Origin of the sequence: Carboxylicivirga marina (assembly GCF_016612505.1) — a bacterium.
GTDB classification, from domain to species: domain Bacteria; phylum Bacteroidota; class Bacteroidia; order Bacteroidales; family Marinilabiliaceae; genus Carboxylicivirga; species Carboxylicivirga marina.
Genome location: NZ_JAENRR010000009.1, coordinates 1 through 57,671 on the forward strand (window position 1 = coordinate 1; position 57,671 = coordinate 57,671).

Annotated in this window: 46 protein-coding genes and 1 other RNA gene (1 of these 47 running past the window's edge); 24 read left to right on the forward strand and 23 right to left on the reverse strand. The window is 37.3% G+C overall.

What is annotated here, in order from left to right; all coding sequences use genetic code 11:
* Nucleotides 1–313: 313 nt before the first annotated feature.
* Together JIV24_RS05605 and JIV24_RS05610 are read left to right on the forward strand one after the other, a co-directional pair.
* Nucleotides 314–1,834: an IS1182 family transposase gene (locus tag JIV24_RS05605; protein ID WP_200464039.1), complete on the forward strand. Its 1,521-nt coding sequence runs from the start codon at nt 314–316 to the stop codon at nt 1,832–1,834.
* A 124-nt stretch (nt 1,835–1,958) separates the two neighbouring features.
* Nucleotides 1,959–2,162, forward strand: a complete 204-nt coding sequence (locus tag JIV24_RS05610) for a hypothetical protein (RefSeq protein WP_200464040.1) — start codon at nt 1,959–1,961, stop codon at nt 2,160–2,162.
* A gap of 157 nt (nt 2,163–2,319) precedes the next feature.
* Here JIV24_RS05610 and JIV24_RS05615 read toward each other — a convergent pair whose 3' ends face one another.
* The 4 genes from JIV24_RS05615 to mdh form a co-directional block, all read right to left on the reverse strand.
* Nucleotides 2,320–3,516 carry a site-specific integrase gene (locus tag JIV24_RS05615; RefSeq protein WP_200464041.1) on the reverse strand — a complete coding sequence of 399 codons (1,197 nt, stop codon included), beginning with the start codon at nt 3,514–3,516 and terminating at the stop codon, nt 2,320–2,322.
* A 143-nt stretch (nt 3,517–3,659) separates the two neighbouring features.
* Nucleotides 3,660–4,060: a transfer-messenger RNA gene (gene ssrA, locus JIV24_RS05620) on the reverse strand.
* 145 nt (nt 4,061–4,205) lie between these two features.
* Nucleotides 4,206–5,039, reverse strand: a complete 834-nt coding sequence (locus JIV24_RS05625) for a hypothetical protein (protein ID WP_200464042.1) — start codon at nt 5,037–5,039, stop codon at nt 4,206–4,208.
* Nucleotides 5,040–5,244: 205 nt separating this feature from the next.
* On the reverse strand, nt 5,245–6,174 hold the full coding sequence (mdh, locus tag JIV24_RS05630) for a malate dehydrogenase (RefSeq protein WP_200464043.1): 930 nt from the start codon (nt 6,172–6,174) through the stop codon (nt 5,245–5,247).
* Between the two features lie 412 nt (nt 6,175–6,586).
* Here mdh and folP point away from each other — a divergent pair, with 412 nt between their 5' ends.
* Genes folP through JIV24_RS05645 form a run of 3 tightly spaced genes read left to right on the forward strand, consistent with a single transcriptional unit; the run spans nt 6,587 to nt 9,142 of the window.
* Entirely contained in the window at nt 6,587–7,444 is an 858-nt protein-coding gene (folP, locus tag JIV24_RS05635; protein WP_234445716.1) for a dihydropteroate synthase, read from the forward strand.
* 7 nt (nt 7,445–7,451) lie between these two features.
* A complete protein-coding gene (gene cdaA, locus JIV24_RS05640) occupies nt 7,452–8,219 on the forward strand; it encodes a diadenylate cyclase CdaA (protein WP_200464044.1) in 768 nt (255 codons plus the stop codon).
* A gap of 35 nt (nt 8,220–8,254) precedes the next feature.
* Complete coding sequence (locus tag JIV24_RS05645; protein ID WP_200464045.1) at nt 8,255–9,142, forward strand: TIGR01777 family oxidoreductase; 888 nt, start codon at nt 8,255–8,257, stop codon at nt 9,140–9,142.
* Between the two features lie 5 nt (nt 9,143–9,147).
* Here the strand turns inward: JIV24_RS05645 and trhA are convergent, their stop codons facing one another.
* The 3 genes from trhA to JIV24_RS05660 all read right to left on the reverse strand — a co-directional run bounded on the left by trhA (nt 9,148) and on the right by JIV24_RS05660 (nt 14,427).
* Nucleotides 9,148–9,840 carry a PAQR family membrane homeostasis protein TrhA gene (trhA, locus tag JIV24_RS05650; protein WP_234445717.1) on the reverse strand — a complete coding sequence of 231 codons (693 nt, stop codon included), beginning with the start codon at nt 9,838–9,840 and terminating at the stop codon, nt 9,148–9,150.
* A gap of 281 nt (nt 9,841–10,121) precedes the next feature.
* A complete protein-coding gene (locus JIV24_RS05655) occupies nt 10,122–11,978 on the reverse strand; it encodes an alpha-amylase family protein (RefSeq protein ID WP_200464046.1) in 1,857 nt (618 codons plus the stop codon).
* A gap of 22 nt (nt 11,979–12,000) precedes the next feature.
* Nucleotides 12,001–14,427 (reverse strand): glycoside hydrolase family 31 protein, encoded by a 2,427-nt coding sequence (locus tag JIV24_RS05660; RefSeq protein ID WP_200464047.1) that lies wholly within the window; start codon nt 14,425–14,427, stop codon nt 12,001–12,003.
* A gap of 387 nt (nt 14,428–14,814) precedes the next feature.
* Here JIV24_RS05660 and JIV24_RS05665 point away from each other — a divergent pair, with 387 nt between their 5' ends.
* Entirely contained in the window at nt 14,815–15,279 is a 465-nt protein-coding gene (locus JIV24_RS05665; protein ID WP_200464048.1) for a MaoC family dehydratase, read from the forward strand.
* Between the two features lie 64 nt (nt 15,280–15,343).
* On the opposite strand, the gene JIV24_RS05670 is transcribed toward JIV24_RS05665, so the two are convergent.
* The 3 genes from JIV24_RS05670 to rd form a co-directional block, all read right to left on the reverse strand.
* Nucleotides 15,344–16,492, reverse strand: coding sequence for a pyridoxal phosphate-dependent aminotransferase (locus JIV24_RS05670; RefSeq protein ID WP_200464049.1), 1,149 nt, complete (start codon nt 16,490–16,492; stop codon nt 15,344–15,346).
* 108 nt (nt 16,493–16,600) lie between these two features.
* Complete coding sequence (gene rbr, locus JIV24_RS05675; protein WP_289048038.1) at nt 16,601–17,185, reverse strand: rubrerythrin; 585 nt, start codon at nt 17,183–17,185, stop codon at nt 16,601–16,603.
* A gap of 126 nt (nt 17,186–17,311) precedes the next feature.
* A complete protein-coding gene (gene rd, locus JIV24_RS22760; RefSeq protein ID WP_317193945.1) occupies nt 17,312–18,016 on the reverse strand; it encodes a rubredoxin in 705 nt (234 codons plus the stop codon).
* A 269-nt stretch (nt 18,017–18,285) separates the two neighbouring features.
* Between rd and JIV24_RS05685 the strand changes: the two genes are divergently transcribed.
* From JIV24_RS05685 to rplI, 6 genes are all read left to right on the forward strand, one after another.
* On the forward strand, nt 18,286–19,116 hold the full coding sequence (locus JIV24_RS05685; RefSeq protein WP_200464051.1) for a sulfide/dihydroorotate dehydrogenase-like FAD/NAD-binding protein: 831 nt from the start codon (nt 18,286–18,288) through the stop codon (nt 19,114–19,116).
* Between the two features lie 6 nt (nt 19,117–19,122).
* Entirely contained in the window at nt 19,123–20,607 is a 1,485-nt protein-coding gene (gltA, locus tag JIV24_RS05690; RefSeq protein WP_200464052.1) for an NADPH-dependent glutamate synthase, read from the forward strand.
* A 10-nt stretch (nt 20,608–20,617) separates the two neighbouring features.
* Entirely contained in the window at nt 20,618–21,610 is a 993-nt protein-coding gene (locus JIV24_RS05695) for a dihydroorotate dehydrogenase-like protein (RefSeq protein ID WP_200464053.1), read from the forward strand.
* Between the two features lie 157 nt (nt 21,611–21,767).
* Nucleotides 21,768–22,115 (forward strand): 30S ribosomal protein S6, encoded by a 348-nt coding sequence (rpsF, locus tag JIV24_RS05700; RefSeq protein ID WP_200464054.1) that lies wholly within the window; start codon nt 21,768–21,770, stop codon nt 22,113–22,115.
* 3 nt (nt 22,116–22,118) lie between these two features.
* On the forward strand, nt 22,119–22,388 hold the full coding sequence (rpsR, locus tag JIV24_RS05705; RefSeq protein WP_143302667.1) for a 30S ribosomal protein S18: 270 nt from the start codon (nt 22,119–22,121) through the stop codon (nt 22,386–22,388).
* Nucleotides 22,389–22,406: 18 nt separating this feature from the next.
* Complete coding sequence (gene rplI / locus JIV24_RS05710) at nt 22,407–22,850, forward strand: 50S ribosomal protein L9 (RefSeq protein WP_200464055.1); 444 nt, start codon at nt 22,407–22,409, stop codon at nt 22,848–22,850.
* Between the two features lie 210 nt (nt 22,851–23,060).
* On the opposite strand, the gene JIV24_RS05715 is transcribed toward rplI, so the two are convergent.
* Together JIV24_RS05715 and JIV24_RS05720 are read right to left on the reverse strand one after the other, a co-directional pair.
* Nucleotides 23,061–23,438 (reverse strand): RidA family protein, encoded by a 378-nt coding sequence (locus JIV24_RS05715; protein WP_200464056.1) that lies wholly within the window; start codon nt 23,436–23,438, stop codon nt 23,061–23,063.
* 34 nt (nt 23,439–23,472) lie between these two features.
* Nucleotides 23,473–26,205, reverse strand: coding sequence for a putative LPS assembly protein LptD (locus JIV24_RS05720; protein WP_234445718.1), 2,733 nt, complete (start codon nt 26,203–26,205; stop codon nt 23,473–23,475).
* Nucleotides 26,206–26,342: 137 nt separating this feature from the next.
* Here JIV24_RS05720 and JIV24_RS05725 point away from each other — a divergent pair, with 137 nt between their 5' ends.
* The 4 genes from JIV24_RS05725 to JIV24_RS05740 all read left to right on the forward strand — a co-directional run bounded on the left by JIV24_RS05725 (nt 26,343) and on the right by JIV24_RS05740 (nt 32,753).
* Complete coding sequence (locus JIV24_RS05725) at nt 26,343–27,452, forward strand: N-acetylmuramoyl-L-alanine amidase family protein (RefSeq protein WP_200464057.1); 1,110 nt, start codon at nt 26,343–26,345, stop codon at nt 27,450–27,452.
* A gap of 84 nt (nt 27,453–27,536) precedes the next feature.
* The gene (locus JIV24_RS05730) at nt 27,537–28,781 is read left to right on the forward strand and encodes an MlaD family protein (RefSeq protein WP_200464058.1); all 1,245 of its coding nucleotides are present in this window, start codon (nt 27,537–27,539) and stop codon (nt 28,779–28,781) included.
* 305 nt (nt 28,782–29,086) lie between these two features.
* The gene (gene dnaA, locus JIV24_RS05735; protein ID WP_200464059.1) at nt 29,087–30,514 is read left to right on the forward strand and encodes a chromosomal replication initiator protein DnaA; all 1,428 of its coding nucleotides are present in this window, start codon (nt 29,087–29,089) and stop codon (nt 30,512–30,514) included.
* 118 nt (nt 30,515–30,632) lie between these two features.
* The gene (locus JIV24_RS05740) at nt 30,633–32,753 is read left to right on the forward strand and encodes a M3 family metallopeptidase (protein ID WP_200464060.1); all 2,121 of its coding nucleotides are present in this window, start codon (nt 30,633–30,635) and stop codon (nt 32,751–32,753) included.
* 146 nt (nt 32,754–32,899) lie between these two features.
* On the opposite strand, the gene JIV24_RS05745 is transcribed toward JIV24_RS05740, so the two are convergent.
* The 3 genes from JIV24_RS05745 to JIV24_RS05755 all read right to left on the reverse strand — a co-directional run bounded on the left by JIV24_RS05745 (nt 32,900) and on the right by JIV24_RS05755 (nt 34,626).
* Nucleotides 32,900–33,439, reverse strand: coding sequence for a glutathione peroxidase (locus JIV24_RS05745; RefSeq protein ID WP_200464061.1), 540 nt, complete (start codon nt 33,437–33,439; stop codon nt 32,900–32,902).
* 62 nt (nt 33,440–33,501) lie between these two features.
* Nucleotides 33,502–34,119, reverse strand: a complete 618-nt coding sequence (locus JIV24_RS05750; RefSeq protein WP_234445719.1) for a protein-L-isoaspartate(D-aspartate) O-methyltransferase — start codon at nt 34,117–34,119, stop codon at nt 33,502–33,504.
* A gap of 60 nt (nt 34,120–34,179) precedes the next feature.
* Complete coding sequence (locus JIV24_RS05755) at nt 34,180–34,626, reverse strand: nuclear transport factor 2 family protein (RefSeq protein ID WP_200464063.1); 447 nt, start codon at nt 34,624–34,626, stop codon at nt 34,180–34,182.
* Nucleotides 34,627–34,779: 153 nt separating this feature from the next.
* Here JIV24_RS05755 and truA point away from each other — a divergent pair, with 153 nt between their 5' ends.
* Nucleotides 34,780–35,559, forward strand: coding sequence for a tRNA pseudouridine(38-40) synthase TruA (truA, locus tag JIV24_RS05760; RefSeq protein ID WP_200464064.1), 780 nt, complete (start codon nt 34,780–34,782; stop codon nt 35,557–35,559).
* A gap of 2 nt (nt 35,560–35,561) precedes the next feature.
* Here the strand turns inward: truA and JIV24_RS05765 are convergent, their stop codons facing one another.
* The 4 genes from JIV24_RS05765 to JIV24_RS05780 all read right to left on the reverse strand — a co-directional run bounded on the left by JIV24_RS05765 (nt 35,562) and on the right by JIV24_RS05780 (nt 40,087).
* Nucleotides 35,562–36,302, reverse strand: coding sequence for a shikimate dehydrogenase family protein (locus JIV24_RS05765; protein ID WP_200464065.1), 741 nt, complete (start codon nt 36,300–36,302; stop codon nt 35,562–35,564).
* 4 nt (nt 36,303–36,306) lie between these two features.
* Complete coding sequence (locus tag JIV24_RS05770; RefSeq protein ID WP_200464066.1) at nt 36,307–37,218, reverse strand: DUF368 domain-containing protein; 912 nt, start codon at nt 37,216–37,218, stop codon at nt 36,307–36,309.
* Complete coding sequence (locus JIV24_RS05775; protein WP_200464067.1) at nt 37,211–38,635, reverse strand: tetratricopeptide repeat protein; 1,425 nt, start codon at nt 38,633–38,635, stop codon at nt 37,211–37,213. The genes JIV24_RS05770 and JIV24_RS05775 overlap by 8 nt, the downstream gene beginning before the upstream one ends.
* Before the next feature lie 558 nt (nt 38,636–39,193).
* Entirely contained in the window at nt 39,194–40,087 is an 894-nt protein-coding gene (locus tag JIV24_RS05780) for a DMT family transporter (protein WP_200464068.1), read from the reverse strand.
* Between the two features lie 135 nt (nt 40,088–40,222).
* Between JIV24_RS05780 and JIV24_RS05785 the strand changes: the two genes are divergently transcribed.
* Both JIV24_RS05785 and JIV24_RS05790 read left to right on the forward strand, forming a co-directional pair.
* Nucleotides 40,223–41,548, forward strand: a complete 1,326-nt coding sequence (locus JIV24_RS05785; protein ID WP_200464069.1) for an amidohydrolase family protein — start codon at nt 40,223–40,225, stop codon at nt 41,546–41,548.
* Between the two features lie 62 nt (nt 41,549–41,610).
* A complete protein-coding gene (locus JIV24_RS05790) occupies nt 41,611–44,004 on the forward strand; it encodes a polysaccharide biosynthesis tyrosine autokinase (RefSeq protein ID WP_200464070.1) in 2,394 nt (797 codons plus the stop codon).
* On the opposite strand, the gene JIV24_RS05795 is transcribed toward JIV24_RS05790, so the two are convergent.
* Complete coding sequence (locus tag JIV24_RS05795) at nt 44,001–44,756, reverse strand: glycosyltransferase family 2 protein (protein WP_200464071.1); 756 nt, start codon at nt 44,754–44,756, stop codon at nt 44,001–44,003. The genes JIV24_RS05790 and JIV24_RS05795 overlap by 4 nt on opposite strands.
* Before the next feature lie 8 nt (nt 44,757–44,764).
* Nucleotides 44,765–45,292 (reverse strand): DUF7935 family protein, encoded by a 528-nt coding sequence (locus tag JIV24_RS05800; RefSeq protein WP_200464072.1) that lies wholly within the window; start codon nt 45,290–45,292, stop codon nt 44,765–44,767.
* A 283-nt stretch (nt 45,293–45,575) separates the two neighbouring features.
* Between JIV24_RS05800 and JIV24_RS05805 the strand changes: the two genes are divergently transcribed.
* The 5 genes from JIV24_RS05805 to gyrB all read left to right on the forward strand — a co-directional run bounded on the left by JIV24_RS05805 (nt 45,576) and on the right by gyrB (nt 54,699).
* Nucleotides 45,576–46,775 (forward strand): pyridoxal phosphate-dependent aminotransferase, encoded by a 1,200-nt coding sequence (locus JIV24_RS05805; protein ID WP_234445720.1) that lies wholly within the window; start codon nt 45,576–45,578, stop codon nt 46,773–46,775.
* A gap of 90 nt (nt 46,776–46,865) precedes the next feature.
* Nucleotides 46,866–47,597, forward strand: coding sequence for a cell division ATP-binding protein FtsE (locus JIV24_RS05810; RefSeq protein ID WP_200464073.1), 732 nt, complete (start codon nt 46,866–46,868; stop codon nt 47,595–47,597).
* A 159-nt stretch (nt 47,598–47,756) separates the two neighbouring features.
* Nucleotides 47,757–50,801: a tetratricopeptide repeat protein gene (locus JIV24_RS05815; protein ID WP_200464074.1), complete on the forward strand. Its 3,045-nt coding sequence runs from the start codon at nt 47,757–47,759 to the stop codon at nt 50,799–50,801.
* Between the two features lie 12 nt (nt 50,802–50,813).
* Nucleotides 50,814–52,571 carry a TonB-dependent receptor gene (locus tag JIV24_RS05820; protein ID WP_200464075.1) on the forward strand — a complete coding sequence of 586 codons (1,758 nt, stop codon included), beginning with the start codon at nt 50,814–50,816 and terminating at the stop codon, nt 52,569–52,571.
* A gap of 163 nt (nt 52,572–52,734) precedes the next feature.
* On the forward strand, nt 52,735–54,699 hold the full coding sequence (gene gyrB, locus JIV24_RS05825) for a DNA topoisomerase (ATP-hydrolyzing) subunit B (protein WP_200464076.1): 1,965 nt from the start codon (nt 52,735–52,737) through the stop codon (nt 54,697–54,699).
* A 122-nt stretch (nt 54,700–54,821) separates the two neighbouring features.
* On the opposite strand, the gene JIV24_RS05830 is transcribed toward gyrB, so the two are convergent.
* Both JIV24_RS05830 and JIV24_RS05835 read right to left on the reverse strand, forming a co-directional pair.
* Nucleotides 54,822–56,195 (reverse strand): efflux transporter outer membrane subunit, encoded by a 1,374-nt coding sequence (locus tag JIV24_RS05830; RefSeq protein WP_200464077.1) that lies wholly within the window; start codon nt 56,193–56,195, stop codon nt 54,822–54,824.
* Nucleotides 56,195–57,671, reverse strand: partial view of an efflux RND transporter permease subunit gene (locus tag JIV24_RS05835; protein WP_200464078.1) — the final stretch only. 1,667 nt of this gene lie beyond the right edge of the window; only the last 1,477 of its 3,144 coding nucleotides appear in the window; its start codon lies off the right edge, out of view — the gene reads right to left on this strand; the stop codon is at nt 56,195–56,197. The genes JIV24_RS05830 and JIV24_RS05835 overlap by 1 nt, the downstream gene beginning before the upstream one ends.

Below are 57,671 nucleotides of genomic sequence, written 5' to 3' on the forward strand. Positions count from 1 at the left end.
GAGCCGTGTGATGGGAGACTATCAAGCACGGTTCTGTGAGAGGCTTAGGGTGAAATTCCCTTTGCCTACTCGACTAGCCAACGTTACCTGTAATTGATGAAAGAGAAGACTTATATATTGATATTTATTTTCCTAATTAGCGGTTTGGAGTTGCTAAATAAGAAAGGAATAAAGGTTAATCCTCCTTTCGCTTTATGCAGCAGAACGTCAGACTGTGCAAAAACTCCCTTTAATTGTTGATAACTACACATCAGATACTTAGATGTTGATTCTATGATTTATTATCTTGAAAGTGAATCAAATACGGAGAGCTATGGTTCATCAGCAAGGAGAAGATCGCAATCAAATGTTCATGTTTAGCCTGGAAGGAGCAATTGCCCCGGATGCCTTTGTCAGGGTAGTTGACGCTTTTGTCGATGCAATAGACCTAAAGAGCTTTGGATTTAACCATGTCGAATGTAAAGAAGAAGGTCGCCCGCCCTATCATCCTGGTGCATTAATGAAGCTCTATTTATATGGGTACCGTTACGGTATTCGCACTTCACGACGATTAGAACGTGAAGCACAGACAAACATTGAGGCCATGTGGCTATTATCGGGCTTACGGCCCAAGTATAAGACAATAGCCGATTTTAGGAAGAATCACCCCAAAGCATTCAGAGAAGTTTTTCGTCGTTTTGTTTGCCTGCTAAAAGAATGGAAACTGATAGATGGAGAAACCATCGCCATTGACTCATTTAAAATACGGGGAGACAACTCCTTAAAGAACAATTTCAATGAAAAGAAGCTGAAACAACACATCGAATACATCGATAATAAGATAGCTGAGTATGAGGTGCAATTGGAACAGGCAGAAAAAGCAGAAGAGAAAGAGGCTTTAACCAGCAAGATAAAAGAGCGCCAAGATAAGAAAGTCAAGTATGAGCAAATAAAGAACCAATTGGATGAGAGAGGTGAAGACCAGATATCGACCACCGATCCGGATGCCAAATCAGTTGTCTTTCAGCGCAACTCGGTGCGAGTAGGCTATAACATCCAGGCTTCATCGGGAGCCAAACACAAATTGATGGTTGAATTTGGTACAGGAGACGTTAATGACACCCATGCCTTGGCACCTATGGCGATAGCTTCTAAAGAATTATTACAGGTAGAAGAACTTAGTGTATTGGCTGATAAAGGTTACCATACAGGTGAGCAGCTGCATCAGTGCCATACCCATAATATTACCAGTTTTGTTTCTCCAAAAGAGCCCTCTACAAAAGACACAGGTCTTTATCCGATTTCGGCATTTATTTACAATACAGAACATGACTACTATACATGTCCTTGTGGCAGCAAGATGCTAAGTAATGGCAAATGGCACAAACGCTCAGAAAACCGACGAAGAAAAAAGAGTGATACACTCTTTAAACGCTATACTACCAAGGATTGTAAAACTTGTGATTCCAGACAGCTCTGTACTCAAAGCAAAGTTAATGGGCGTAACATTGACCGCAGTCAATATGCTTATGACGTCGAACTAAACAATCAACGAGTCAATAATAACCCTGAATACTATCGACAGCGTCAACAAATAACCGAACACATGTTTGGTACATTTAAACGACAATGGGGCTTTACCCACACACTTCTTAGAGGTAAAGAGAAAGTGTTAGGTGAAGTGGGGTTATTGTTTATCAGCTATAACCTTAGTCGAAGTATCAACATCATTGGTGCAAAAAAGTTAATTGATATGCTGAAAAAGCATGCATCAAAATTAAATTATCAAGTTAGAGCAATTTTAAGCCTATTTGAGGCTCTGAAATTTCAAAGTTTAGAAGTTCAATTGTCATGAAAAAGCGCCAACATAACGCCCCATATAGGACAAATACAACCTAATTGTTACCTTTTATCCAATATAAATGGGTTTATTACACAAACTCCCGTTGGCTTGCATTAGATACTACAATACCTCATAAATGATGAATAGATTGATAACGTATATTTTTGTGACAATAGGCTTTTTATTGACACCAATAACTGAAACTAAAGCTCAAAGCATCAATTTCAGGACGGACTTAGAGAAGTACAATGGATTTTACACAGCTATTGAAATGACTGGTGGAAATATTCCTATTGAAAAAATCCCAGATAGAATTAGAAACTATAAAGACCGACTGTAGCCTTCCCTGAAAATGTAGCCTTCCCTGAAAATCGGACAGTTTAGAATTGTACTAATTAGAATGAAAAGTACTTTTTCTGTACTTAATAGATCGTCAATAAATAAGCGAGTTATATGATGTCAGTACCAAAGTACAGAAAAGTACCATCAAAAAGCTACTACTGGTCCAATTTTCTCATTGCATCGATTAAGTAATGCTTATTGGGTTTAGTATAGAGCTCTGTAGTCTTAATTTCAGTGTGTCCAAGCATTTTACTTACATATTTAAGTGCTACTCCTTTATGTAAAGTGTTGGTTGCAAAAGAATGTCTGGCACAATGAAAACTAATGTTACTTGCTTTGTTTATTTTACATTTTGTGATTGATTTTCGGAGTATTTTATTGGTATTCTGATTTGTTATAACTCTAAATATCGGCTTTCTAGTGTTGGCTACATATTTAGGTAGGTATGTTAAAGCTTTTTTTGTTAGAGGTATAACAACATCAATTTTAGTTTTATGCATTTGTTTCTCGACAGTTTTCCAGTCATCAACACCACCATCTTCATTTGAAAGAATTGAATTGGATATAATGTGATTGGGGGTTAATAGTTTAACATCCATAAATCGTAATCCGGTATAACAGCTAAATAAGAAATACTGAAGTACATTTTTTTCTCCTTTAGGTATATTTGATGAGTTGTAATATTTTTCAAGTAATTCTACTTCATATGAAGTTAAATACTCTCTTTTACCTGGCACCTTATGTAATTTAATCTTTTTAAAGACATTGGTATCTAATAAGTCATTCCTAATGGCGTCATTCAAAACAGCTTTTATAAAACCTAATGATTTGGTGATTGTATTTGTTTTATTGCCAAGTTTCGTGTGCATATAGTTTTTGTAACCTTGAATAAAGTCAAGATTGTTCACTTCTGATAGCTTTAGGGTTTTGATATTTTTATAATTATCAAGTTTGGTTAGTTGACTTTTGTAAGTTCGTTTGGTATTTGCAGATATATCATCATGTTTATCAATGTACAAGTTTGCAAATGCAAAGAAACTATCCTTTGAGAAATTGCCACGAAACTTATTTGTGAATTCAGTGAAGGTTGGCGGCTTGTTAAACCTGATAAAATCATTATTGATTTTCTTGGCCTTCGTTATTGCATCAACCAGCTTCAAATTATTAATGCTACTATCTTTAACGGTAGAACGAATTCTTTCCTTTTTTTCAAGCCAGTCGTCATTTAAGCAATAAATACCCAGTGAAAAGTATTTAGACTGTCTGTTGATGGTAATTCTTAAATAAATCGGATGAGAACCATCTGTTTTGGAGTACGATTTTCTTAAAACTAATTTTGAACTTGCATTCATATTATTTCCTTTTTTGTAAAACAATTGTCAAACAAATCTGGAAATAAGTTGAGATTTAGACATTCAATTAGTTTAATAGAATTCGTCTAAATAGTTGAAAATGAAATGATTTGAAGTTTCATATTTCAAATCATTTCACTTTTTGGTGGAGCTGCGGGGGATCGAACCCCGGTCCAGACAAGGAAGCTTTGCGCTTTCTACATGCTTAGCTAAGACTTAATTTTCGAATAATAACTGGATCAAAGCCACCGATTATTACCTTATCCTTTTAAGTTTCGGAAAAGATCCAAGGCTTACCTTTTCCTAGTTCTGATTTTCCAGCATCTCTAATGCGAACCGCCTCAAAACGTTAGCATTCGCGAGATGTCTCGTTTCAGCACCTAGTGCCGAAATAAAGCTAATCTACTATGATTCGATTAAGCAGCAAGAGCAAAATTATTTTCGCCAATTAAAATGTTTGAGATCCGGGATTAACGAGCCAGCATCACGACGCTCGACATGCTTACACATCACTTTGCCAAGCTGTCAAATCCACGTCAGCCCCTTAAAGAAATGCGACTGCAAAAATAATAAAATATGTGTATGGTCAGGCATTTATTAATAGAAAGAGTGCCGTATTAATAATTATAAGACCATAAAAAAGCCATGCTTTACAGCATGGCTCCAATGGAGGATTTTTATTTTATTTCTTATTTAGCGACTGCTAACCATTCTGATGAATCAAGCATCCAGTTCTCAATTGCTAAAGGAGTTTCAGTAAAATCAGTATCGTTAAAAATTGCTGACCAACTGCTTAAGCTAAGCATCCATTCTTCAATGTGTAATTGTTCACTGGCAAATTCGTTAGCAACATATGCGCTACCTTGATTTAAAACCTCCCACTCTTGAGTGTTTAACATCCAGCTTTCAATGGCTATGGTTTCTTCTTCAAATTCGGTGCTTTGTTCGATAATTGAATAGCTCGCCAAGCTTAGCATCCAATCTTCAAGATAAAGCTGTTCCTCAACAAATTCATTGCTGGCGTAAGGACTTGTTGGTGATAATACAGCCCATTCTTCGGTATTCAACATCCAACTTTCAATAGCAAGTGTTTCTTCAGAAAAATCACTATTAGCTGAAGCTATTGTCCAGCTATTGATATCAGTCATCCAGTCCTCAACAGCAATAGCTTGCTCGGTGTATCCTGTAGGTATTGAATAGGTTTTAGCAGGTGCAGTTGTTGCGGCATATGATTCTGTCATCCATGGTTCAATAACGATAGGAGATTCAGCATCACTTGTCATCATTTCTTTAAGATTTACTGAATACGTTTCGGTAATAGGAGCTGTAGAAACATGCTTGGTTAATCGTGAGTTTACCATGTAAGACATGTCTTTGTAAAATGTTACTTTCTCTTCTTGTTGAAAATATGAGAAATAAATACTCAAAGTAAATATGCTTGCTGCAATACCAAAAAACAGGTAGTTTATTACTGAGTTCTTGTGGCTATGGTTAACTGTAGTTTTCATCTCTAATTCCTCCATTGTTTGTTACGTCAATGGTATATCAGATTATGTGCCATGATTTGTAAGTGTCACATATATAGTGGATAAGATGCTTGTTTGGGGTTTTGGGACTTCTTTTTTTGAACGATATTGCAACAAGCCAATGTTCGAAATCGAACAAATAAAAAATCCTGCCAATAATCGACAGGATTTTCATGATGTTTATCTATGAATTTGCTCTTTATTAAGCATTCTTTTCAAGTACACTCATTACTTCAAGTACATGTTTACGACTTGTTTCAAGTAGTTCTTTTTCTGCAGCATTCAAGTCAAGCTCAATTACTTTCTCAACACCGTTTTTGCCTAAAATTACAGGAACTCCAAGGTAACAATCATTGATACCATATTCACCATCTAATTTGATACAAACCGGAAATACTCGTTTTTGGTCTCTTACAATGGCTTCAACCATTTGTGCTGCTGCCGAACCTGGTGCATACCAAGCTGAAGTACCCATTAGTTTAACCAGCTCACCACCACCAAACTTGGTGCGTTCGATAATAGCATCTAGTTTTTCGCTGTCAATTAGTTCAGTAACCGGTATTCCTGCAACTGTTGTGTAGCGTGGAAGTGGCACCATAGTATCTCCATGTCCACCCATCAATACAGCTTGGATATCTTTTGGTGATACATTTAATTCCTCAGCAAGGAAGGCACGGTAACGAGCTGTATCCAGAATACCAGCCATACCCATTACTTTTGTGCGTTGGAATTTAGACGTTAAATGTGCCTGATATGTCATTACATCCAATGGGTTGGATACAATAATGATAATTGCTTCGGGTGAATGCTTAACCACCTGTTCTGTTACAGATTTAACAATGCCGGCATTAGTTGAGATTAAGTCATCACGAGTCATTCCTGGTTTACGAGGAAGACCAGATGTGATAACAACAACATCTGAGTCAGCTGTTTTTTCATAGTCATTGGTCGAACCAACAGTTCTTGTATCATACAAGTTAATCGGAGCTTTTTGCCAAATGTCAAGCGCTTTTCCTTCTGCAACGCCTTCTTTGATGTCAACTAGTACTACTTCGTTAGCAATTTCTCTATATGCGAGAACATCAGCACAGGTTGCACCAACATTACCTGCTCCAACTACCGTTACTTTCATAATAATAGGTATTAATTTAGTGTTATATAATATTTTCCTTAAATCCAGATATTGTGCGGCTTAGTATAGCTTAACATTTACTCAATAAAGTGTTTAATTTTTTGCACACGCAAATATAAAACTTTATTTAGCGACACCTTGATAAATTAGCTCTTTAACGTTTGTTTGCAAATGATGCCGTGCTTATAATATTTTGATATATAGTTGTATGTGAATATTTTTATTTAATGAAAAAATTCTCTATTTAAAGATTTTGGCTTTAAATGTTAATAAACCTGACCATTACCTAATTTCACGAAAAGTTGATTACTCAACCTATAAATTCTATTGTCTGGAACAGAGCTGATAATTTGTATTAGCTTTGTAAAACAATTAACAATTAGAGGCTCATCATGTTTAAATATATTTGTAAATGTCGATGAATAGTAGTGTAAAAGAACATATAATCAATCTAAAAGGCGAGTTAAAGAGTTTGAGCAGTCCATTGGTAATGGGCATTTTAAATATAACACCCGATTCTTTTTTTGATGGTGGCAAGTATCAATTACAGCACGATATTGAAAAACGATGTGAACAAATATTGGCCGAGGGTGGTGAAATAATTGATATTGGGGCCTACTCATCAAGGCCTGGAGCTATCCATATTGATGAAAAGGAAGAAGTTAAGCGCCTGACTGAGGCTTTATCCTGGATACGTAAAAGTTTTCCTGAAGCGATTCTGTCAGTTGATACTTTTAGATCATCAGTAAGTCAATTAGTAGTTGGTGATTTTGGTGTTGATATGATTAATGACATATCGGGCGGCACCATGGATGATGCTATGTTTAAAACTATAGGTGAGTTAGGCGTTCCGTATATTATGATGCACATGCAGGGCACTCCTCAAAATATGCAACTTAATCCAAACTATAAGGATTTGATTGGTGATATCAGCCTCTTTTTTGCGCAGCAAGTGAAGAAACTGGCAAGCTTTGGGGCGAAAGACATTATTTTGGACCCAGGCTTTGGTTTTGGAAAGACCTTAGAGCATAATTATCAACTTTTAAACGAATTAAGACAGTTCGAATTATTAGGGCTTCCATTGTTGGTTGGGGTGTCGCGTAAGTCAATGATATACAAGTTGCTTGATGTGTTGCCTCAGGATGCTTTAAACGGAACTACTGCTTTAAATACCGTGGCTTTATTAAACGGGGCCAACATTTTAAGGGTGCATGATGTCAAAGAAGCCGTAGAATGTATTAATTTAGTGCGTCAACTTAAAAAAGCCTGATTACTAAATGACATTTCTGGATATACGCTTTATCGATTTAGTCGACATTGTTTTGGTAGCTTACCTGATGTTTCGCATTTATAAGCTTATCAAAGGTACAGTGGCGCTTAATATTATGATAGGGATTGCTGCCTTTGGACTTTTCTGGTTCATTATTAACATCTTTAATATGCAGCTATCTACCAGTATAATGGATAAGGTGGTGAGTGTTGGAGTAATTGCTTTTATTGTTGTTTTTCAGCAAGAAATCAGACGTTTTTTGTTGTTATTGGGTTCGAGATATAATGTGACCAATCGATTCTCAATGGATAAGGTCTTTGTATCAGAATCCAAAGGAATGATGTCGATTTATAATAAACCTGTTGTGCGAGCTTGTGTATCACTTGCTAAAACGAAGACTGGAGCCCTGATTGTAATCACTAAAAATTCAGAATTACTGGATTATGTACAAACGGGCGAACTTATAAATGGCGTTATTTCAACCCAATTAATAGAGAATATTTTCTTTAAAAATAGCCCATTGCATGATGGAGCTGTTATTATTACCGGAAATAAAATAAAGGCAGCAGGATGTATTCTACCTGTTTCTCAAAATACAGCTTTACCTAAACGTGTTGGTTTAAGGCATAGAGCTGCCATGGGCATTACCGAATCAACCGATGCACATGCCATTGTAGTGTCTGAAGAAACCGGGCGAATTTCCTTTTTTAGTAAAGGGCAAATGGAGATGGGGGTAACAGATGAAGAGTTACAAGAATTTTTGAACAAATCCTGACATATGAGTTTTAAACTAATAAAGTAGAAAATGATATGCCGCAAAGGCTCACAAAATATAAAGTTGCTATTAGTGGAGCAACAGGTTTTATTGGTACAGCATTAAGTAGTTTTTTAGAAAGTAATGGTTTTGATGTCATTCGTCTAAAACGCCATCATTTTACATCAAAACGCGTTGGACAGCTAAATAAATTACTAAATGGATGTTCTGTCATTATTAATCTCGCAGGAGCACCTGTGGCTGCCAAAAAATGGACCAAGGCTTATAAACACGAAATATTAAATAGTCGCATCGATACTACAGAACGCCTCGTGGAAGCGATACATGAAATGACAACCAAACCCGATGTTTTTATCTCCACTTCGGCTGTCGGGATTTATGATAGTTATGAGGTTCACGATGAGTTTTCGACGAATTATAGCAATGATTTTTTAGCCGATGTATGCCAACAATGGGAAGCAAGAGCATATCGGGCACAGTCTTTAGATAATGTTCGCTTATGTATTGTCCGGTTGGGTGTGGTACTGGGTAATGAAGGAGGTGCATTTCCTCGAATGATAAAACCTTTCAAACTTGGTCTTGGCTCAAAGTTAGGGGATGGACATCAGGTATTTCCATATATCCACATTAATGATGTATTGAGCGCCTTTTGGTATCTCATTCAGCGAAAAGCATCACACGGTATATACAACTTTGTAGCACCTCAAATGATTTCTAACCTTGAAATAACAGAAGCTCTGCAGAAAAGGACGCGTAAGTCACTTCTGCCAGCAGTGCCCAAGGCAGCACTTCGCTTGCTTTATGGCGAAGGAGCTGAGTTATTACTGACTGGACAGAAAGTGAAACCTAAAAGACTCGAAAAAGATGGTTTTCATTTTGCCTTTCCTGATATTGAATCAGTACTTGACGATTTGTGCTATTAAGTGCTCTAATTGATGTACCAATATACTGCATGATAATGCGAATAAGCACCAGCTACTACGAACACATGGAAGATGGCATGGTTAAAAGGTATGCGTTTAATTTGATATAAGATAGCGCCAACAGTATAAAAAACACCGCCAATAGCCAGCCAGGTTAGCGCTTCTTTAGAGAGGGCATCGAGCAATGATTTACTTGCAATAATCACTACCCAGCCAAGTGCTACATAGCTAATCGTTGATAACAGTCGGAATCGCCCTGTAAAAAAAAGTTTTAATATAATACCAGCAATTGCCAGACCCCAAACACCTGCCATCACCAAATAAGCAAAAGGTGTTGCAATGCCCAATACAATAAACGGAAGGTAAGAGCCGGCAATCATTAAATAAATAGCACAATGATCAAATACTTTAAGTTTGCGTCGACGATTTGGGTCTTTCTCTGAATGGTAAAGGGTGGATGCCGTAAAAAGGGTAATAATACAAACTCCATAAATAGCGTAGATAGTAAAGTGTAAAGGACTGTTCGCTTTTACAAGTAGTAAAATTAGCGATATAATGCCTGCTACAATTCCTGTCAAGTGACTATATATGTTTATCTTCTCTTCAAGCGGGCTGTAAGTTGTGGTTTTATGCTGCATTTTTATTTCAAAAATAGTTGAATAAATGATGAAAATAGTCAAAAAATCAATTGTTTTCATTTGAAACGATAGTTCAAACTTCTTAAGAAAAGTTTGTTTTATCTACCCCTTTGCCTTTTAAGAAGTTTCCCTTAGCCTTGTAGACTTCAGGGTTAAACCAAAGAAGCTGTAGGCTTAAACCCTGGGTGTCCTTCGGTTAAACCTTGGGTGTCCTTCGGTTAAACCCTGGGAAGTCTTGGGTTAAACCCTGAATAGTGTCTGCTTAAACCCTGGGAGAAATAAAATAGGCTTTTACTTCGGTGAGTAAAAGCCTATTATCAATTTTTATTATAAAGCTTGATTTACTGTAGTTGGTAGATAAAAGATTCTAAAGGTTGCAGGCTCATTTTAATCGAACCAACTCCATTATTGATTTTTAAGGTGTTATTTGAACCATACAGTACATCTGTCAGCTGGTACGAACCATCTTTTAGTCCCCATTTTTTAATTATTTCAGCCGGAACTTTCAAGGAAAAAGCTTCAGCATCTGCTGGCTTAAAGCTAGATGTAATTATCAACTTTTCATCGCCACTCCATCTCACAAAGCTGAAAACCTTATCGCCATATCCTTCTGTATTTGCACGATTGAAACTGTGAATTTCTTCATATTCACCCATTAAAGCAGTGCTTTTAGTTGAAAAAGTAAGTAATCGTTTATAGAAATCTCTTAAGGCTTTTTCATCGTCAGATAACTGGCCTCCGTCAAAGGCACCGTTATTCATCCAACGCTGATGATGTGGAACACCGATGTAATCAAAAATACTGGTGCGACTGTTACTGCCAAAACCAGCATCTTCGGCACCTGGTTCACCAACTTCTTGCCCAAAATAAAGCATGGTAGGAGCGGTGCTAATGCATGTAGAAACGACCATGGCTGGCATGCCTTTATCGGCATCTCCTACAAATTCTGGACTGGCAATGCGTTGCTCATCATGGTTTTCAAGGAAATGCAGCATGTGGTGCTCAATATCTTTTAAACCTTCCTGGATGGCTGGTAAATTGTCTGTCAAGCCATGTCCTTGCATAATGTGCTTTAGTGTATCGTAGAGTTCTACTTTGTCATAGAGGTAGTCCATCTTTCCTTTATGGATATAATCGCGATACAAGGATGGGTTGTATACTTCTGCCAAAAGAAAAGCATCAGGATTGGCATTTTTGATGGATGAATTCATGAAACTCCAAAATTCAACCGGTACCATTTCTGCCATATCAAAACGAAAACCGTCTACACCAAGTTTGGTCCAATACAAAGCAATATCACGAAATTTAATCCACGAATCAGGCACTTGTTTATCTTGCCAGAAATCAAAATGCGCTTTTTCATCCATTTGGTCATAATCCTCAGGTAAAAAAGGGAAATCGAAGGTTCCATCAGGACGAACGCCGTAATTAATTTTTACGGTTTCGTACCAGTCGTGGAAGCCAGGTTGTGCAAGTCGCGAACCATTGCCCGTCCATTTTGCCGGATTTTCATCAAATTGTCCATCAGATAACGGATGCTTCTCGCCACCCAATGGTTGGTAGTTATTCTCAGCAGCTGGTACTTTAAATGTCTCACCCGGGATGTAATAGAAGTTGTTATTAGCAGCATATTCAACACTCGTATCGTCAGTAGCGCCAAAATCCAAAACGCCTTCTGGGTTGTTCTTTCCTTCATAGTGACGTGCTACATGGTTTGGTACAATATCGATCAGTACCTTCATGCCATGTTTATGGGTACGTTCAATAAGTGCTTTAAACTCATCAAGGCGCTTATCAGGATCATCTGCCAAGTCAGGATTTACCTGGTAATAATCTTTAACAGCGTACGGAGATCCGGCACGCCCTTTTACTGCATCCGGATCATCATTTGAAATACCATAGGCCGTATAATTATTGATAACAGCATGGTGAGGAACACCTGTGTACCACATGTGAGTTACACCAAGGTCTTTCAGTTCGATTAAGGCTTTATCGGTGAAGTCATTGAATTTTCCAACGCCATTTTCTTCAATGGTGGCCCAGGTTTTGTTGTTGGTATTAGTATTGCCAAATAAGCGGGTGAAAACCTGGTAAACAACAGCTTTTTGTTCTGTTTGTAATGCAACTTGTTCCTGCTTTGGCTGCTGACAGGCCCAAAGTAAGGCAAGCATAAGTGCGAATGATAATAATTTCTTCATATATGTCATGTTGTATTTGTTTTTACTCTGTAATAATGGTGAGGATATTATTGCTCAATTTTGTTTTGATGTGCAGCTTGCCTGTTTTAGACTTATAAGCAGCGCCTTCATCAAGTTTGTTTAATCGACGTAATGAACCACCAATTTTATATTCTTTATCATCAATTTTAATGTGCTTGGTTTTACGATGAAAGTTATGCACTACTATTTCTATTTCACGCTCTTGAGGCATGCCTTCATATTGATATCGTAGTGGTGTTAACTTAAAGGTTAGATAACCTCTGTTGATACAATCAAATAGTATTGTTTCTGATTGTTGTTTTAAATGGCTGTCTTTGGTTTTTCCATCATCTTCATACATATATCCATGACCATTATGAACAGCATCATCATGGTAATAGTGTAAAGTCAGTTGTTTAGATGAATATTCTTCGGCATTCATAAATTTAGGCACCATAGGAATAAATGCACCAGCTTTGATAAATACAGGGATGGTTTTAATATCAACGGGCACATCAACATATTGACCACCATAATGTTTTTCGCCCGTAAAATAATTATACCAAATATGATGGGCTGGCAGATATACCTTTTGTGATGTAACTCCTTTTTCAACTGCCGGTGATACCAAAATGTCATCGCCCCACAAGTATGTTTTAGTTTCATCTAATAACTCGGGGTTTTCGTCCATGTAAAAAAGCGGACGCATCATTGGGAGGCCAAGAATTGCATTTTGATGCATTATGGTATAATTATAAGGCATTAATTGGTAGCGAAGGTTGATATATTCTCGAACAATATTTTTTGTGCTATCGGGCCAAAAAATAGGTTCAGGAGGTACATCTTCCTGTGCATGAGTTCTAAATATGGGTTGAAAAATGCCGTATTGCAACCAGCGGGTATAGAGTTCATCGTCCCGATAATCACCTGCGAAACCACCTAAATCGGAATGCATGTAACCATGTCCCTGCATGCCCATTTGAAGTGAAATTTCGATTTGCGATTGTAATCCACCCCATGAGCGGTTGACATCACCCGACCATGGCACAAGACCATAGCGTTGCGAACCAATGAAACCAGAACGCATGAGAATAACAGGTCGAGTTTCGGGGAAATCATTTCTATAACCTTCGTGCAGCACTTTGGCCCATTCGTGGCCATATAAATTATGCACTTCATCAGCACGACCATTGACGTGTAGTAAATCATCCGGATGTACTTCGGGTTCGCCTAAATCGCCCCACCAGCCATCAACACCACTAAAGGTATGCTTTTTATAAATAGTCCAAAACCAATCCTGTGCTTCGGGCTTAAAGATATCTAGTAATGCAGTGGTTCCAAAAAAGAAATCGAAGATATAAGGACTTCCATCAGCCTTAGTTCCCAATAAATTTTGTGCCGCACATTCAGCATATTTTCCACTATTCTTTAAAATGAATGGTTCGGTGATTAAAACAGTTTTAACACCTTTTTCTTTATTTCGTCTCAGCATTAATTCTGGTTCAGGAAATGAATCGCGATGCCATTCAAGGTTACCCATGTGGCCGGTAACGTCGGGACCAAACCAGTAGAGATCAAGCACAATACCGTCTAAAGGTATTTCATCTTCAATGTATTTGTCAATTACAGATTCTAATTCTTCTTGCGAATGATAGCCCATGCGAGATGAGATATTTCCAAGCGACCAACGAGGTAACATTGGCTGACGTCCGGTTAACTCAGTGAAGTTGGCTACAAGTCCCTGCCAGGTATCTGATATGACTACAAAATAACTTTGACGCCCACCAATGGTTTCGAATTGCAGGATGTCTTCTTCTGTTTTTCCTAAATCGAGCCATCCGCTGGCACCATTGTCAAAGCCAAGCATGTATTTCTCCGACGAGATAACCAAAGGCATGGAGTAATACATTAATTCAGCATGTGTTTCATAGCCATATGAGGCCCGGTTGTATAGCTGTAATCGGTGCCCTCGGCGATTCATCCCAAGCGCCCGCTCACCAGCTCCGAATAGGTGTTCTGTTTTATTCAGGTTAAACCGAAAGCCACTAATACTATCGTTGGAAAAGTAACCTTGTTCTTCTGAAAACAGGAATTCGCCCAATCGATAGTAACAAATTTTAAAAGGCTTTTTATTAATGACAGCAGATATTTTGGTTGTGGCAAAGTGTATTTGGTGCTCATCGTTTAAGTAGGTGATTTTATCCAGATAAGGTTCATCAATGATAGCATTGGAAGGAAATGGAGTGGCAGTCGAATCTTCAATGAAATGAATTTCAAGATTAACATCGGAATATGGAGTGATTATTATTTTACCATCAGAAACATTAAGCGTGAGTATATTATTGTTAAGGTTGGCCGATACAAACTCACGTTCTTTGTTTTGAGCTGAGATTGAAAGACTGAATAATAAGTATATTGGAAGTAACAGGCTTGATAATCTGATAGTCATACCGATTTATTTTTGTTTTAATAATGTCGTAATTGGCACTAAAAAGCTTATAAATTCAATAAAGCAAGATACAAATAAGGAGTCTTTATTAACAATTGTTAGTGAGGAAATTAGCTCGTTGACAATAGTTAATAGCGATTTTGCGTTTCGGTGTTATAGGAAGATTGTCAGAGTGTTGTAGTTACTTATGTGGAAAGTTTAAATTGGATAGTAGACAAAAATGTAGATGAATATTTTTGTAATAAGCTATTTGCAAACGTTTTCGAACGTAGTTGTAAAGTTGTATTTCTTACCTGAAGATGATTGGTTTTTTCAAAGTAGGCATATTTAGTGAATTGTTTTATCTTAGCGCCCCAATTATTTAAACAAATTATTAAAACATATACGATGAGTAAAGTAGTTATTAAGAGTTTTGACGAATTAGAAAAATTAATAGGTAGTGACCTTGGAATTTCTGATTATCATGAATTTACTCAAGAGCAAATTAACCTTTTTGCTGATGCCACTTTAGATCACCAGTGGATTCATACCGATGTTGAAAAGGCCAAAGAAGGACCTTTTGGAAGTACAATTGCACACGGTTATTTAACACTTTCAATTTTGCCACACCTGTGGAATCAGATTGTAGATGTGCAAAACCTTAAAATGCAGGTTAACTACGGTATCGAAAAGTTGAAATTTAATGCACCAGTATTGGTTAATAATAAAGTACGCTTGCATGCCAAAGTAAACAATGCGGTAAATTTACGTGGTGTTTGCCGTGCTAATATTGGTATCAAATTAGAGATTGAAGGAAGCAGAAAGCCTGCTTACGAAGGAGAGATAGTATTCCTTTATCACTTTAATGCTTAATCAGTAGAACGAAAATAAACAAAAAAGGTGCTCCTGGGCACCTTTTTTTTATTGAAGTATGTTGTTAAGAGTATTGATTGATTGCTTCTTCTAGTCTGTTAAGAGCTTCGTCCATTTCATCTGTAGCTAATGAAATGCGAATATGCTCCTTAGCGCCAAAAGCTATTCCCGGAATGACTACAACACCATTTTCTTTTGAGGCTGTTTCAAGACAGAAGTCTTTAGTGTCTTCTCCCACTATTGAACTCAGCTTAGGAAAGATATAAAAACTACCTCTTGGGCTATTGAAAGGTATGTCCATACCTTTAAGAAAACTTTCAACTTTATCGCGATTGTTCTTCAAAACCTGATTGTAATCTTGAATTGTAGCATTGGTTTCTCCTTTAACAATCGGTAAGGCAGCAAATTGATTGACTGTTGGAGGTGTGCTAATTATAGTAGCATTGTTGGAAGTAAGCGCCTTGGCCAATTGTTGATTGCGGGTAACTAACCAACCAACACGAAGCCCGGCTACAGCACCACTTTTAGAAACGCCATCAGCGGTAATGGTACGTTCAAAGTATTTTGAAAAAGACTCAAATGCTGTTCCCTCATACACTAATGCACCATATATTTCATCCGAAATAACATAGCCTTCTGTAAGTTTTTGTTCAAGAAGCTTTGCCAGTGATTTTAATTCATCGCTTGTGAACACCTTTCCAGTTGGGTTCGATGGTGAGTTTAGGATAATAATGTCATCAGGTAAAATCAGTTCCTCTAAAGCTTGAAGGTTGATACTGAAATCATCATTAAGCGGATAACAAAGAACTTCAAGTCCAAAATCAGCCGGAATCTTCTTATAAATACCAAAATGAATGGATGGAATGAGAACACGTTTGGCTCCAAGCTTCTGAAGAGTTCGGATGGAGGTATAAATCGCATTCTGAACTCCAATGGTTACAACCACATTGGTTTCATCATAATCAAAGCCATCTTGTTCATGTTGTTTTTGAGCAATGGCTTTTCTGAGCCCCGGCAAACCAGCATTTTGAGTATAAGATGTTCCTCCATTACTCCAGTTGTTTTGCAATGATTCAAATATCTTTTTATCTACCCGAAAGTTTTTTAATTCGCCTAAGCCCAAGCTAATGCCACTTGGATGTTTTGATAAATTCACTTCGCGGATAGCGGGTAGGGGAAAGTTGGTATTGGCTAATCGCTCATCGATGCTCATAATTTTATGCTTTTATTTGAAGCTGCAAAAGTACAGGCTTTCTTTTAGACAAAAAAAAGAGGGCAACTTTAAAAGTGCCCTCCGGATGCCAATACTTGACTCTGCGGTCTAGTAATTGGGTTCGTTAATTTCAAAATATGCTTGTGAATGTAAGCAGGCCGGACAAGTCTTAGGGGCCTTTGTTCCTTCGTGAATAAAACCACAATTGCGACACATCCATGTTACTTTACCATCTTTTTCAAATACCTTGCCTTCTGCCAGGTTATCATATAACTTACGATATCTGGCTTCGTGATGAGCTTCTACCTTAGCAATCATTTTAAAAGCAACAGCAACTTCTTTGAAACCTTCTTCTTCTGCAATTCTAGCAAATTCAGGATATAATTCAGTCCATTCTTCGTTTTCGCCATCTGCAGCAGCTTTCAGGTTTTCTTTTGTATCACCAATAATTCCGGCAGGATAAGTAGCTGTAATTTCTACCATTCCACCTTCCAAAAATTTAAAGAAACGTTTTGCGTGTTCTTTTTCTTGTTCAGCAGTTTCTAAAAAGATGGCAGAAATTTGTTCTAGGCCTTCTTTTTTAGCTTGTTTTGCAAAATACGTATAGCGATTACGTGCTTGCGATTCGCCAGCAAATGCTTTAAGTAAGTTCTTCTCCGTTTGCGTTCCTTTTAAGCTTTCCATTTTGTTCATCTAAGGATTAATAATTATTAATGTCTGGGTTGGACTAAGCAAATATAAGATATCATAATTTTTTTCATCCTATTTAATTTCCAATAGTCCCTAATTTAGGTCGCTTCTAAATACCAACGGGTCTTATTAAATTGGCTCAAACATTTCTTTCGGTGAGCCACATGTTGGGCAGGTCCAATCGTCAGGTAAATCATCAAAAGCAGTTCCTGGCGGTATGTTGTTTTCCGGATCGCCAACTTCAGGATCGTATATGTAGCCACAAGCCAAACATTTATATTTCTGCAGAGTGCTTTGAGTTTTATTATCTGTTGATTTAAATTTGGCTTCATCAATATAAGTAGGTGCGTTTTTAGGAGCTAATCCTTTTTTTATTTCATGATAATAGGCGTAAGTGAGTGGTTTTTCATTTTTGAAAAGTATGTCATTATCAACAATGCCAGCAATAAATAAGATATGGGAACCAACATCTACCATCTTATTTACTTTGCAATCAAACCAGGCAATAGTATCTTCAGTAACAACAGGAGAGCCAGTTGTGGCGGTAATGTATTCAATATCTTCAAACTTATTAATTTCTTTACCAGATTTATATCCAAATAAACCAATGGTTTCGGATTTGGCGTTTTGATTTAAGATGGATATGGAAAAGATTTGACTGGATTGAATCAATTTACAGGTGTAATTGTCTTTACTGCAGCTTATTGCAATTTGGGGTGGATCGGCAGTAACTTGAAATGCTGTATTGGCTATATAGCCGTTTAGTTTATTTCCATTTTTTGTTGCAATAATATATAAGCCGTAGGTGAGCTTAAAGAATGCTTCAATATTCATAGGGGTAAATTTAGTTTGTATAATGTCTCAAACCAATTTAGTGATAAGTACTTTAGTATGAAAATCAATGCAAACACTATTATGCTTGATGAGGAGGTAAAACGCTAATTTAGAATTGGTGTAAATTGCTAAGGGGTAACTAAAGTCATTATTTGAGTATTATTCGATAGGTATATTTACCTTTGGAAATTCTAAAAAATGCTAGAGTTTATATGAACTCTGATTACCTTTGGGTCTTGGGTACTATAACTAAGTAATTGTTTGTTATAATGAACAGAATTATTGAAAAGGAGTTTTTTTCGGAGAATGTGGTTCGTCTGGAAATTGAAGCTCCCCGTATTGCAAAAGCCCGTCGGGCCGGTCATTTTGTGATTGTAAAAGTTGGTGAAACAGGAGAGAGGATTCCTCTGACCATTGCTGCTTCTAATCCTGAAAAAGGAACCATCACATTGGTAATTCAACGTGTTGGTGTATCATCTCGTCGGATTACAGAACTAGAGGTTGGTGATGTTTTAACCGATTTGGTTGGACCTTTGGGAGAGGCTACACATATCGAAAAGGTAGGTACTGTGCTGGCATGTGGTGGCGGAGTTGGAGTTGCTCCTTTGTTACCTATTGTAGAGGCACTAAAGAAGGCTGGAAATAAAGTAGTAACCATTTTAGCTGCTCGTAACAAGGATCTAATTATTCTCGAAGAGCAAATAGCCAAATACTCAGATGAGGTGATTGTAATGACCGATGATGGTTCTTACGGTAAAAAAGGATTAGTTACAGACGGAATGAAAGAGGTGATGGAGCGCGAACAAGTGGATGAGGCGGTAGTAATCGGACCAGCCATTATGATGAAATTTGCCTCTTTAACTACAAAAGAATATAATGTACCTACGGTTGCCAGTTTAAATACCATCATGGTTGATGGCACGGGTATGTGCGGCGCATGTCGTATAACAGTTGGTGGTAAAACTAAGTTTGTTTGTGTTGATGGTCCTGAGTTTGATGCCCATCAGGTTGATTTTGATGAAATGCTTCTTCGCCTTAATGGTTATAAAGAAATTGAAAAGGGAGCAGAACAAGAATATCTTAAATCAAAAGACAAATAAATAGTTATGGCTGTTACAAAAGAGTTTTTAAAAGAAGAAAGAGAGCAGGCATGGCGAGTAGATATTCGTAAACTGCTTAAAAATAAAGAACGTACAGCACTCACTCGTGTTCACATGGGCGAGGTTGATGCTAATGAGCGTATTTTATCAAACATTGAAGTTAATACCGGATTAAGTGAAGAGGAAGCAGTAAATGAGGCCAAGCGCTGTTTAGACTGCCCTGATCCGACATGTATCACAGGCTGTCCGGTAGAAATTAATATTCCAAAATTTATCAAGCGTATTGAGCAGGGCGATTACTTAAAAGCTGCTCAAGTGTTGAAACAAACAAGTGCCTTGCCAGCTGTGTGTGGTCGTGTTTGTCCACAAGAGAAGCAATGTGAAGCTAAATGTTTCTATCAGCTTAAGATGAAGAAAGAGCCTGTAGCTATTGGGCATTTAGAGCGTTTTGCGGCTGACTATGAGCGTGAGTCGGGTCAGATTTCAGTGCCCGAAGTTGCTAAGGGAAATGGGGTTAAAATAGCCGTTATTGGCAGTGGGCCAGCTGGCTTAACCTTTGCAGGCGATATGGCCAAACAAGGATATGATGTAACCGTTTTTGAAGCTCTGCATGAAATCGGTGGTGTTTTAAAATATGGTATTCCTGAGTTTCGATTACCTAACAGTATTGTTGATGTTGAAATCAATAGCCTCACAAAAATGGGAGTTAAGTTCGAAAATAACTTTATTGTTGGTAGAACCGCAACCATTGAAGATTTAAAAGAGGAAGGTTTCGAAGCATTCTTCACAGGTAGTGGGGCAGGATTACCTCGTTTTATGAATATTCCGGGTGAGAACTATATTGGCATTTTAAGCTCCAATGAGTATTTAACGCGTGTTAACCTGATGGATGCTGCTAATCCAAAGACGGATACTCCGGTTATTAGTGGTAAAAATGTAGCGGTTATCGGTGGAGGTAATACAGCTATGGATTCAGTTCGTACAGCCAAGCGTTTAGGAGCAAAACGCGCCATGATTGTATATCGTCGTTCGATGGAGGAGATGCCGGCACGTGTTGAGGAAGTAAAGCACGCGCAGGAAGAAGGAATCGAGTTTTTAAATCTGACTAATCCGGTTGAGTACTTTGCTGATGAAAACGGCCGTGTTAACAAAATGCGTGTTCAAAAAATGGAGTTGGGTGAGCCAGATGCATCTGGTCGTCGTCGTCCGGTTGTGATCGAAGGTTCAGAATATGATATTGAAGTGGATACAGTTGTTGTAAGTGTCGGTGTGTCGCCTAATCCTCTTATACCAAGTTCGTTGCCTCAGTTAGAGACCACGCGTTGGGGAACCATTGTTGTGGATGAAGAGAAGCTACAAACGTCTATTCCGGAAATGTTTGCCGGAGGAGATATCGTTCGCGGTGGAGCTACAGTGATATTGGCAATGGGAGATGGGCGCAATGCCGCAGCTGCGATGCATAACTATTTACAGGATAAACTAAATGCTTAAACCCTTAATCATGAAAGATTTAAAAACTACATATCTTGGATTATCCATTAAGAATCCCATCGTTGTTGGTAGCTCAGGTTTAGCATCAACCATTGGTGGTATTAAAAAGTTGGCCAATGCAGGAGCTGCAGCAATTGTGCTGAAGTCCGTTTTTGAAGAGGAAATTAAAGCCGAAGCTGAGCAGACTGTAGGTCAGCAATTAGGCATGGATGAAAATAATCTGGAATTTTACGATTATTACGATTATCAGGTAAAAAACGAAGTGTTGGAAAATTACGTATCGTTAATTCGCGAAGCGAAGGAGGCGGTTGATATTCCAATTATTGCAAGCATCAATTGTAGTAGTTACAGTGAGTGGGTGTCATTTGCCAACAAAATTGAAGATGCCGGGGCAGATGCAATCGAACTAAATATTTTCAAGTTACCGTTTGGTATTAATGATGAGGCCTCTGAAATCGAGAAAGTATATTTCGATATAGTTCGGAAAGTAAAAGAGCGTTTGTCCATTCCGGTTGGAATCAAATTAGCACCTTATTTTACCAATCTTGGTAATGTCATTAATCGATTGTCGCATAGCGGTGTTAGTGGCTTAATTCTTTTTAATCGTTTTACGTCGGTTGATTACGATATTGAAAATGATCAGGTTATAACTGGTAAAGTGTATTCGGGAGCTGATGATTATGCTAATACCTTACGATGGGTTTCAATTTCTTCGAACCTGGCAGGTTGTGACATTGTGGCTTCAGGTGGTATTCATGACTATCGTACGTTGGTTAAAATGCTTTTGGCAGGTGCTGCATCTGCGGAAGTGGTATCGGCAATATACAAAGAAGGGCCAGAGGTGATTGGAGCTATGCTAAAGGAATTAGAAGCTTGGATGGAGCGTCGTAATGTGAATTCTATTAATGAGTTTAAAGGTCGTTTATGTCAAGGGAAAGCAACTAATCCGGAGGTGTTTGAACGCGTTCAGTTTATGCGTTATTTTTCCGGACATAAGCATTAAAATAGCAATAGAATAGATGGTTTGAAGGCAGAAGGTATATGAAACATACTTCTGTCTTTTGCCTTTTAACTAAATCACTAATTTACTGCTTTGTTTCTTCTTATTTTATTTCTATCTTTGCGCCCTGATTATTTAAACCTTCTAAAATTAAGAAGATATGTTAAATCGTTATGAAACCGTTTTCATTTTAACTCCCGTTTTGTCTGATGTTCAGATGAAGGAAGCGGTCGACAAATTCAAAGGTTTGATTGTTGAGGCCGGAGGAAAAATGGTAAATGAAGAAAATTGGGGACTTCGTAAGCTTGCTTACCCAATTCAAAAGAAGTCAACAGGATTTTACCAGTTGTTCGAATTCGAAGCTAATGGTGACTTTATTACAAAGTTCGAAACCGCTTTCCGTCGTGATGAGCGTGTTCTACGTTTCTTATCGTTTAGATTAGACAAATACGCAATGGCGTATGCAGAGAAAAGAAGAGCAACTAAAAAAGAAAAAAAGGAGAACTAGACCATGGCACAGAATCAATCAGAAATCAGGTATTTAACTCCTCCTTCAGTTGAAATTAAGAAGAAGAAGTACTGTCGTTTCAAAAAGAACAAGATCAAGTATATCGATTACAAAGATCCTGAGTTCTTAAAGAAATTCTTAAACGAGCAAGGTAAAATTTTACCTCGCCGTCTAACAGGTACATCTTTGAAGTATCAAAGAAAAGTTTCGCAAGCAGTGAAGCGTGCACGTCACTTGGCCTTGTTGCCATACGTAACCGATTTGATGAAATAAGAAAAAGGAGGATTTACGATGGAAATTATTTTAAGAGAAGATATTCAGAATCTTGGCCATAAGAATGATATTGTGAAGGTTAAGAATGGTTACGGACGTAACTATTTAATCCCACAAGGACTTGCTATATTAGCAACTCCAGGTGCCAAGAAAGTACACGCAGAAAACTTGCGTCAGAGAGCTCATAAAGAAGAGAAAATCAAGAATGAAGCTCTTGAAGTCGCTAAGACACTTGAAGGTAAGTCATTTACTATCGGTGCTAAGGCTTCATCAACTGGTAAGATTTTCGGTTCAGTAAACACTATCCAAATTGCAGAGGCATTAACAAAAGAAGGGTTCAGCGTAGAGCGTAAGAACATTTCTATGAAAGAAGATGCTAAAGAATTGGGTACTTTCAATGCAACTGTAAAATTACACCGTGAAGTTAAGGTTGACATCTCAATTGAGGTGGTTGCCGAATAACAATTTTATTAATCTCGGATAGATTATAAAAACATTTTTCAAACAGACATAAACCACCATGGGGACATGGTGGTTTTTTTAGTACCCAAATGTTACACTTTTCATCACTTATATTGGTAATTTGCTTTAGAGCGCGTTGTTGATGTAAGTGCAAAAAAAAAAGCGGATAACCATAATGGTCATCCGCCTGATATTATTATTGAAAACAGATTACTTTACTGCAATCGTTTCAATTTCTACCAATACACTCAATGGTAATTCTTTTACTGCAAATGCTGCACGTGCCGGAGGGTTCTCTTTGTAATACGAACCGTATATTTCATTCATAGTTGCAAAGTTGCTCATATCACTTAGTAAGCAAGTTGATTTAACCACATCGGCAAAGGTATAACCAGCCTCATCTAAAATAGCAGCAATGTTTTTCATTACCTGCTCGGTTTGTTCTTTTACACCGCCTTCTACTACTTTACCAGTTGCAGGATCAACAGGTACCTGACCTGAAATGTATAATGTACCATTTACTTCAATAGCCTGGCTGTATGGGCCGATAGCACCAGGAGCTTTAGTTGTTGAAATTACTTTTTTCATTTTACTTAGTTATTTAAGGATTAATCATGTATTCTTAATAGAAGTTACCATTGTCGCGAGGGTGGTTGCGCTTTTCGTATTTAAGATCTTGCAGCATGCTCGAATTAACCCGAATTGTAAAGAAATACGACTTATATCTTCCCACGGGAACCAGGTTGAAGTTCATACTCCAGCAGTGTAGATCTCTGCTAATTCCGATATTCGTGTGGGCAATTTCATTAAGGTCGAAGCTATAACCTGAAGAAAAATTAATCCGCCACTTTGGAGTGAGGGAAACGTTTCCATTAAGGTTTATATCAGAAGTAACCTTAAAGTCGTAATCCATTTTACTTTTATTGAATGTGCCTTTACTCAGGCGGAATGAATAATTCAGCGAAATATTCCAGGGGATTTCAAACTTGGCATAACCATCATCTCCTTCCACAAAGCTGGCATTGCTGCCTTTGAATGCTGCCTGTGGGTCAAATTCTTGATTGTTTAATGGATCTGGAGGCAAAGCATTGGGGTCGTCTTCAATATCGTTTGGATCTGTGGTGGTGTTCTTTTTATCTTTCTTTTTAAAAGTATCGGACCCAAAGTTTAGACCAAAACTTAGGTTGGCACTCTCTAATCGAAGTAACTTCCCTTGTTGTGATAACACTGACTCATTTACGCGAATCGGTTGTCCTGTACTTGTCGTGTCAATAGCATAAGGGTCAAATCGAGCACCAAAATTAACATTAGTGCCAAATAATTTAGTTCTACCTGTCATGTTAACGGGTTGCCATTTCAAAGAATCAGCCAGAAAGTTGTGGCTCGTGCTAAAGTTTAAGCTTTCCAGAATTTTTAACTTTTTGAACCCTGTGGTGTCTTTATCGCTTTTAACTTTCATTTCGAGGGTGTTGCCTAAACTTACGCTCATCGAGCCTGATTTGCCACTTCCAGGGGTGCCATATAGAGAGTTTTGATAGTATGAATAATCGTGTCTTACAATTTCATCTCTTTCTTCATCGTAATATTCAAACCAATCGTAATAGCCATAGCTGGGATCGCTGAAATCAGGACGATAAGACATCGAAACAGAAGGTGTTGCAACGTGTCGAATTTTATCCACCTTATTGCCAAAAAGTTTCCTCCAGGGTGTGAAGAATGTATATATTTTAGTAGATGTTCCAGCGCTTAAGCTGTAGTCATAAACTCGGTTAAATCCCGTGATTGTATCGGTGTTGACAACTGAGTTAGTTTCTTCGTCGTATCCTTGTTCAACTTTACTTAGGTACCATCTTTCAGTGTAATTAAACGATGGGGTGACTGTAAAGTGCTTTAGAAATTTCAGGTTCATTGCGACCGGAATACTATGCTTAGCTCCGTTCTTCCATTGTGTAATAAAGCTATCGCCATCTACTCCCAGTTCCGATTCCTTGGCGTGTACGTAATTTTTCATGTTACCAGTATACGAAACACTGATTTTTTCAAGCATATTTTCTTTAGTGCCAACTTTATCCTTTTTCTTAAACGGATAAAAACGATTAACCGTAAATGTCAAATCAGGCAAGGTTAAGTCAATGGTTGTATCTCTGCTATTTTGTGAGTGTAATAGGTTAGCTGAGAAATTGTAAGGCTTGCCAGCCCACCGTTTGCCATAGGAAATACTTGAGCGTTTAGTATTGGTCGAGATATCGTTATTGGCAGGATTATAAAGGTTGTTAATGTTGTTTTGATCAAATGAGCTGGTCGAAAAATTAACACTAGCTGAGAAGGTTTGGTAGGGATTGGCCTTGGCATCTTGTCGATGGGTCCAGTTAATGGCCATATCCTTGGTTTTTCTATAGTCAGGTAAATCTTTTTCACTGAATATATTGGTGATATATTGGAAGTTAAAGCGCCCACTGTATTTATATCTGACTTTGTAATTTGAACCTGTTCTGATAGCCCATGAACCATTGGTGAAAATATCACCTTTAACCATGAAGTCAAAATAATCGCTTGCCGCCCAATAATAACCACCATCAGTTAAACCAAATCCCCGTTCTTGTTCATCGCGATACGAGGGGAATAGAAATCCAGAACTGTAAGAGCTAGTTGTTGGTATCATGGCAAAAGGCACAACTATTGGTAGTTTTACATCTTCAACTACAAGGTAAGCAGGGCCGGTAATTGTTTTTTTGCCAGGTATTACTTTTGCTTTAGTTAAATTAAGATAGAAGTGAGGGTGATCGTGGTGATCGCAGGTTGTGTATTTGGCATTTTTCATGCAATATGAGTTATCCTCAATTTTTTTTGCTTTACTACCCACAACAAAACCTTCACCTTGTTCAGTAACGATGTGTTCGATTATTGCTTTTTCTGTCTTGAAATTGTATTTCATGCGGCGCATCGTGTATTCACCGCTCGGATCGGTGAAAACGGGCAGCCCGGTTTCATTTCCAACAGAGTCAACCGTACCATAGGCTAGAGCCGTGCTGCTATCCATATCAAGTACAATTGTATGTGCTTTTAGTAAAACTTCCTGATAACTTACTTCAGCATTTCCATACAAATATGTTTTTTGGGTTGCCAAATCGAAGTCAATGGAGTCAGTGGCTTTGTATTGTACCTCAGCATCAATAATAAATGAACCAGATGGGGTTTTAGTACTGTCGGGTTCTTGTATTTCTTGACTGTCAATTGCTTGTATTGGTGTTTCTTGACCCAATGCAATTGTAGAGAGTTGAGAGAGGCTCATTAATGCAAAAGTTAATGCTGTTAGTCTGAGCGTCTTATATACTTTAGTTCTAATTAGTGTCAAAGTGGTATTTTTTTCAAGCGTTCACAAAAATAATTAAAAATTACGCACATGCAGGCTCATCCTGTAAAATATGCGGATTCCCTGTTTTTTTAAGTGTGTATAATTTTCCTATTTTTGAAAAGTAATAATGTAAAAGTATGACAATTAATTTATTTAAAACACGGCATGCGATTTTAGTAAGTTTATGTGTTTTATTTCTTTTTAACACTTCAGGTGTTTTTGCGCAAGAATCAATACAGTTTAAAACAGTTGTAATTGATGCCGGACATGGTGGTAAAGATCCAGGAGCCATAGGGAAGGCTTCGAAGGAAAAAGATATTGTATTAAACGTAGCACTTAAGTTGGGCGCTTATATCAATGAATATCTACCCGATGTTAAGGTTGTATATACGCGTAAGACTGATGTTTTTATTCCACTTAATAAAAGAGCAGAAATTGCAAATAAAAGTGATGCAGATTTGTTTATATCAATTCACGCCAACGCCATCTCAACACCCAAAATATATGGGGCCGAAACTTTTGTTTTAGGACTGCACCGAACTAAAGAGAACCTCGAGGTTGCAAAGCTTGAGAACTCAGTAATTGTACTTGAGGATGACTATACAGCAACCTATGAAGGATTTGATCCCAACGTATCTGAATCGTACATCATTTTTGAATTAATGCAAAATGTACATATTGATCAAAGTATTCAGATGGCTTCATTGGTTCAAAACCAATTTAAAGAACGTGTTGGTAGGAGAGACAGGGGGGTGAAACAAGCCGGATTTTTGGTGCTGCGAAAAGCGTCAATGCCAAGTGTGCTGGTTGAACTTGGTTTTTTGACCAATAGTTCAGAAGAAAAGTTTATGGCGTCAGAAAAAGGACAAACTTATATGGCTTCTGCTATATTTAGAGCGGTACGTGATTATAAGCTTGAATTTGATTCAAAAAGCAAGATGGGAGACATTGCCCGCAAGGCTGCCGAGTCAGAGATGCCAAAAATCAATTATCGTATTCAGATAGCATCTTCAAAAAGAAAGATTAAAGAAGGTACCCAGGTTTATAAAAAGTTCGATGACATTTGGTTTTATAAAGATGGCGAACGTTTTAAATATACAACCGGGTGTACATCCGATTATAATGTGATATTAGATTCATTGTCGAATGTGCGAAATGTTATTTCTGATGCTTTTGTCGTAGCTTTTAGGGGCGATAATAAAATAAGCATTAGTGAAGCAAGAAACCTACAGGGGCAAAAGAATTAATTATTTGGGTAATGGCCCGATTTTTTAATAAATTGCCCTGTTTATCCATACTTATTGAAATACTCAACCACCAAATAACTAACGATGAAGAAAGAAGTTAAGATAGGATTAACAGTATTTGTAGCTTTCCTGATTGTCGTATGGGGATTTAATTTCCTCAAAGGACGCAATATAATAGAGGTTGGAAAATCTTATTATGGTGTTTATAATCGGATTGATGGTCTTACAAAAGCTAGTCCTGTATTTTTTAGGGGGTTTAAAATTGGTTCGGTGCGCGATATTGAGTTTCATCCGCAAGAGCCTAATCGCTTTTTGGTAACTTTTACCTTATTCGATGAAATTTTAATTCCGGTTGATTCAAAAGCGCAGATCTATAGTTTGGATTTAATGGGGTCAAAAGGGGTGCAGTTTATTGTTGGTGAAAGTCAACAAATGCTGGCGGTCGGTGATACTATGAATACTTCAGTTATGGGTGATTTGGCTCATAAGATGAGTATGGAGGTTTTGCCATTAAAAGATAAGACAGAGCGTTTGATTGTAAAGCTGGATACTGTTCTGACGAATATTGGCGAAATGTTTAGCGAAGAAAAGGGCCGATTTAAATCGAGTATGCGTAATCTGGATATGTCACTACAGCATTTTGAGCGAGTGAGTCGAAGCTTGGCTAATAAGATGGCTGATGATGGTGAAGTAACAGTTATGCTTCAGCGTACCGATTCTATATTGGCAATGATGTCGGCCCAACGGCCATATATTGATTCTACATTTTCGAAACTGGCCAGTTTCTCACAGCAGTTAGAATCGTCAAATATTGATGGTACAGTAGAGCAGCTTAATAAAACCCTCTTAAGTGCCAATTCTTTATTGGATAGCCTTAACTCAGGTAATGGTTCGTTAGGGCAGTTAATGACCGATGAAGAACTGTATCATTCACTTACTGAAGTTAGTAATAACCTTAATCGTTTATTGATTGATTTTAGGCATAATCCAAAGCGATATGTTTCATTTTCAGCTGTTAATATGGGGCGTAAGGTTGTAGTAAGCGATCAGGCTTATGGAGTTGGAGGACTTGTATACGAAGTCGTCATTAGTGAGTCAAAACAACCTCAGGATTTTGGTAATGCAATACTGAATGGCTTATATAAAGTACACGAAGATTATCGAAATTCGAAATATATTTATACTTGTGGCCAAACTTCAAATTTTGACGAAGCACAAAAAATATTAGATGAAGTGATTGTTATTTATGACCAATCAAAAATAGTTGCCTTGGAAAATGGGGTGCCAATCAGCTTGAAAAAAGCCAAAAAGATTGAGGTCAAAAAATAAATATACTGTTAATAAATGTTACTTTAATTTTTTTTTGAAAAAAAATACTTTATCTAGCGCAATTCATTCAATAGGTTTAATTACAGGGCTTTTACTGTGTTAACTAAAAGTTAGTGGTGTGGTATAAAGTGCATAATATCAGGAAGTTGCTCGAATTATATTTAATTAGCTGATTTCTAGATATCAAATATTAGCTTTGTAAAAGTCAAGTCTTTTTAAGTTTTTTTTTCATTTTTTTTTTCACAAATTTTGTTTTCGCATTAAAAGTAGTTAGGAAACATAATTCTAAAACGGAAGCAGAAAGAATGGAAGTAGATTGCAAAAGAATTTGGGGTAATTGCCTGAATGTTATAAAGGATAATATACCACAGATTAGTTACCAGACCTGGTTTGAGCCTATTGTACCAATTAAAATTGATAAAGATGTTTTAACAATTCAGGTGCCAAGTCTTTTCTTTTATGAATACTTAGAAGAACAATACATTGATCTTTTAAGTAAGACACTGAGAAAGGAGCTTGGAGGTAATGCAAAGCTTGAGTATAATGTTGTAATGGATAATGCACACGTCGCTAACCAGCAACCATATACTTTAAACTTCCCAACAAGTAACAAAACTGATTTAAGAAATCGTCCTGTTAGTGTTTCCAATCAGGAAAAACCTGATATTCGAAATCCTTTTGTTATTCCAGGAATTAAACGCTTAAGCGTGGATCCTCAATTAAATGGGGATTACAACTTCGAAAATTTTGTAGAAGGAGAGTGTAATCGACTGGCACGTAGTGCTAGTTTAGCGGTAGCTAAGAATCCAGGTAAAACAGCTTTTAACCCATTGTTCCTTTATGGTAATTCTGGTTTAGGTAAAACACACTTGGCTCAATCTATAGGTATCGAAGTTAAACGTGAAATGCCAGAGAAAACTGTTTTGTATGTCAATGCTAACAAATTTCAAACGCAGTTTACCGACTCAGTACGCAATAATTCACAAAATGATTTCCTGAACTTCTATCAGATGATTGATGTGCTAATCATTGACGACGTTCATGAGTTTGCAGGAAAAACAAAGACGCAAAATACTTTCTTCCATATCTTTAATCATCTTCATCAATCAGGCAAACAGTTAATTCTAACGAGTGACAAAGCGCCGGTTGAATTACAAGGATTAGAAGATCGATTGTTATCACGTTTTAAGTGGGGATTAGCTGCTGATCTACAGATTCCTGACTTTGAAACACGTGTTTCTATTCTTAATAAGAAGATTTATAAAGATGGCTTAAGTGTACCAGAGGAAGTGGTGTATTATATTGCTAGTAATGTGGTTAATAATGTAAGAGAGTTGGAAGGTGCTCTTATATCATTACTTGCGCAGGCTACCTTAAACAAGAAGGAGATAACATTTGAATCGGCGAAACAGATAATTGATAAGTTAGTTAAAAAGACAACTAAAGAATTGTCAATTGATTCCATTTCACAAACGGTATGTGATTACTTCGGATTGGAGCTTGATATTTTGCAATCTAAAACTCGTAAGCGCGAAATCGTGCAAGCGCGCCAGATTGCCATGTTTTTTAGTAAGGGCTTAACCAACTCATCCCTGTCTACCATTGGTGCTAAAATCGGTAAAAAGGATCATGCTACTGTGTTGCATGCCTGTAAAGCCATTAATAATCTAATTGAAACAGATAAGGATTTTAAAGGTCAAATAAAAGAAATTGAAGCGCAATTGAAATCATAACTCGATATAGAAGTTGCAAAACATAAAGACATCTCATTTTGGGATGTCTTTTTTTTATACTTTTGATTTTTCGCTGAAAATTTCAGTCATCATTAAATCCAATCTAAATATTATGACGATGAATAAATTATTTAGTTTTTTGCTGGCCGTAATGGTGTTGGCAAGTGCATGTCAAACCCCCACAAAGACAACGGAAAATATGAACCCGTTCTTCTCTGAGTATGAAACACCTTTTCAAACACCTCCGTTTGACTTGATTAAAGTTGAACATTATATGCCTGCCTTTGAGCAAGGAATGCAAGAGCAGGTTGATGAAATTGCTACCATTGTTGCCAATACCAATGAGGCTAATTTTGAGAATACCATTTTGGCTTATGACCGTTCAGGAGCATTATTAGATAAGGTTAGTTCCGTTTATTTTAATATGCAAAGCACTGACAATTCAGATGAGATTCAGGAGATTGCACGCGTTATAACACCTTTGCTAACTAAGCATTCAGATAATATTTCAATGAACATGGCCTTGTTTACGAAGGTTAAGGCTGTTTATGAGCGACGCAATGATATGAATTTAACAGCAGCTCAGAAACGTGTAACAGAAAAGTATTACAATGATTTTGTCAGAAATGGTGCCGAATTAACCGGTGATGCACAAACGCAGCTAAAGAAATTAAACGAAGAATTATCAAAATTACAGCTTCAGTTTAGTGAAAATCAATTAGCTGAAACCAATAAGAACTTCAAGCTGGTAGTTGATAAGAAAGCAGACTTGGCTGGATTGCCAGCGGGTGTTATATCTGCTGCTGCCGAAGTTGCTACAGACAACGGAATGGAAGGGAAATGGGTGTTTACTCTACAGAAGCCAAGTTTGATTCCTTTTTTGCAGTATGCTGATAATCGTGATTTGCGTGAGCAGATTTACCGCGGGTATTTTATGCGAGGTAATAATGACAATGAATTTGACAACAAAGACATTGCGCGAAAAATGGCCATGTTTCGTAGTCAAAAAGTGAAGCTTTTAGGATACGATACGCATGCAGCTTATGCCATTGATGTGAATATGGCTAAAACTCCTGAAAATGTTGATGAGTTTCTAATGGGACTTTGGAAGCCTGCATTAATAGTTGCCAAACAGGAGTTGAAGGAAATGCAAAAGATAATTGACCGTGAAGGCGGTAATTTTGAATTGCAATCGTGGGACTGGTGGTATTATGCCGAAAAGTTAAGAAAAGAGAAATATGACCTTGATGAGTCTGAAATAACACCATATTTTCAGTTAGGTAATGTGCGTGATGGTATGTTTTGGGTAGCTCAAAAACTCTATGGTATTACATTTACGCCTGTCTCAAATATTCAGCTTTATAATCCAGAAGCTGAGGTGTTTGAGGTTAAGGAGGCTAATGGAGAACATATCGGATTGTTATATCTTGATTATCATCCGCGAGCCAGTAAGCGCCCAGGTGCTTGGCAAACCAGCTTCCGTGAATCGATTACTATGGATGGAGAAAAGGTGTCTCCATTGGTATCTGTTGTTTGTAATTTTACGAAGCCTACTGGTGATCTTCCATCCTTGTTAACATTTGATGAAGTGAGTACTCTTTTTCACGAATTCGGACACGCCTTACATGCCTTATTTACAGCTGGTGAATTTCATCGTACAGCTGGTGTGGTTCCACAGGATTATGTAGAACTACCATCGCAAATTATGGAAAATTGGGCGGCCGAACCACAAGTAATGCGTCATTACGCGCGTCATTACAAAACTGGTGAGGTTATTCCGAATAATTTAATTGAAAAGATTCAAAAGAGTGGTCATTTTAACCAGGGATTTGTTACCGTTGAATATCTTGCTGCATCGTTGCTTGATTTGAGCTGGCATAACCTTAAGGCAGATGAGAATATCGAAAATTCTTTGGAATTTGAACAGCAGGCAATGGATAATATTGGATTAATTGAAGAGATTATCCCAAGATATCGTTCAACGTATTTTAGTCATATTTTTAGTAGTGATTATTATGCCGCCGGATACTATGTGTATATTTGGGCTGCCGTGTTGGATTCAGATGCTTTTGATGCTTTTAAGCAAAGTGGTGATATTTTTAACACGGAATTGGCTCAGAAATTTAGAAAACACTGTTTGTCAGAATGTGGAGATGATGAAGGTATGGTGCAGTATCGCAAGTTTAGAGGACAGGACCCTTCGTTGCAACCTTTATTAATTAAACGAGGATTGAACTAGATATCAATTGAAAATCAATATGAAAGGTCGATGAGTGTTCATCGACCTTTTTTAATTCTTGGAAGAAAAACTACCGGAAATACAGAAAGATTGCATAAAAAGTAGTAGAGACTGAATGCCGGTAACTTCTCACATTATCCTCACTTTTAGCTATTAATCCAACTGATTACTTCTTCGTCATTCGGCTTTGTTTTTGGCGAAATAACTTTCTCTAACTCACCCTTTTCATTAATCAGATATTTTTGAAAATTCCACTTAACACTACTGTCACTGTGCTTATTGAGGGTTTTTGTTGTTAACCAATGATATAACGGATGCATATCATCTCCTTTGACGGAAATTTTGCTCATCATTTGAAAAGTAACACCATAGTTTTTCTGACAAAATGTAGCTATTTCATCATTTGTGCCTGGTTCCTGGCTCATGAAATTATTTGCCGGAAAGCCAATGATGGTGAAATTATCTCCGCCATACATTTCAAATATTTGCTGTAATTGCTCATATTGCGGAGTGAGTCCACATTTACTGGCAACATTAACGATCATCACCTTCTTGCCTTTTAATTGAGAGAGATCGTATGTTTTACCTTCAATAGTATTGACCTCAAAATCATAAAATGACTTTTGTGCAAATGAACTCATAATCGAGATGTTGAATAATAGTATTAATGAATAGATGATTTTCATGCTTTTAAATATTAAATAAGTATTTGATTACCTATTTGTAACGCTTATTTGTTTCCAATTGTTTAATCTTTATGGCGTGTGAATGGTACAAAGCGCACGGCTATCAATTGTTTCGTTTTTATTTTATTTTTGGTTTTGGTATACAGAGTTAAATATTGCTGTCCGTTTTTTTCGATTGGTGCAATGAGTTGTCCGCCTTCTTTTAATTGATTTAAAAGTTTTTCGGGAACCTGTAGTGGAGCTGCAGTAATAATAATGGCATCAAAGGGGTGATGTTCTTCCCACCCATGATAACCATCGCCAATGCGACAGCCAATGTTTGTGTAGTTATTGTTTTTGAAGGTCGTTTCTGCCTGTTTTCCAAGTTGGGGAACAATTTCAATGGTGTAAACCTCTTTTACAATTTTGCTTAACACGGCAGCCTGATAGCCTGAACCTGTGCCAATTTCCAGAACTTTGTCACTCGACTTGAGATTTAACATTTCGGTCATGTAAGCCACAATATAGGGTTGTGAAATCGTTTGATTGTGGCCAATTGGCAAAGGTCGATCGTGATAGGCATAAATCTGAAGATCAGAAGGAACAAAAAGGTGGCGAGGAACGGTTTTGAGCGCATCAATTGTGGCGCTATGTGTAATGCCACGTTTGATTATTTGCTCTTCTACCATTTCTGTTCGCATACTTATATAATCTTGACTGCTTAATAGTTGCAAAGTTAATATGAATGTAAAAAACACCATTTATTCATTAATATTAGGTAAAGTGTTATCGGGTATTGATATGTGGCTTTGTACAATTAGCCACTTGTTATTTCTTTTTTCAAGTACACCAGTATGTCTGAATCCTTCAAGTCTAAATGGTTCTCCTTTAGTTTCAAAACAGGTATCAAGTAGTTGAGAGTACCAGGCAACTTCTTTGGATTGGCTTAGTTGAACACGCGTATCTTTTGAGGCAATGGTGTAATCGGGTTTGTTTTTAATAGCGGTTTTCATCCAATCATAAAACGACGACCAAGTATACCATATTTCATCAAGGTCGGTACCTATATTTACTGTTTTATCATCCTGTGCAAAGCATTCTGAAAAGGCATTTAGGTTGCCGTTTTCTTGCGAGTGGATGAGTTTATCCAGAATTGCAAGAATGGGAGTTGTTTCTTGATTGATTTGTGGACTTTTGATTGTTTCCATGGTGCAGATTTTTGTGGTTAGTAGTTTTTAAGTTTTTAATTAGCAGGTTTATTAAAGTTAGTTATTTGACCAAACGATGTCAACCAGTACTGATGTCTTCTTATTCAGGAATAATTTTGTTTAACTTTGGCGGCTAAAAATCGTAGTTGAATTATGCACAGGTACTTTATTGAATTAGCATATAACGGAGCATCGTTTCATGGGTGGCAAATTCAGCCGAATGCAATAAGTGTTCAGGAGGTTTTAAATGAGGCTTTAAATAAGGCTTTGCGACAAGATGTGAAGGTAGTTGGATGCGGACGAACCGATACTGGCGTTCACGCTTCTTATTTTGTGGCGCATTTTGATAGTGCTGTTGAAATTGAAAACACGAATAAATTAGTACATAAGCTTAATCGTATCGTTGGAGATGGTGTTGTGGTTTATTCGGCTCAAAAGGTAAGTGAAGAGTCACATAGTCGATTTCATGCCATTGCTCGCACGTATCATTATTATTTGCGAAATGAAAAAAATCCGTTTGTGGTTGATTTTAGCTATCGTCCATTTTATCAGTTTGATGTTGATAAAATGAATGAAGCCGCCAGGATTCTGTTTGAATTCAATGATTTTACAAGCTTCAGTAGGCTTCATACTGATGTGAAGACGAATAATTGTAAGGTTGTTCAGGCTGAATGGAAGCAAGTGGGTGATGGTGTTGTGTTTGTGATTAAAGCAGACCGTTTTTTACGTAATATGGTTCGTGCCATTGTTGGTACATTGCTTGAGGTGGGACGTGGGAAGATTACAGTTGAGCAGTTTAAAGAGGTTATTAAGAAAAAGGATAGGGGAAGTGCAGGTACTTCAGTACCAGGTAAGGCTTTGTTTTTAGTTGATGTTGAGTATCCAGATAATGTTTTTAAACCGACAGCAAAACGATTTCCGCCATTTAAGTAGTCTTATTCATTCCAAATTTTCCAGGCTGCCTCAGCTTGAAGATGCAGCATTTCTAATCCATTCTTTATCGCAGCGCCCTGTTCTTTGCCATTTTTTAGAAATTGTGTTAGCTCAGGGTTGTAGGTTAAATCGTACAGCAGATGCTTTTCTGATAGCAAGGCATAAGGTATGTCAGGGCATTCAGTGATGTTTGGATACATGCCTAGTGGTGTACAATTGATAATCACAGTGTATTCATCAAGGATGGCTTTGTTTAGCTCTGAGTAAGTGAGGTTATCATTATTCTTCTTTCTTGAAACGTACTTGGATTCAATTCCCAGTATTTTCAACCCTTGAACAATGGCTTTAGCTGCACCTCCGGTTCCAAGAACTATTGCTCTTGTGTGATGTTCTTTTATAAGCGGTTTAATTGACTCTGTAAACCCAATAACATCGGTGTTGAAGCCGGCGAGCTTTGGGTTTTTATTGCTCCACGTTATTTTAACGATATTGCATGCGCCTATCTCTTTTGCTGCTTCATCAATATCATCAAGGTATTTAAATACATTTTCTTTGTGAGGAATAGTAATACTTAATCCTGCGATGTAGGCATGATGGTTTAATACTTCAGGTAATTCGGTAATGTCTTCCATCTCGAAGTTAAGGTATCGGGCATCGATGTTTTCATCCTTAAACTTTTTCGTAAAATACTTCTGTGAGAAAGATTGTGCTAATGGAAATCCTATTAAACCAAACGTTTTCATAATCCTAGTCTTTCTTTTTGGTTGCTAAAAGCTCGGTTATTGTAATGCTTGCAATACCTAAAATAATAAAAAGAACAGCAAAATAAAACTCCGAATTGAGTTCAGGTTGGAAATAATGGTAGTCTACCGTTTTAATTTTATCACCAAACTGCTGTGTTACTTCATGTTTCCAAGGCCATAAAATACCAAGTGAACCTGCAATAAATCCGGTAAGTAAAGCAATAGTTTGATTGTGGTATTTTTTTAATAACCACGATAAGAAGTGAGAGAAGGCAATGAGTCCAACCCCTGCACCAATGGCTATTGGAAATAAAATTTTGACAGATAAATTATTGATGGCATCAATCATAACTAATTGGTAATTGCCTAATAGTATCAAAACAAACGAACCTGAAAGTCCGGGTAATATCATGCTACAAATAGCTACCACCCCGCAGAGTATTAAATAAAAGAAGGAATCATTCTCATTTGCAGGAGTCAGTACGGTAAATGATATAGCGATACCTGTTCCTATCACTAAACTGATAATTGATGAGATGTTCCATTTCTTAACTGTTTTACCTACAAAATATACCGAAGCGAGTACCAGTCCAAAAAAGAATGCCCAAATATAGATCGGGTAATTATCAAAGAGAAATTCAAAAAGTTTAGCCAGTGTGACAACTGCAATTCCAACCCCGCTAAAAAGTGCAACAAGAAAATACAGGTCGATATGTTGAGCGAATGCTTTTAATTCTCCTTTTAAGAGGAGTTGTACTGCTTTTCCGTTGAAGGACTTAATGGCATTAATAAGTCGTTCGAAAATACCGGTAATCAGTGCGATAGTGCCACCCGAAACACCTGGGATAACATTAGCCGCACCCATGGCAGCTCCTTTAATGGCAATGTTTATAAATGAAGTAACTGAATTATTCATTGAGCTTATTCTTGTAATTTTCTTGATTGATGAGTTCTTTTACGTCACTGTCTTGCAAAAACGAAGGATAGTCTTGTTCAATATCACTAATGCCATCCGGATCAATTGAAAGGCCCTTTTTAAATGCTTGTAGAGCATTTTGTTTATCTTTTAAATAATGATAATGAGCGATGGCCGCAAGATAATGTATCGCAGATGTATCAGGGTATCTTTCACTAATTGTGTTGATGTAATCAATGATGACAAAATCTTTGTTCAAGATGATTTTTAGTTTTAATAACTCAAACCAACCTGTTAGTTCGTCAGGATCTAAATTTAATCCGTTCTCCAGGCTGTGGGCTGCATCTTCTGCTTTGTCAAGTTCAAATAGACCTCTTGCATGCGCAAACCAATAATCGGCATTGAGTGCATTAATTGAAATAGCCTGATCGATAGCTTGGATGCCGCCCTGGAAGTTAGCTGATTCCATTAAACTAGTGCCCATGCCATACCAGGCGTCGGACAGTTTCGGTGATAATTTAATGGCCAGCTTATAAAAACGAATAGCTAAATCATAATTGTTGAGTTGCTCCCAGCAGTCGGCAATGTATTGATAAGTTAGCGCTGTGTCTTTGCTAATGGTAATGTGCTCGGTATATGATTCAATCGCTTCTTTAAAGTGGCCAGACTGAACAAGGCTATTGCCTTTGTTGAAATAAGCTTCTTCGTGGTTTGGGTTTACAGCAAGTGTAAAATCATATGCCTGACAGGCGTCCAGGTGATTGCCAAGCTTGTTGTAGATGATGCCAATATTGTACCAGCCATTTTCGGAGAAAGGATTTATATCCAGAAGACGTTTGTAGGCATCAATGCTTTGCTGATACTCCAATACTTTGTCTAAGGAATAGGCATATTCAAATAGGGCATTTTCATTTTGAGGATATGTTTTTAGTAATTCCTCAAGAAACTTTATTGCCTCAACATACAATTCATATTGATTGAGGTTGTATGCGATTTCCAAAAGAGTATCTTCCTTATCTTCGAATGAAACTTTAGCAGCTTTCCAAAAGTAGTTAAGTGCTTTGTTTGTCTGATGTTTTTGAAGCATAATCCAGCCTAATGTCATTAATACATCGGTGTTGGTAGACTCAATTGGTTCGATTTTATAAAGATGTTCCAGGGCTTCATCAATATCCCCGTTTTCGGCAATTAACATGGCTTTTTTAACAATCAGACTTGCTGCATTAGGGTGCTGCGAAAGTCCTATGTCTAATATCTTAGCCGCCTGGTCAGTTAAGTTCTTTTCAAAGTAGAAGTCATAAATGCTCTCAATCTGGTGCACGTCAAAATATTCAATTTTATCAGTGCTTATCATCTTCTCAAATCTTTCAATCGCCTGCAAAGCCTCATCGTGACTTGCGCGCAAGAAATCCTGCATATACATTATATTTAATGTTACAAAAATATCAATTTTATTACCAACGACAACCAGTCGCCGAAATTGTTATCAACAGGTTTATTGACAATTAGAATTGTAAACATCTATTTAAAGGTAAAAAAAAGGCACAAAAAAAGAGGCTGAACTCTTTTGGGTTGGGTTGCAGCCTCCATGCCTGAAGAGAAATTACACCTTTATCGCCAAAACACTAGAAACCGTGTTGGTGAATGTCCTTCAGGCGATCGCCTGGATTTTTAATGAAGAAACTAATGAAGCAAGTGCCTCATTATTATAGTATAGTAAAGAAATCGCCATTTCCTTTGTGAGTGTTTGAATTCTTCATATTCCTGAGCAATACCTTCGTTTTGTTTTGTTATTATGCGCTATTAGCATTACAGTAATTGTCGTTACAATTGTCGGTGTTAAAACAATATATGTGCCACTGTTTGTAAGGATCAGTTATTGTGGAGTATAGCTGAATTTACGTTAGATTTCACCTTTGCGAAAATGTACGATTTTGTATGAAATGATGTACGATACCGTGCAATTGCCATTTGTTTATGAAGAAAAAAGCAAAATGGATATACCTGCTAAAATACCCAGAAGATAAAGTGATTTCTTCTTAATGTTCTGTTCTTTAAATACAATGGCGCCAAATGTAAAAGCAATGATTACGCCTCCTCTTCTAATGGCAGAAATAACGGATATCAATGCATCAGTTTGACTAAGAGCTTTGAAGTAGAGGTAATCAGCTAAAACGAGCATAATTCCTATGAGTGGAATGGTCCATCGAAATGAAAAAGGTGTAGATTTTTTTCTCGAAGGCCACCAAAGAAATGCAACTATTGGTATCATTAAAAACCACTGATAAATTGAGAACCATGCTTGTATAGCCATTCGATCTAATTGTTGCAGTAAGTATTTGTCGTATAAGCCACTGACGGCACCACTAAGTGTGGCTAAGATGATGAACCAAAACCATTTGTTGGAAATAAAACTAATTCCTTCTGTTTTGCCTGTTGTCGAAAATAAATAGAAGAATAATAGGGTGGTAGCTATTCCAATCCATTGTAATCCATTTAGTTGTTCTGAAAATATAACTAATGCTCCTAAAAGTGTCCAAAGCGGTCCGGTTGCTCTAATGGGTGTTACAATAGTGATGGGTAAATGCTTGAGTGCAAAAAAAGAGAATATCCAAGATGTTAATACGATGACTGATTTTAGTACGACCTGTAGATGTTGTGTTGCATTTAGTTTGGGGATATGAAGCCAATGCTCATGTCCGATAATATTGTAGTTTGATAATAATATAAATGGAATGAATATTAATGCCGATGTCGATATGCTTAGCATTAATACCGGTAGTACGGCATTGTTGTTAAGTGACATTTTCTTGAAAACATCATATATTCCAAGCAGCATGGCCGATGAAAAGGCAAGGTAAAACCACATAGACAAATTATTTGCCGCAAAAGTATCAAAGATAATTTAGCCGTCAAGTTTTAGACTGATAAAAGGTAAAGATGCTTAGTGATTGATTTGCAAATGCTTAGTTGAATTGATATATTTAAAGAAAAAACAACTGCCATGGATTATGTTCTAATTAAAAATGGGAAGATTGTTGTTGATGGAGAGTTGTATTATAAAGATGTTCTGATTGGGAATGACAAACTAATGGAGATTAGTGAAGGGATTGAACGACCGGAACCGGAAACGCCTGTTATTGATGCCAAAGGTAAGTTGCTTATACCAGGTACAATTGATACCAATATTTTTTTTAGTGAGCTAATATCGTCTGATGACGCAGCATTGAAACGCTTTAATCAAGCTCAAATTAGTGCAGGAACAACAACTGTGTTAGAGCCAATATTGCCTGAAGTTTCGTTTTCGTTTCGTGAGGAACTAATAAGAAAGAAGAAGATAAACTATGGGATAAATGCCGATTATGGTTATCATCTTTCTATGAGTGATTGGGATATTTTGAAAGGGGCAGATATCGACTATTGTTATGCCCATGAGGGTATCGCTTCCTTTTATTTAAAGTGGCCGGTTAAACAAGATGATAAAGATGCTTTAGAAAGATTATTGCATGTAACTGGCAAGGATTCTACCCCGGTATTAATTGACATGCAAAGACCTGTAGATGTTAATGTATGGTATGAATCATTGTCCGATGAGTACCTTGAATCAATAAATAGTCATTTAGCACAAATGAAAGAGATTCTCGAGTTGTCTGTGCAAGCCAAATGTACTATTTGTATTCTGAATGTCTGTTTTAAAGAAGAATTGGAGTTGATTGAACGTTTCTCTGCTAATGGAAATGTTTATGCTGAGTTAATGTTTCCTTTTCATATAGCTGATTCCGATAAGATGGTTATTGATAATCGTTCTGTTTATTCTGGTTTTCCATTGGTTGATAAACTTAATCTATTAGCAGAGGCAGACATTTGGCGTTGTTTGACAAAAGAAAACTTCCTGCTGGCCAAGCCTATGAATAAGTTGTCAGGGCAGGGTGTTGTAAAATCCAGTCAGGTTGATAATAGGCCCGATGAGTACATATTAATGAAAAACTTGTTGTCAGTGATGTATACATGGGGTGTTGCTCGCGGTAAAATTTCATGCGGCGAATGGGTAAACCTGATATCGTGTCGGCCAGCTCGATTTATGGGAGTTTTTCCTCAAAAAGGGACCTTAAGGGTAGGTAGTGATGCTGACATTGTTGTTTGGAATCCGGATTATAAGCGTAATCTGTACTGCCACTTACCAGGGGTAGAAGCATCAGACGGCAATCCTTTTCCGTTGGAAGGTCGGGTGGAGTTTGTTTTTATTAAAGGATGCATGGTTTATAATGGTGAAAATTTTAATTCGCATAAAGTTAATGGGCGCTATTTGTATCGTAGTCCTTATCTCTAGGGAGCAGGTAGTGTAATTAAAAGGCTGAAAATGTATATATTTGGCAAGCCAAATTAACATGAATGAATAATACTGAAAATACGTCGCAGGCGTTTCAAGCTAATAATAAAAAATCTGCTGGGGATAACCTTTTTGATATCAATAGATTAATTCGTCTGGTTTTAAAAAACTGGTACCTGTTTGTTATATCTGTTCCGTTGTGTTTAGGAGCTGTCTTTATGTATCATCGTTATACAGTGCCTGTTTACAAGGCTTCGGCTACGTTAATGCTAAAAGGTAGTGAGCAGAAGACATTATCTCAAGCTGATTTAATTGAGGGCTTTGGTTTATCGCCAGAGATGCGAAGTGTTGAAAATCAGAGCTTCATTATTCGTTCACGCAATATTATTAAGAAGGCTATTGATAGGCTTGATTTTGGTGTGTCATACTATCAAAAAGGTCGTTTTAAAGATTCAGAGTTATACAATAGTTCTCCTTTTACAATTGAATTTGATTCAGTTCACCCTCAGTTGGTAAATGTGCCTATTGAACTGGTTTTTAATGAGGTAAATGAGATTAGCGTAAAAATCAACAGCGAAGGTGGAGTGCTGCATAATTATTCGAGCGAAAAATTTGCCGGTCGAACAGGTGCACTCGAGTATTCTAAGCTTGTTAGTTTAAACGAATGGGTAAGTGAAGATGCATTCTCTTTTAAAGTCAGAAGAAAAAACAATGTCAATCTAACTCCTGGAGTTTCGTACTATTTTATTTTCAAAACACATCAGCAACTAACGAGTGAATACCGCTCTACACTTGGAGTTGCACCTTATCGCGAAGGTTCCAGTATTTTATTTATCTCGTCAATTGGAACAAGTAGGGGTAAAATAGTGAGGTTTTTAGATGAGTTGTGTGAGGTGATTCTTGAGCATAACCTGGATCGTAAAAACGATATGGCAACACGCTCAATTGCATTTATTGAAGCGCAGCTGAAAACAGTTTCTGATACGCTGGATAAAGTTCAAAACCGCTTATCATCTTATCGTAAAGCTAACCGCTTTATGGGGCCTTCGGAGTTTTCTCAAAAATTGGCCGATAAATATTATGATACCGAGAGTAAGCTTAAAATGCTTGATATGCGCATTGAATACTATGAGTATATTAAGAAAAACTTGGAGGTTTCTAATGATTTTGAAGAGTTTTTGTTGCCTGCTGTTGATAATAAAAACACAGGGCTTGTGAATGAGTTTGTGGCGCAATTAATTGAACTGCAAAAAGAAAAGGAGATGCTGAAAGGAGCAGCTCAGTTGAATAATCAATATTTAGTAACTGTTCAGAGCAAAATTGAAGTAACTGTTGATTTGCTCAATAAATCAATTAACCAGGTATTACGAAATTTCGGCCTTGAAAAAGCGAAAATTGAAAAAGAGCTGAGCGCTATCTTGCAGGATATGGAGAAGCTTCCGGAGTTAGAAAAAGATTATTTAATAATCGATCGCACGTATAAACTAAATGATGCTATCTATACCTTCTTACTCCAAAAGCATTCAGAGACTCAGATTTCGAAAGCGAGTAATGTGCCCGATAATGAAATCATTGACAATGCATCGATTAGTGCTATTGTGTCACCAAACAAAAATAGTGATTATAAAAAAGGCATCATGCTAGCCTTGCTTATTCCTGCAGTATTTATTGGTTTAAAAGAGTTTTTAAACACAAAAGTACGAGGTGCAGATGATCTAAAATATTTAATTCCGGAAGTACCTGTATTAGGGATGGTTTTCAATAATAAAAGTGGCGCCGAGAATGTAATTAATGAGCATCCACATTCTATTATTAGTGAATCATTTCGCTCAATTCGTACCAAGCTGAAGTTTATGGCTGGTGCCAATGATTTTAAGGTCATTACCCTTACAAGTTCCAATACCGGTGAAGGTAAAACTTTCTGTGCGCAGAATATCGCATCTGTATTTGCCATTTCAGGTAAAAAAACGGTTTTGGTAGGTTTTGATATGCGTAAGCCTAGGCTAACTGCTTTATTTAATCTGAATAGTAAACAGGGCTTGTCGAATTACTTTATTGGCCAGAGTGCGGTTGAAGATATTATTTACGATACGGAGTTGGATGGTGTAAGTGTCATTCCGGCTGGGCCAATACCGCCAAACCCAAGTGAATTGATAGTGGGCGATAAAACACATGAGTTGTATCAATATCTTAGAGATAACTTCGATATTGTGGTTATCGATTCACCACCAATTGGTTTAGTGGCCGATGCTCGTTTGTTGATGCACTATTCAGATTGTAACCTCTTTATCGTTCGTTCGAATTATACATCGAAAGACCATTTGGTGCATACCATTGATAATCTAACAAGTGAGCGAGTTGATGGTCTTGGCGTTATTCTCAATGATCTTTCAATGAATGAAAAGGGCTACGGATATTATTCGGCAGAATATTATGGTGGTAAAACTCAATCCTAGTCTTTTTTGAGGAATTGGATGAGTTTGCTGAAGTTTTTGATGAACAAGGCGTATATCCCTCCAACCTTATTGCTTGATAGGACAGCGTAATCTTCTTTTGACTTTTGAATAATGTTCTTGATGGAATTATTGCTTACTCCACCTAAGCGCATGTTTACGATGGTGTCATCTATATATAAGCTGTTTGTTTGGTGGTTACTAAATAGTCTTAATATATAATCGTAATCTGCCGAAATCTTAAAGTCGGTGTTGAAATAACCAAGTTCCTCGATTAATTCCTTTTTTATGTATAATGTTGGATGGGGTGGCATCCAGCCTCGTTTAAGTAGTTTGTGGTTAAATGCTTGGCTTTTCCAGTTGCGAATAATTTTATGTGGTGGTTGAGCCTGGATATAATTTAAATTGCCATAGGTTGCATTAAAATTTGTGCCATCAACTCTGTTTAGTAGATTTTCTATCACATGATTGTTGGCAAAAATATCATCGGCATGTAAAAAGCCCACCCAATTGCAAGAAGCAAGCTTTAGGCCTTTGTTCATAGCATCATAAATTCCTTTGTCGGGTTCGCTAATCCAGTGGTTTATATCCGATTCATTTTTTTTAATTATATCAATGGTTCTGTCTTTTGATTGCCCATCAATTATAATGTATTCAATTTGATCTCTAACAGTTTGACTATTGATGCTTTCGATGGTGTCGGCAAGTGTTTGCTCGCAATTGTAAGTGACTGTTATAATTGATATTTTCTTCATTAATGCTTCTAGTCAAAATAATATAACTGGATGTCTTTTTTGAGTACTTCTTTGGCTTTCTTTATATAGAAGTTGGTGTCATTAATGCCTTTCTCCAGAATGATTCTTGACAATTCAATCGAGGGGGCATTGGCTTGAGTTTCGGCAGCTGATGTATTAATGAGTTTAACAACTTCGTCACGTGCTTTTATAATAGCATCCCATGTTTTTGCCGGTAAATAAATCTGCATGGCAAAATTATGCTCAAATTCCTGTCGAATGATTTGCAGGAGTTGCTTCTGGAATTGTAAACTGCTTAATCCTTGTTTGTTTTCTCTGATGACTATCGTTTCAGGGCTAATGCGCTCCAATAAAATAGCTAACCTTTCATAGGCCTGTAGTCTTGTGGGGATTAATTCCTTATAAGTGCTGTTGGCCAGTTCAAGTTCTTTTAATTTAAGGTTGTGTTTAAAAAACCATCTAATGAGAATTAAAAGTGGCAGGGCAATTAATAAAACTACGGCCGCTATTTTTAGTAATTCGTTTATGGTAATCATTAACGTGTAATTTATGTGGTTTATGGTCCTAGTTGTTAAATTGTAAAATTATAATTCACAATATTAATGTGGTTAATTTATTTGATTCGAAATTTAATGTTTGTGCTATGTTTGTATGTGTAAGTAAAAAACATTGAATTATGATGATGTATCTTATTGGAAATGTTGGTTGCTTATGATTTTTAACTAATTTTGTTCCAATTCGCATGCAAGATATAAAATGTTTTGCACAGCCATATTGCTAAAGTTAATTATATCACTTTAAGAAAAAGGAGAGTTTTTGATGAGTACAGCTGTTATTTCAAACCGGATTAATGCATTGTCTGAGTCGCAAACCATTCAGATGAACCAAAAAAGCAGGGAATTACAAGATAGTGGAGTTGATGTCATTAACCTAACACTAGGAGAACCTGATTTTAATACCCCTGAACATATTAAGGAGGCAGCTATTAAGGCAATAAATGATAACCTTTCACATTACCCGCCTGTAGCAGGATTTCCAGCTTTAAAGCAAGCTGTTGTTGATAAGTTAGCAAAGGATAATGGTTTAGAATATTCGCCAAGTCAAATAGTCATTTCTGCTGGTGCAAAGCATAGTTTGGCTAATGTGTTACAATGCATTGTAGATGCTGGTGATGAAGTGATTATTCCGGCACCATATTGGGTAAGTTACATTGAATTAGTTAAGCTTGCCGAAGGCACCCCTGTTATTATCGAAGCTGGTGTTGAAACCAAATTTAAAATCACGCCAGAACAGCTGGAAGCCAGTATAACATCAAAAACAAAAGCGATTTTATTTAACTCTCCCTCAAATCCAACAGGAAGTATTTATGATGCTGATGAGCTAAAAGCCTTGGCTGCCGTCTTAGAAAAGCATCCACATATATATATTATTTCTGATGAGATTTATGAGAAAATTAATTTTGTAGGCAAGCATGTGGGACTAGCTGAATTTGCTCCGCTAAAAGAGCGTACGATAGTTATTAATGGGGCGTCTAAAGGGTATGCCATGACAGGATGGCGAATTGGTTATATTGCTGCTCCGGCAGAAATTGCTAAAGCTGTTACTAAATTACAAGGTCAGTATACTTCTGGGGTGTGTTCTATTGCTCAAGCGGCATCTATACAGGCTTTTATAGGCGATCAGCAATGTGTCGAAGATATGCGTGTCGCGTTTAATAAACGTCGCGACCTGGTATTGGACAATGTAAAAGATATCCCTGGCTTTATAGTAGCGATTCCTGATGGCGCATTCTACATTTTCCCAGATATCAGTTCGTATTTTGGCAAATCAAATGGGGAGCACGTTATTAATACATCCATGGATATGAGTATGTACTTATTAGAAAAGGCTCATGTCGCTTCTGTACCTGGTAGTGCTTTTGGAAGTAATAACTGTGTTAGGTTTTCATACGCTGCTGCTGATGAATTATTGGTGAAGGCTTTTCAAAGAGTTAAAGACGCATTGGCACAACTTCAGTAGTTGTGCCGCTGTTAATAACTAATGGTTTTATATCCCGCAAAAAAATTGTTTCTTTGATTGTTAATGTTCAAATACAATCATTGATTTGATATGAGTAAACAACCAGTAAAAAGCACCAATTCCGAAGGAAATATTATCGAATTTAAGAATGCATGTATTCGTCAGCAAGAGCATTTGATATTGCAAGATGTCAATTTTAGCATTCAACCTGGCGAATTTGTGTATTTAATAGGTAAGGTTGGTACTGGTAAGTCAAGCTTGCTCAAAACTATGTATAAAGAATTGCCTTTGGAAGAAGGTTATGGTTTTGTGGCAGGTTATCCGCTAAAAACAATAAAAAGTAGTCAGGTGCCATTGCTTCGTCGTAAGATGGGTATTGTGTTTCAGGACTTTCAATTACTGTCTGATCGAACAGTATATGACAACCTGATGTTTGTGTTAAAAGCCACTGGCTGGAAAGTTAAAAAGGATATGGATAAGCGTATTCGAGACGTTTTATCTCATGTTGATATGGTACATAAAGGCTATAAAATGCCACATCAGCTTTCAGGAGGTGAACAGCAACGTATTGGTATTGCCCGAGCTTTATTGAATTCTCCGGACTTGATTCTTGCTGATGAGCCAACCGGAAATCTAGATCCTGATACTTCAGATGAATTAATGCAGCTGTTAAAAAAGATTTGTGCTTCAGGAAATACCGTTATAATGGCAACCCATAATTACAATCTTCTTAAGAAATTTCCGGGGCGAACCATTCGTTGTGAGGATACGCGCTTATTTGAAGCAAAGCAAGAAGAGATTGACTTTGATTTACTTGATTAAACTATAGCGGTGCTATTACTTCTTTTGTAAAAATATCTTAATACTTTAACTTTTCTGCTGAAGCACTTTTGTTATCTTTAAGCACCATAAAAAATGGATAGACTAAAAGTTTATTTTAAACGTTTTAGTGTTAGAACTTAATTTAAAGGCCTTATCCTTATGATGAGAAAAATCGCACTATTGCTTTTTGTCAGCCTTGTGCACTGCACCTTTGCACAACAATCACTCAAATACGAATCACCCAAAGAACTTTATGAGCGTGGTATGGAAATGTATCGCCTCGGGAAATATGGCTTGGCTCGTATTAATTTTAATAAATACGTTCAAGATGCCAATGGAGATAACTCCTCCATGGTGGCCGAAGCAGCCTACCTAACTCGTGTTTGCGCTCAAAAGTTAGGGAACGATGATGTAAAGTATTTATGGGAAAGCTATCTGTTGGATTACCCTTATAGTAAACGCTTACATTATGCAAAAATGCATTTAGGCGATTTCTATAAAGACCAGAATAAATACAAGCAGGCGTCGCGCTGGTATGATAAAGTAAAAGCATCTGCTTTAGATGATGATACACAGACAGAATATTACTTTTCGGCAGGTTATACACTTTTTATGCTTGAAGAGTTTGATAAGGCACTCGTTAAGTTTAACAAGATTAAAGGTCGAGATAATAAATACCATTCATCTGTTCAATATTATTATGCCCATATTCAATACCAAAAGGGTAATTATCAGACGGCGCTTGATGAATTTAAGCAACTCGAAAATGATAAAGGTTTTAAAAAAGTAATACCATTTTACATCGCACAAATTCTTTACCTAAAAGAAGACTATAATGGTGCGATAAAGTATGCCGAACAATTATCCTCTGAAGGCACAAAAGCTCGACAGGCAGATATGAATCGAATTATTGCCGATTCATACTATGCTCAAAAGAAATATGAGAAATCAGCGGTTTACTATCAAAAAGTAATCAATTTGGTCGACGAACCTTTGCGATCGGATTACTATCATTTGGGTTTTGCCAATTATTTTATAAAAAACTATGAAGTAGCTGTTGAGGGCTTATCACAAGTAACTTCTGATGATGATGTGATGGCGCAAAATGCCTATTATCATTTAGGAGATTGTTATCTGAAGTTGAGCGATAAAAAGCGAGCACGTGTTGCTTTTGAAGCCGCTTCAAACAATGATTTTAACAAGGATATACAGGAAGATGCTTTGCTTAATTACATCAAACTAAACTATGAATTGTCGTTTTCTCCATTTAATGAAATCATCAATTCATTTATGCGATACATTGAATTGTTTCCTGAAAGCGATAAGATTGATGAGGCATACGAGTATTTAGGGAAGGCTTTTTTAACCACAAAAAACTACCGCGAGGCATTGGCTTCCATGGAGAAAATTAACCGCAAGACCGGAGATGTGTATCGAGCCTTGCAGCGTGTTGCTTATTATCGCGGATTAGAGCTATTTACAGATTTAAACTTTGGTGAGGCTATTGAGTTTTTCGACTATAGCTTAAAGTATGCCGAGTATGATAAAACCTTAAAAGTTGGTGCTTATTACTGGAGGGCCGAAGCACATTATCGAATGCGTAATTATCCAAAGGCTATTCTTGATTTTCGCGAGTACATATTCCAACCGGGCTCTTATGAGATGAAAGAGTTTCCTATTGCGCATTACAATATTGCATATTCGTATTTTAAACAAAAGGAATATACCGAAGCACAAAGTTGGTTCAGAAAGTATATAAACATGACCGATAAGCGCGATCGTGCTATGCTTGGAGATGCTTACAATAGAGCAGGTGATTGCTATTTTGTCAGTCGTCAGTTCAATCAGGCTATTAAATATTATGATTTAGCTTCACAAATTCCGGAAAGTTCAGCTGATTATGCTTTGTTTCAAAAAGGCTTCTGTTTAGGACTTATGAAACAGTATGACCAAAAAATACAAGTGCTGGATAATGTGGTGCAACGTTACCCAACATCTACTTATGTTGATGATGCCTTGTATGAAACAGGTCGTTCTTACGTGGCTCTGGGTAATAATGATAAAGCGATATATTATTACAAGTCAACTAAAGAAAAGTATCCGAAAGGAAGTTATGCCAAAAAAGCTTTGTTACAACTGGGTTTGGTATATTACAATAGTGATGATGCTAATAATTCAATGCGTTATTACAAAAGGGTTGTGAATGAATATCCAGGTACCGAAGAGGCTGAAGATGCTTTAAATGGCATTCGTAATATTTATATGGATGACAATGACCTGAATGGTTATATGAAGTATACGGCTTCATTGGGTTCTTTTGCGCAAGTTGATGAGCGTGAGCAGGATAGTTTGACATTTGTGTCGGCCGAACGCTTTTACATGCAGAGTGATTGCAACAGAGCTATTAGTCATTTTAAAAATTACCTGAATAAATTTCCTGAAGGTAAGTTTGTTTTGAATGCCCATTTTTACAAAGCCGATTGTCAATATAAAACCGGTGCATATACCGATGCCTTGAGTTCATTTAAATATGTGGCAGAACGCGAACGCAGCTTGTTTACCGAGGAGGCCTTAATACGAATGGGTGAATTATTATACCAGCAGAAAGACTACCGTAAAGCCTATGAGAGTTTTAACCGCCTTGAACTGGAAGCTGAGATCGCTGAAAACCGTTTAGAGGCAAAAATTGGTAAGATGCGCTGCCTGGTAAAGATTGAACAACCAGAAGAATGTATTAAAGCTGCAGAAAGCTTATTAACATCACATAAAATCGCCGATGAAATCAAACGTGAAGCGGTATTTAATTTAGCGAAAAGTTATCAACAACTTGGAAATAAAGAACAGGCCTTTGAGCATTATAAAAAGGTAGCGGAAAATACTAAAAGTGAAGAAGGCGCAGAAGCCAAGTTTCAGGTTGCACAAATGCTTTACAACAAAGGCGAAAAGAATACTTCGGAGAAAGAAATTTTTGATTACATCGATAAAGGAACCCCTCATCAGTATTGGTTAGCCAGAAGTTTTATCTTGTTAGCTGAAATATACCATGACAGGGGAGAAGCCTTTCAGGCGGTGCAATACCTGCAAAGTATCAAAGATAACTATGAAGGTGATGATGATATCGAACAGAGAGTGGATGCCTATTTAAAAAGCTGGCAAACAGAAGTCGAAGAGTCAACCAGTTCAGAAACTATTAACGTAGGATAATTGATGAGTAAGATGAGATACTGCTATATAATTTCTATCATTTTTCTTGTGGCTGTTGGTAATCTAAATACTGTTGGTGCACAGGAAAAAATCAACCAGGATGTTAAGGTGGTTAAAGCCTATACGCCTATTGTTTCAGATGCTTTCAAGGTTAGTTATATGCCCGAAGTAGATGATTCAACAACGTTTAATCCCAATTTTAATTATCGGATATTAAGTACCGCGGTGTCGACTAATTATCAACCGGCACCAATCGCTGCTGCAAAAATCAATACAGCAAGAAAAGAATACCTTCACAAATCCTATATAAAGGGTGGAGTTGGTAATTATAGCTCCGTACTGGCCGAATTGGGATATAATATATTGGAGAATGAAAAGTTTCTGTTAGGACTCAATATTTATCATTTAAGTTCCCTGGGAAATGTTACACTCGAGGATGATAAAACGGTTGATGCAACATTTCATGATACGTGGGTGGCGGCAGATTTTAAGCATTTTTTTGACGATAAAACACTGAGTGTTGATATTGGATTTAATCACAATAAATATCAGTACTATGGTTATCAGACATTATCTGATGGAACATTGTATGATATGCCTGATGGAAGTTTGCTTGCTGGAAGTTTTTTGGTACCTGATATTGATCAACGATTGTCAGGGCTTGAGGCGAAAATCAGTTTATCAAATAATGAAACTAATGAGCGTAAAACGCAATATAACACATGGGCAGGTTTTAATACCTTTGGCAATTTAACAGGTGTTGGGCAGGCAGGTTTTGAATTAGGCGGTCATTTGTATCGTCCTATAAATGATTTAACCTTCGAATTAGGAGGAGCCATTGAGAGTTATAGCACCAGTGTACCCGATACCATTGGAACGATGTATACTTTTGCTGATCGCTCACATACTTTACTAAAAGTAAATCCATCAGTTCGTTTCAAATCAGATAATGCAAGTTTAAAAGTAGGCCTTATTATGGCTGGTGTACTAGATACTGAGGGAGATGAGTTTTACCTTACGCCAGATATCATGGGTGAATTAACAGTAGTTGAGGGGATTGCCAGTATTTATGTAGGTGTTAATGGTAAAGTTAATATGAACGATTATCAAAGCATTATGACTGAGAATGCCTTTGCTTCTGCCGATATTAATGTCAAATCATCGGTTTACGGTCTGAATTTCATGGCAGGTATTAAAGGCAATTTTAGTGCTTCAACCTCATTTACGGCAGGCATGGAGTATGGATTCTTTAATAATGAGCACTTTTGGGTTAATAAAGCCTATTCTACCATGGTAACATCTCCAGAGCTAATGACAATTCAGCATTATTCCAATCAGTTTGATGTGGTTTACGACGATGGATCTGTATTAAAGGTGATGGGTGAATTATTGTATAAACCCAAGAAAACAATGGAGTTTGCTTTGAATGGAGCTTATTATGGCTGGAGTTTAGACACCCAGACAGAAGCATGGCACATGCCTGAGGTTGAAATAGGTGTTTCCGGAAGTTTCAATGTCCTTGAAAATTTATATGCAAATGCAGGTATTAAATACCTTGGCGAACGTTCGGCATATGATGTTACTGATGCTTCCTTTGTTAAAAAGCTAGACGGAGTTGTCGACGTTAATATCGGAGCTGAATACTTCTTTAGCAAACAATGGTCTTTCTGGGTATCAATGAATAATGTAGCAGCATCAAAATACTATAAATGGAATGGCTATCCAACCCAAAGATTCAATGCTAAAGCGGGCATAATTTTCTCATTTTAAAAGGATTTAATTCAGCAATAATATCTTAATGAAATACATGCAAAAATCATCATTTTAAACACTGTTTGAATGATGATTTTTGCTATATTTGTGTGTCTTTCGATATGGAGGATGTATATGACCGGTTTAGCCGGTTTTTTTACGCTTTTCAAAAGAATATAAGATGAGTGATCAGGTAAATGAAAATGTAAATAAACAAGGTGAATATAGCGCCAGTAGTATTACCGTATTAGAAGGGTTGGAGGCCGTACGTAAGCGTCCGGCTATGTATATTGGTGATGTGGGCGAAAAAGGATTGCACCACCTGGTATATGAGGTGGTTGATAACTCAATTGATGAAGCATTGGCTGGCTACTGCGATTCGATTGAAGTTTTTATTCATGAAGACGATTCAATTACCGTAACTGATAATGGTCGTGGTATTCCTACTGATTATCACGAAAAGGAAGGGAAATCGGCACTAGAGGTTGTAATGACTGTATTACATGCCGGTGGTAAATTCGATAAAGATTCATATAAAGTATCTGGAGGATTACACGGTGTTGGTGTTTCGTGTGTAAACGCTTTATCAACCATGTTGAAGGCAGAAGTACACCGAGGTGGTAAAATCAATACTCAGGAATACTCAATTGGTAAGCCGGTAACTGAAATTACCGAGGTTGGAACTACCGATATCACAGGAACGAAAGTTACTTTTAAGCCTGATGATTCAATTTTCAATATCACAACTTATAAGTTTTCAATTTTAGCTAATCGTTTAAGAGAATTGGCCTTTCTTAATAAAGGCATTAAAATTCGATTAACTGATGAACGTGAATTGGATGAAAATGAAGAATTTAAGAGTGAAGAATACTTCTCAGAAAGAGGATTGGAAGAGTTTGTAGAGTTTATTGATGAAGCTCGCGAGAAGTTGATTGACAAAGCCATTCATATTTCTACTGAGAAAAATGATATTCCTGTTGAGATTGCGATTCTTTATAACACATCTTTTGCAGAAAATATTTACTCATACGTTAATAATATTAATACCATTGAAGGAGGAACTCATTTAACAGGTTTCCGTCGTGGTTTAACGCGTACTTTAAAAACATTTGCCGAAAAATCGGGAATGCTAAGTAAGCTTAAGTTTGATATTAATGGTGATGACTTCCGTGAAGGATTAACAGCCGTTATTTCGGTTAAAGTAGCTGAACCACAATTTGAGGGGCAGACAAAAACAAAACTAGGTAATGGTGAGGTAAGTCTATCTGTTGATCAGGCGGTAAGCACCATGTTAGCCAATTATCTTGAAGAGAATCCAAAGGATGCCAAGGATATTGTAAATAAAGTGATTTTAGCCGCACAGGCGCGTCATGCAGCACGTAAAGCACGAGAGTTAGTGCAACGAAAGAGTGTACTAAGTGGAGGTGGTTTGCCAGGTAAGCTGGCAGACTGTTCAGATAAAGATCCTGCAGCATGTGAGGTATTTCTAGTCGAGGGAGATTCGGCGGGCGGTACGGCCAAACAAGGTCGTGATCGTAAGTTTCAGGCAATTTTGCCATTACGTGGTAAGATTTTGAACGTTGAAAAGGCTCTTCAGCACAAAGTGTTTGAAAATGATGAAATCAAAAATATTTTTACGGCACTTGGGGTAACAATTGGAACCGAAGAAGACAGTAAAGCATTAAACCTTGAAAAGCTTCGTTATCACAAGGTTGTAATCATGTGTGATGCCGACGTTGATGGTAGTCACATTGCGACACTCATCATGACTTTCTTCTTCCGATATATGAAAGGTCTTATTGAAAACGGTTACCTTTATATTGCAACACCTCCTTTATATTTAATTAAAAAAGGACAGAAGCAAACCTATTGCTGGAATGAAGATCAACGACTACGATTAGTAGAAGATTGGGGTGGAGGTAAAGAAAGTGCTTTACATATCCAACGCTACAAAGGTCTTGGTGAGATGAACGCCGAACAATTATGGGAAACAACCATGAACCCGGAGGAGAGAACATTACGTCAGGTTACAATTGAAAGTGCAACAGAGGCTGACCGTGTATTCTCTATGTTAATGGGTGATGATGTACCACCACGTAAAGAGTTTATTGAAGAGAATGCGACTTATGCAAATATTGATGTGTAAGTAGTTCCTTCTTCTTAAAATATTAGCGAGACAATCATTTTAGTTTGTCTCGTTTTTTTTAGTACATAAAAAATGCACGGCTATTTATTAACCGTGCATTTTGTTATTTCTATCCGTTATTGTTATTGCCATCCGCCTCCGAGGGCCTGGTATAATTTAACGTAAGCTTCTAATAAATCTTGCTTGTTACTCGTTTGCGACATCTGTGCATCAAATGCCTGGCGTTGACTCTCTAGAAATTCGATGTAACTGGCGATTCCTTTATCATAACGATCGCCTGATAGAATGGCTGCTTCAACGGCTGCTTCCACATGTTCCTGAATAGCGGCTTCTTCTTCTTTTAAAGTTTCTATAGTTATCAAGGCATCTTCAACTTCTCTGAATGCATTCAAAATAGTGTTTTCGTATTGATAAATAGCAGCAACAGCTCTTGCCTTTTCAGCCTTAACACGATTCGAATTTTTATTCCAGTTGAATATTGGACCTAGTAAACTACCGCTTATACTCCAGGCTGGATCTCCGGAAGTAATAGTGCTTAGGTCATCACTGGCAAGGCCAAACATACCGGTTAAACTCAAAGATGGTAATCGTGCAGCTTTTGCAACTCCTACCAAGGCATTTTGTGAAACCAATTGTTGTTCTGCCATCATTATATCAGGTCTTCTATTCAGCAGATCTGAAGGCAAACCTGGAGGAATAAGTGGTGCAGCAGTAAATGAATCCAACTTGTTTTCAATGATAAGTGGTTTCGGGTTTTCACCTAAAAGGACACTTAATAAATTCACTGATTGCGCTGCATTTCGCTTATAAACTGGTATGGCTGTGGCAGCAATGGCTTTTTGAATTCGCGAATGATTAACATCAATGGCTGGAATAATACCGGCTTCAAATCGATGCTTAAGAATTTTATAGGAGCTATCCCGTATTTCGTATGTCTGCTCAGCTATTATTGCTTTGGTGTTAAACTCCATCACCTGAAAGTAGGTGGTGGCTACTGTGGTGATTAGTGATAATCGCAAGGCATTTAAACCATATTCAGAAGCCAGATATTGCGCCTTCGCAGATTCGTTCATACGTCTGAGCTTACCCCAAAAGTCAATTTCCCAGCTTGCTTGCCCTACTAAACTGAAGTTATTTGTAGGTTCAGGTAGCTTTAGCATCTGAAAATTACCTCTACCAGCAGCGCCTGAATAATTAAACTGCGGCCAAAGATCTGCTTTTTGAATGGCCAACTGTAGCCTGGCAGCTTCAACATTTTGCGCTGTTGCCAATAAATCTTTGTTATTCTCCAGAGCTTTTTTTATTAAAGTATCTAACACCGGATCATTAAACAAATCCCACCACTTCATGGCTTCGTTGTAGGTAGTGTCACCATATGAAAATACGAAGCTATGGGGTGCTTCGATCTCGGGTCGAGAATAGTTTTCCCCCATTTTACAACTACTAATCAGTAATGTTGCTAATACGAGAAATAGAATATATTTAGTCATCTTCATCAGTCTTCTTTCTTTTGGTTAGATATGGCTCTTTTTTCTTCATACTTTGCTATTTTTCCAATAAATACAAATAGCATTGGGTACATGACAACTCCCAGAATTGTGGCAATGGTCATTCCTCCAAGTAGTGCCATACCCATTACTTTTCGGGCTTCAGCACCCGCTCCTGATGCAGTAACAAGTGGTAATACACCCAGTATAAAAGAGAATGCTGTCATAAGAATTGGCCTGAAACGGAGTCGTGCTGATTCAATAGCAGCATCGAATAAGCTTAAACCTTCATCGAATTTAATCTTTGCAAACTCAACAATCAAAATGGCATTTTTGGCCGCCATAGCAATGAGCATCACCAACGATATTTGCATAAACACATTGTTTTCGAAGCTAGGGCTCACTAAACGAGACAGTAACACAAATATCATAGCGCCCAGCACAGCAAAAGGAGTACCTAATAAGATACTAAAAGGTAATGACCAACTTTCGTATTGAGCTGCCAATATGAGAAATACAAAAATGAGGGCAAACACAAATACAATATTACCCGAACCACTTGCTTTTTTCTCTTGATAGGACATGTTTGCCCATTCGTATCCCATTCCCGGAGGAAGAACTTTGTTAGCTACTTCCTCAAGTGCATCTAAAGCCTGTGCAGATGAATAGCCTGAAGCCGGAGAACCTGTAATTTCGACTGAACGATAGAGGTTAAAACGATTTGTAAAGTCAGCACCATAGCTCTTCTCAACCGTCACGAGTGATGATAATGGGAGTGAGACGCCATCTTTATTTTTGACAAAGAACATATCGAGTTGTTCGCCACTTAATCGAAATTCAGGAGCAGCCTGAAGATAAGCTTTGTATAATCGACCAAAACGATTAAAATCATTGATGTAAGCCCCACCTAAAAATGCACTGATAGTGGTGTATAAATCATTGAGTTGAACACCTGCTTTGAGTGCTTTGTCACGATTAATGTTCAATCGTCTTTGCGGCACATTGGCTCGATAGGTTGTAAATATATTTGCAATTTCAGGACGCTTTTGAGCTGCTTCAATAAACTTGGTAGCCTCATCGGCCAGGTACTGTGGTGTATTGCCTTGTTTATCCTGTAGCATCAACGAAAACCCCGAACCACTACCTAATCCAGGAATAGCGGGCGGACCAAAAGAAAAGACTTGTGCTTCTTTAATGCCCTTATAGAACATGAAGTTAAGTTTCTTCGCTATCCAGTTAGCTTTTAGAGAACGGTCGCTCCAATTCTTAAGTGTTACAAAAATAATACTTGAGTTAGTTGACATGCTACCGGAAAGAAGGTTATAACCTGATACCGATGCTACACTCTCGATCTCTTCAACACTGTTTAGAATAGTTTCTACTTCGTTAACTACTGCTTGGGTACGTTGAAGTGATGCAGCATCAGGTAATTGCACATTTACAAACAAATATCCTTGATCTTCTTCAGGAATAAACCCTCCTGGA

What these genes read in the sequence shown, in the direction of transcription:
- JIV24_RS05605 (WP_200464039.1), top strand. Translation starts at nt 314, where the DNA reads ATGGTTCATCAGCAAGGAGAAGATCGCAATCAAATGTTCATGTTTAGC.
- JIV24_RS05610 (WP_200464040.1), top strand. Translation starts at nt 1,959, where the DNA reads ATGATGAATAGATTGATAACGTATATTTTTGTGACAATAGGCTTTTTA.
- JIV24_RS05615 (WP_200464041.1), bottom strand. Translation starts at nt 3,516, where the DNA reads ATGAATGCAAGTTCAAAATTAGTTTTAAGAAAATCGTACTCCAAAACA.
- JIV24_RS05625 (WP_200464042.1), bottom strand. Translation starts at nt 5,039, where the DNA reads ATGGAGGAATTAGAGATGAAAACTACAGTTAACCATAGCCACAAGAAC.
- mdh (WP_200464043.1), bottom strand. Translation starts at nt 6,174, where the DNA reads ATGAAAGTAACGGTAGTTGGAGCAGGTAATGTTGGTGCAACCTGTGCT.
- folP (WP_234445716.1), top strand. Translation starts at nt 6,587, where the DNA reads ATGTCGATGAATAGTAGTGTAAAAGAACATATAATCAATCTAAAAGGC.
- cdaA (WP_200464044.1), top strand. Translation starts at nt 7,452, where the DNA reads ATGACATTTCTGGATATACGCTTTATCGATTTAGTCGACATTGTTTTG.
- JIV24_RS05645 (WP_200464045.1), top strand. Translation starts at nt 8,255, where the DNA reads ATGCCGCAAAGGCTCACAAAATATAAAGTTGCTATTAGTGGAGCAACA.
- trhA (WP_234445717.1), bottom strand. Translation starts at nt 9,840, where the DNA reads ATGAAAACAATTGATTTTTTGACTATTTTCATCATTTATTCAACTATT.
- JIV24_RS05655 (WP_200464046.1), bottom strand. Translation starts at nt 11,978, where the DNA reads ATGAAGAAATTATTATCATTCGCACTTATGCTTGCCTTACTTTGGGCC.
- JIV24_RS05660 (WP_200464047.1), bottom strand. Translation starts at nt 14,427, where the DNA reads ATGACTATCAGATTATCAAGCCTGTTACTTCCAATATACTTATTATTC.
- JIV24_RS05665 (WP_200464048.1), top strand. Translation starts at nt 14,815, where the DNA reads ATGAGTAAAGTAGTTATTAAGAGTTTTGACGAATTAGAAAAATTAATA.
- JIV24_RS05670 (WP_200464049.1), bottom strand. Translation starts at nt 16,492, where the DNA reads ATGAGCATCGATGAGCGATTAGCCAATACCAACTTTCCCCTACCCGCT.
- rbr (WP_289048038.1), bottom strand. Translation starts at nt 17,185, where the DNA reads ATGAACAAAATGGAAAGCTTAAAAGGAACGCAAACGGAGAAGAACTTA.
- rd (WP_317193945.1), bottom strand. Translation starts at nt 18,016, where the DNA reads ATGAATATTGAAGCATTCTTTAAGCTCACCTACGGCTTATATATTATT.
- JIV24_RS05685 (WP_200464051.1), top strand. Translation starts at nt 18,286, where the DNA reads ATGAACAGAATTATTGAAAAGGAGTTTTTTTCGGAGAATGTGGTTCGT.
- gltA (WP_200464052.1), top strand. Translation starts at nt 19,123, where the DNA reads ATGGCTGTTACAAAAGAGTTTTTAAAAGAAGAAAGAGAGCAGGCATGG.
- JIV24_RS05695 (WP_200464053.1), top strand. Translation starts at nt 20,618, where the DNA reads ATGAAAGATTTAAAAACTACATATCTTGGATTATCCATTAAGAATCCC.
- rpsF (WP_200464054.1), top strand. Translation starts at nt 21,768, where the DNA reads ATGTTAAATCGTTATGAAACCGTTTTCATTTTAACTCCCGTTTTGTCT.
- rpsR (WP_143302667.1), top strand. Translation starts at nt 22,119, where the DNA reads ATGGCACAGAATCAATCAGAAATCAGGTATTTAACTCCTCCTTCAGTT.
- rplI (WP_200464055.1), top strand. Translation starts at nt 22,407, where the DNA reads ATGGAAATTATTTTAAGAGAAGATATTCAGAATCTTGGCCATAAGAAT.
- JIV24_RS05715 (WP_200464056.1), bottom strand. Translation starts at nt 23,438, where the DNA reads ATGAAAAAAGTAATTTCAACAACTAAAGCTCCTGGTGCTATCGGCCCA.
- JIV24_RS05725 (WP_200464057.1), top strand. Translation starts at nt 26,343, where the DNA reads ATGACAATTAATTTATTTAAAACACGGCATGCGATTTTAGTAAGTTTA.
- JIV24_RS05730 (WP_200464058.1), top strand. Translation starts at nt 27,537, where the DNA reads ATGAAGAAAGAAGTTAAGATAGGATTAACAGTATTTGTAGCTTTCCTG.
- dnaA (WP_200464059.1), top strand. Translation starts at nt 29,087, where the DNA reads ATGGAAGTAGATTGCAAAAGAATTTGGGGTAATTGCCTGAATGTTATA.
- JIV24_RS05740 (WP_200464060.1), top strand. Translation starts at nt 30,633, where the DNA reads ATGAATAAATTATTTAGTTTTTTGCTGGCCGTAATGGTGTTGGCAAGT.
- JIV24_RS05745 (WP_200464061.1), bottom strand. Translation starts at nt 33,439, where the DNA reads ATGAAAATCATCTATTCATTAATACTATTATTCAACATCTCGATTATG.
- JIV24_RS05750 (WP_234445719.1), bottom strand. Translation starts at nt 34,119, where the DNA reads ATGCGAACAGAAATGGTAGAAGAGCAAATAATCAAACGTGGCATTACA.
- JIV24_RS05755 (WP_200464063.1), bottom strand. Translation starts at nt 34,626, where the DNA reads ATGGAAACAATCAAAAGTCCACAAATCAATCAAGAAACAACTCCCATT.
- truA (WP_200464064.1), top strand. Translation starts at nt 34,780, where the DNA reads ATGCACAGGTACTTTATTGAATTAGCATATAACGGAGCATCGTTTCAT.
- JIV24_RS05765 (WP_200464065.1), bottom strand. Translation starts at nt 36,302, where the DNA reads ATGAAAACGTTTGGTTTAATAGGATTTCCATTAGCACAATCTTTCTCA.
- JIV24_RS05770 (WP_200464066.1), bottom strand. Translation starts at nt 37,218, where the DNA reads ATGAATAATTCAGTTACTTCATTTATAAACATTGCCATTAAAGGAGCT.
- JIV24_RS05775 (WP_200464067.1), bottom strand. Translation starts at nt 38,635, where the DNA reads ATGCAGGATTTCTTGCGCGCAAGTCACGATGAGGCTTTGCAGGCGATT.
- JIV24_RS05780 (WP_200464068.1), bottom strand. Translation starts at nt 40,087, where the DNA reads ATGTGGTTTTACCTTGCCTTTTCATCGGCCATGCTGCTTGGAATATAT.
- JIV24_RS05785 (WP_200464069.1), top strand. Translation starts at nt 40,223, where the DNA reads ATGGATTATGTTCTAATTAAAAATGGGAAGATTGTTGTTGATGGAGAG.
- JIV24_RS05790 (WP_200464070.1), top strand. Translation starts at nt 41,611, where the DNA reads ATGAATAATACTGAAAATACGTCGCAGGCGTTTCAAGCTAATAATAAA.
- JIV24_RS05795 (WP_200464071.1), bottom strand. Translation starts at nt 44,756, where the DNA reads ATGAAGAAAATATCAATTATAACAGTCACTTACAATTGCGAGCAAACA.
- JIV24_RS05800 (WP_200464072.1), bottom strand. Translation starts at nt 45,292, where the DNA reads ATGATTACCATAAACGAATTACTAAAAATAGCGGCCGTAGTTTTATTA.
- JIV24_RS05805 (WP_234445720.1), top strand. Translation starts at nt 45,576, where the DNA reads ATGAGTACAGCTGTTATTTCAAACCGGATTAATGCATTGTCTGAGTCG.
- JIV24_RS05810 (WP_200464073.1), top strand. Translation starts at nt 46,866, where the DNA reads ATGAGTAAACAACCAGTAAAAAGCACCAATTCCGAAGGAAATATTATC.
- JIV24_RS05815 (WP_200464074.1), top strand. Translation starts at nt 47,757, where the DNA reads ATGATGAGAAAAATCGCACTATTGCTTTTTGTCAGCCTTGTGCACTGC.
- JIV24_RS05820 (WP_200464075.1), top strand. Translation starts at nt 50,814, where the DNA reads ATGAGATACTGCTATATAATTTCTATCATTTTTCTTGTGGCTGTTGGT.
- gyrB (WP_200464076.1), top strand. Translation starts at nt 52,735, where the DNA reads ATGAGTGATCAGGTAAATGAAAATGTAAATAAACAAGGTGAATATAGC.
- JIV24_RS05830 (WP_200464077.1), bottom strand. Translation starts at nt 56,195, where the DNA reads ATGAAGATGACTAAATATATTCTATTTCTCGTATTAGCAACATTACTG.